The following is a 57671-nucleotide window of genomic DNA, read 5'->3' on the forward strand; positions in this document are numbered from 1 at the left end:
CCGCGTTAACCTACATTAGAACTCTTGCAAAAATAGAGTGCACCCCACCCCAACCCTCCCCGAACTCGCGGGGAGGGAGTAAGAAATTCACAAATGATGCGAGGATTGCTATAGCAGACCCCAAAGAAGCGTCAAGAATCATAGTTCGACTACGCTCACTAACCACCCCACATGAAAGGGCGGTGAGTATGTCAACGCACTCGCACATAAAATTCGTATTCATATCCCCGGAAATTTGAGTCGAGTTGAAATGTGTAATTGGCAGTAACAGGGATTTTTCCAGTCCACTCTGTTTCATTGCCTGTATAATTATCTCCCGTCAAAGCTTTGCCATTAGAAGTCAGAATTAGTGGAAAAACACCTCTCCGATTCTTAACAGTCATTGTTTGATTCTTGGCGGCGCGAATCTGGTAAGAGTGACTGCCACCGCCGATAATTCGACCTTTAACAATGGCTTCATTTCCCCCAGGCAGAAAATTAATTTGCTGGTTCACATTCACACAACTGCTTTCGGTGCGATTTTTGGCAATCCAACCGGGTGGTTCGGTAATTCGCAGCCAACCGTTTTGTTCTTCGGCGACTGAAACAAAGGTATTATTTTTGAGTTTTCCTACTATTTTGCTGCCGTTGACTTGCGGGTGCGATCGCACATTTAGCGGTGGATTCGGATCGCTGACTACAGCCTGAGTAATTTTACACCCGGAATTGGGAGGTGTGACAACTACTGGCTCAACTTTTTGCGGAGAAACTGCGACGATTTGCGGTGGTTCAAGTGCGGGGCTTTGGGCTGGTTGAGATGGAGATGGGGGAGATGCCGCAGCCTGGGTTTCGGCTTGCAGGGGTTCTGGTTGCAGAGATTGGGGGTTGTTTGCCGGCAGCGCTGCAATGGGGTTTCTGGTTGCTGCTGGCGATTCTGCAACGGGATGAGGGGATTGTTTCATCGCGCCAGACTGTATAGTTGCAGCAGCGACTCCCACCGCTGTTGCAAGTCCTGCTAAGCTGACTGTGATGATTTGACTGTTGGTAAATGACATAATTGACCTCTCTGTATTTATACTAATAATTTTTGTTTCGGAGTTGGGGCGATCGCCAGTTTATTTATAGTGGAAATACTTAGTGCGAGCCGCTGAGTCAGGATTTTTATCTACCATTTCAGATGGATAATTGTCGCAATAATTTCCGTCAATATATACTGGATGCCTTTACTGATGGTAATCTTGCTTGTCATTTGCGCGCAAATCTGGCAAGGTAAGTGTTCAGCACGAGGTGTATAAAATGTCAAGATTGATTCCTCTGAGATTACAACCGCCCCGCGATCGATTGTTGGAGGAGGTGAAGCAGGAAGTTGTCGCCGCGATCGCGCAGTCTTTGCACGCTGCTGTGCTGGCTAACTTCAGCCCAGATTCGCAGCCTCTGGGTGCTAGCCGCTGTTGGGATGTGGAAGTCAAAGCCGGCAACCGTCCGAGTTTTCGCCTTCCTCCCAAAGCTAGCATTTCTAAAGTGTTCGATCGCAGCGGTGGCAAATTGGTCATTTTGGGAGCGACGGGTTCCGGCAAAACCACGACCCTGCTAGAATTGGCTCTGGTGTTAGTTTCCCGCGCCCAAAAAGATGCTAGTTTGCCTCTACCAGTGTTGTTTGAACTCGGATCGTGGAAAGCCGAATCCGGGGCGATCGCCGATTGGTTAATTGCTCAACTTCAGTACAAATACGGCATCTCTCCCGCTACGGGCAAAAAATGGATCGCCGAACAAAAATTGTTGCCTCTCCTCGACGGCTTGGACGAAGTAGAAAGCCAGCGCCAAAACTTGTGCATTCAAGCAATCAATCAGTTTCTTGAAAGCGAAATTAAACCAAAACATTTAGTAGCTTGCAGCAGTTTTGAAGTATACAAAAACTGCCAAACTAGATTCAAACTCCAAGCAGCAGTTTTGCTAAAACCTCTGACAGAAATTCAAATTAAAAATTATCTGCAAGCAGCCAGAAGCCGCGAACTTTGGTACAGCATCGAGAAGGAACCAGAATTGTTGAAACTGGCAAAAGTTCCCTTATTATTGAGCATGATGGCTCTGGCTTATGACGATATTTTAATCGAAGCTTGGAAGCGCATAAGTTCAGCAGAAGAACAGCGCAAATATCTGTTAACTGCCTATATTCGCCACCAAATTAGCCGCGAAGTCAAGCAGTATCCGAGAAACAAGGAATTGCGGCCCGAACAAATTCGCCACTGGCTGGGATGGTTGGCCAGAAGGATGGAACAGCAAGGACTTCAAGAATTTTACCTCGATCGCATACCGTCTAGCTGGCTGCAAACAGGCGAGGAACGGCGCAAGTATCAGTTTGGAGTTAAGTTGCTTGGCGGGCTGATTTGGGTGATTTTGGGATTAATTTTCACCCTAGTCTCCGGGTCTATTTGGGGATTAATTGCGGGTGCTGTTGTGGCGGTAATTAGTGCTTTCTTACCGGGAATTCCGGGGATTGAAAGTTTTATTTTGCACCTTGTACTGTGGTCTAGCGGTCATATTCCTTGGGATTACCAGCGTTTTTTGGATGCTGCGGGCGATCGGCTGTTGCTGCAAAAAACGGGCGATCGGCGCTATCGATTTATTCACGATTTGTTGCAAAAACATTTTGCTGAAATCTAAATCCAGGAGCTTGACAAAATCCCCTACTTGTGATAAAAAATGGTAGATTTTTAGGTAGGAATTGGCAAATTGTTGAAGACAGCTATTAGATCAGAAAAATAATATAATAAATGTAACTGCGGAGGTCATCTAAATACCCAATAACCAAATATTCGCCAAGCGAAAGGAAACTCAATGACTGTAAAATTCATTCTGAGCGAATACGTTGACAAAGCAATGGACGAGGCGAGCTATGACAAACTTGAAGATAATAGTTTTGTCGGTAAAATTACTGTTTGTAAAGGAGTCATCGCCTTTGGTTCAACTTTAAAGGAGTGTCAAAATGAGTTACGATCGACTTTGGAAGACTGGATTTTGCTGGGGTTAAAATTGCGACACCGTTTGCCAGAAAACTGGGCGATTGAAACCGCTTCTACACAAACACTCACGCGCCGACGCGGGTTGAAGAGTACCTAGTAAAAATGCGTTACTTTCTTCATTCCGCGGAGGCGGAATTCGTTTTTATAGACGCGGTTTCAACCGCCGTCTTATCTTATTGGATTCTAAGACAATTTTGGTGGTATTTTTGCCATCTGAAATAGCTGTTCCGCAGTAAATTCTAATCCCTCAAAAAGTGGATCTTTTAACAGTGTATCTCCCAGATAAGTCTGCGGTGCTGCATCGGGATAAAAAACTGTAATACTTCTAGCCTTACTATCTACTACCCAAACCCGCAACACCTTAGCATCTAAATAATTTCTCGCTTTAGCTGCTAACTGACCGAAAGTTTGTTCGGGTGAAATAATTTCTATGACTAATTCTGGGACAACAGGACAGGCTTCATCTTGATTCCAGTCAGGAGATAAGCGTTCGTAAGAAACATATAAAAGGTCTGGGACTGGAACCCAGTCTCGCCCCAGCCTGGTTAATTTTACCGCCCATTCTACACCAATTTCTCCCCGTTCTTCACCCCACTGTTCGAGAATTTTGATGAGGCTTCTGGTGAGGCGAGAATGAAATTTTTTGGGTGACATCTTCGGTACTGCTTGATTGTCAATAAGTTCGTAGGTAATATCGCCTTCTCCTTCGGGGAGAGCGAAAAACTCTTCCACAGTTAGTTCAGTTTTTGTCTGGAGCATGGTATTTTTCTGCTATGGGCAGGCAAGTTAGTAGTATTTTAACTTAAATATTGATTGACATAATACAAATGTTATGATATATGTTGGCAAAATCTCCAGTCTTAACTGTCAAATGTACGATCGCATCCTCATCCGCACCCCAAAAGGTTAAGATTCTAATCTGACCTCCTGCAATCATTGCTTCACCTCCTATGGCAGAAACCTTATTGTTCAACGCCCTCCGCGAGGCGTTAGACGAAGAAATGGCCCGCGACTCCTCCGTATTCGTACTCGGCGAAGACGTAGGCCAATACGGTGGTTCCTATAAAGTCACCAAAGACCTCTACGAGAAATACGGCGAACTCCGAGTGCTCGACACCCCGATCGCCGAAAATAGCTTTACAGGCATGGCAGTAGGCGCGGCAATGACCGGATTGCGGCCGGTCATCGAAGGCATGAACATGGGCTTTTTGCTGCTGGCGTTCAACCAAATATCCAACAACGCCGGAATGCTGCGCTACACCTCCGGCGGCAACTTCAAAATGCCGATGGTGATTCGGGGCCCCGGCGGCGTGGGCCGGCAACTCGGCGCGGAACACTCCCAGCGTCTAGAAGCATATTTCCAAGCAGTACCGGGTTTGAAAATAGTCGCCTGTTCGACTCCCTACAACGCCAAAGGACTCTTAAAATCAGCCATCCGCGACGATAACCCCGTTCTGTTCTTCGAGCACGTCCTGCTGTACAACCTCAAGGAAAATTTGCCAGAAACAGAATATTTAGTGCCGTTAGACAAAGCGGAAATTGTGCGATCGGGCAAAGATGTCACCATCTTGACATATTCCAGAATGCGGCACCACGTCCTGCAAGCCCTGCCCGCACTGCTAAAAGAAGGTTACGATCCCGAAGTAATCGACCTAATTTCTCTCAAACCCCTGGATATGGAGACAATTGGCGAATCCATTCGCAAAACCCACAAAGTAATTATTGTGGAAGAATGTATGAAAACCGGAGGCATCGGTGCCGAACTAATTGCTTCGATTAGCGATCGATTTTTTGACGAACTCGACGCACCAGTTTTGCGCCTGTCTTCGCAAGATATTCCCACACCTTACAACGGTAATTTGGAAAGACTGACAATTGTCCAGCCAAACCAAATTGTCGAAGCCGTCCAAAAAATGGTAGCTTTGCGAGTATAAATAGTTATTGGTAATTTGTAATTTGTTGTTGGTTATTTGTTATTTGAAAACCGAAAAAAACTCGGGACGAACCAATAACCAATAACCAATAACCAATAACCAATAACCAATAACCAATAACCAATAATTAAATATGCAAAAACAACGTTCAGTATTAGCCCTAATTTTTGTTTTGATCGTGGCAGCCATTACTGTAATAGTAACAATTCCGACGCGGCTGGGATTAGACTTGCAAGGAGGGTCGCAACTCACAATTCAGGTAAAAACTACCCCCACAATTCCCAAAATTGACCCGGGAATGTTAGAAGCAGTGCGACGGATTGTCGAAAACCGCGTCAACGGTTTGGGCGTTTCCGAAGCATTAGTGCAAACAGTAGGAGAAGACCAAATTCTCGTACAGTTACCCGGAGTAAATGACCCGCAGCAAGCAGAACGAGTTTTGGGTGGCACCGCCAAGCTAGACTTTCGGGAACAACTGCCGGGAACAGAAGCGCAATTAGGCATTGAAAGGCAGTTGCAGCAAGAATTGCTGGCAAAGCAAAAAGAATTGAGAAACAGCAAAAATGAGGCGGCAATTAAAGAAAATCAGGCTGCTTTGAAAAGAAGCAATGAGGCGATCGCCAAACTCTACAAAAGTAGCGGACTCGGCGGCGAAAACCTCAAAGATGCTCAAGCTCAACCCACTGGTAACGAGTGGAATGTCGCTCTCCGTTTCGATACTAAAGGAGGCGAATTATTTGGGGAACTCACTAAAAATTTAGCAGGAACCGGACGGACTCTCGGCATTTTTCTAGACGAAAGAATGATCAGTTCTCCTGTCGTAGGTGTTGAATTTGCCCAAACAGGAATTACTGGCGGCAATGCCGTAATTCAAGGTCGGTTTACAGCGCAAGAAGCGAATGATTTAGGAGTGCAATTGCGGGGCGGTGCTTTACCTGTGCCGGTGGAAATTGTCGAAAACCGCACCATCGGTGCCAGCTTGGGACGAGATAGCATTCAAAGCAGTATTAATGCGGGTATCGGCGGCTTAATTTTAGTCTTGATGTTCATGGTTGCCTACTATCGACTACCAGGCGTAATTGCCAATATTGCTCTGTTAATTTATGCTTTGTTAACTTGGGCCGCTTTTGTGCTGTTGGGGGTGACATTAACCCTGCCTGGAATTGCTGGTTTTGTACTCAGCATCGGGATGGCGGTAGATGCTAACGTGCTGATTTTTGAGCGCACCCGCGAAGAGTTGCGGGCGGGGAAGACGCTTTATCGATCGGTCGAATCCGGTTTTTACCGCGCTTTTTCCAGCATTTTAGACGGTAACGTAACTACGCTGATTGCTTGTGCTGCTTTGTTCTGGTTGGGCGCTGGTTTAGTCAAAGGGTTTGCTGTAACGCTGGCCTTGGGCGTGGTAGTGAGTATGTTTACTGCTATTACTTGCAGCCGCACTCTAATGTTGGTAGTGTTGGGCTTTCCGGGATTGCGCAAACCCGAGTGGTTTTGTCCCAATTTGCAAAAAGCTGCTAATAGTTAACTGTTAACTGTTGGCAGGAAAGCAGGAAAGCAGTTGACAGGAAAGCAGGAAAGCAGTTGACAGTTGACAGTTGACTTCTTCCTTCTTCCTTCTTCCGACGGACATCGGACTTACATCCGTTACATCCGTTACATCCCGTACATTGCTCGTTGCCGAACTTCTTTCTTCCTTCCTCCTTCTTCCGACGGACATCGGACTTACATCCGTTACATCCGTTACATTGCTCGTTGCCGAACTTCCTTCTTCCCTCTTCCTTCTGACTTCAAATTATGCAATTCAGTGTTATCAAACAGCGATCGCTCTGGTGGAGTATTTCCGCCGCGATCATCCTTGCAGGTATAGTATCGATGGCGATTTCTTGGACTCGTCCCGACATCCGCGCACCCCTGCGCCCCAGTTTGGACTTTATCGGCGGCACTCGCCTGCAATTTGAACTCGACTGCACGAAACCGGAAAATTGTAAACCCATCGATCTCGCTGCTGTCCGCCAAGTCCTCGATACCCAAGGTTTAGCTGGTAGCAGCATTCAAGTTATCGGCAAAGAACAGCGCGGTTTGTCGCTGCGCACGAAAACTTTGAATGTCGAACAGCGGACTAAGTTGCAAGCAGCTTTGAGCGAGAAAATCGGCGCTTTTGCTCCTCAATCTATTCAAATTGATACGGTTGGGCCCACCCTCGGCAAACAGTTGTTTAGTTCTGGTTTGCTGGCTATATTCCTTTCCTTTGCTGGCATTACTGTTTATCTAACGTTCCGATTTCAGTTAGATTATGCCTTTTTTGCTTTCGTTGCTCTCTTTCACGACGTATTTATTACTGTCGGCATTTTCTCAATATTGGGTTTAGTTCTGGGAGTGGAAGTTGACAGTTTATTTGTGGTCGCTGTCTTGACAATTATCGGTTTTTCTGTTAACGATACAGTAGTAATTTACGATCGCGTGCGGGAAGTAATTAAGCTAAATCCCGGACTGTCGATCGATCAAATTGTCGATGATGCGGTCATGCAAACCCTGGGAAGGTCAATCAACACCACCCTGACAACCCTGCTGACATTGTTTTCAATATTTTTGTTTGGGGGCGAAACCCTCAAATACTTTGCTTTAGCTTTGATTGTCGGTTTTATTGCGGGTGCGTATTCGAGTATTTTCATTGCCAGCACGCTGCTAGCTTGGTGGCGCACTCGCACGGGCAACTCCATCCCCCTCCCCGCAGAAGGAATCAACCCATCAGAAGAAGTTTAGTTAACTGTTAACTGTTGACTGTTGACTGTTGACTGTTGACTAATAACTAATAACTAATGACTAATGAAAGCGATACAAATTTTCAAAGAGAAGTCCAAAGGCTTCACAAACTAACAGTTTACGGCCGCTGGTTAACTGTGATATTGCTATGGATTAGCGTCGGTTCTTTCAGCATTTGGAGTTTGCGTCGCGAAATCGGTTTGTGGTTAGAACACTTCACTTGGGCTGCGGTGTACTACGGTTTATACTTTCACCGCTGGCCGACTCTCGGCCTCGGTTTGTGCTTAGGAATGACTTTAGCAGTGATAACTTGGCAAACTCGCAATGCGTTGCGAGGATTGCCCCTGCAGGAAAAACAGGGTTTAGAAAAACAAGTGCGCCGCATCCGCCAACAGGGGCCGAGTCATATTTTGTGGAAGTGGGTTTGCAAAAATTCGCAGTAGGCGGCGGGCTTGATTTTTTAGTCTCAAGCAAGAGAAACGAAAGTTTGACAAGAAGCGGTTTAAACTGCCGAATCCCTAACTTTTATTGCTTCTTCCGACGGACATCGGACTGATGACGTTGGACAGAAAGCTCGGGGGAACAGCACCAATGACTAATAACTAATGACTAACAACTAACAACTAACAATTAACAACTAACAAATGAGGGCGGCCACGCACCATCCACCGCCCCTACCAACTAACAACTAACAAATAACAATTAACAATTAACAACTAAGAGGGCGGGCACCCAACTAACAACTAACAACTAACAACTAACAACTAACAACTAATGACTAATGACTAATGACTAATGACTAACAACTAACAACTAATGACTAATGACTAATGACTTCTTCTGTATCAAGCAAAGCGAGGCAAAATCTGTGCTGGCGAAGACTGTAGAAGCGGAATCTCGATCGCAAATTCGGTTCCTTTTCCCGGTTCCGAAACGCACTTCAATTCGCCGCCGTGTTGGTTGACAACAACTTCATAGCTAATCGATAGTCCCAAACCAGTTCCTTTACCGACCGGCTTCGTAGTAAAGAAAGGGTCAAACAACCGCTTCCGAACAGCTTCTGTCATTCCCGGGCCGTTGTCAAAAATTCTAATTATTACCTTTTTTTCCTCGGTTAATTCCGTGCATATCCGAATAGTAGGAGTTAGGTAAGTAGAGTTATTAATTGAGGATGTAGTGTTTGTTTTGTAATGACTTGGCTCGCATACTTGCGAAGAGTGATGGCTTTTTTTTTCAAAATTTTCGTGTTTGTTACACTCAACTATAGCGTAAATAGCATTAACTAAAATATTCATAAATACCTGATTTAGCTGTCCGGGATAGCACTGCACCAGCGGCAAATCGCTGTATTCTTTATGAATGGCGATCGCCTCCTGGCCCGGTTTGCCTTTAAGCTGGCTTTGCAAAAGCATAATCGTGTTGTTGATACCGTCGTGAATGTTGACCAGCTTCATTTCGGCCTCGTCTAACCGGCAAAAATTCCGCAGCGACAAAACGATATCGCGCACTCTTTCTGCACCTTGCTGCATGGAATTTAATACTTTCGGCAAATCTTCCAGCAAATAATCGAGTTCGATTTTTGCTGATTCCGCTTCAATGGCTGGGATGGATTCGGAACTGTGCTGCTGGTAGAGATAAAGCATCCGTATTAAACATTCAGTATACTCTTTCGCGTGGTGTACATTGCTGTATATAAAGCCGATCGGATTGTTGATTTCGTGAGCTACTCCTGCTACCAACTGCCCCAAAGAAGACATTTTTTCTGTTTGAATTAGTTGAGTTTGAGTGCGCTGAAGTTCCAGCAGAGCAAGTTCGAGCTGTTGGGCTTGATGCCTTAATTGTGCTTGGGATTCGCGCATCGCTACGGTTGCTAACTCGTGAATTTGCAACTGAGAAAGCAGCAATTCGTGCACGTCTAAAAGTTTGTAATTTTCCGGCTCTACCTGCACTACAATGGGTTCGTGGATTAGTTGTGGCGATCGCTCCAAAGACTGCCGCACTGCCGTCATAATTGAGGTTTCGCGATCGAGAACCAACATATCAGTTTTAGTAAAGCGGTAGAGTATCAACAAAGGCTGTTGAGAAAATAACTCCAAACTGTAGGGGCGGCTCATATGTTCAAAAAAACGCCGGCGCGAAATCATCCCTATAAACTTTCCTTGCTGAGTGATGATAATGCCGGGAAGTAAAGGGTTTGCTTGAAAAATTTGAGAAACTTCGTCACCCACACAGTCAGACTCTAGAAGAAAATCGTACAGAGTTAATTCTTGTAGAGTCGATCGCAAACCAAGCGGCGATTTAAGGGGACTCAACCCGTCAGTTTCATACACTGCTCCCTCCTTTGGTAATTGGCAGTTGTGGTTGGCTGCTGGAGTATTGCGTACTATTTGCACTGCATTTTATACTCTTTTTATAGTTGGGCAATCAACTCTACTCGGCTCGATCGCATATAGTTAATTCAGCAAGATTTTTTTTTTGCTTAAATCGCCCTAATTTCACCCGAAACGATATTGCAGGTTAGATTAATTTAACAGCAGACACCCCTTTGAAACCTGACTGTAGCAATTCTAAATCAATTTAAATAAGTGTTTCCCAGGAAGAGCCAGAGAACTGATGTCACTCGCTGCATTGCCTCGGGACGCAATTGGGTAGGCTTTTCCTCGCTCCAGAAGCGTTACTTTCGCTCGAACTGGTAACGAGTAGTCCTACAAATCCTGCAAGGATTACTATATTTAGTAAATTTCATCTATCCAAGATTCGACTAACCAGAATATAGCAGTTATAACTACCTTTAATTTTTCATATAGTTAAAGGTAGTTCAGATTGATAGACATCCGCGACCCGATCCCGAAAATTGCCTATTACCCCTTACTGAAAATTATATGACAATCAGACAAGAGTAGCGACAAATCGAGAGCCGATCGCCCGCCGTGACAATTCAAGTAAAACCCGTTGCGGAGAATTGCCAAGAAATATCAACAGTCATTTGGTTTCGCACAAATGCCGATCGCTCTCAACACCGGGATTGTATCGCAGGTAGTCTTCCAGCCAGCCACAGCCGACTGCGACCAATTTGTCAAGTTCCACAGATTCTACTTTAGCAGGCTCAAGAGTCCAAAGCTTCACCGACGCACCTTTGCCGGCAGATGCTAAAGTTGTGCGATCGCCACGAAAACTCACACTCCATACATCCGCTCGATTTCCCTGAAAAATCTGCAGCAAAGTACCATCTCGCCGCCAAACTCTCACATTACCGTCCGTGCTGCCCCCTGCGATCGACTTGCTGTCGGCGCTCCAAGCAACAGATCCCCAACCTGCGGTAGAATCGGCTATAGTTTGGAGCAACTTGCCATCGGTGTTCCAGAGTTTCACAGTCCAATCGTGACTCGCCGAAGCAATCATCTCGCCGTCGGGAGAAAAATTGCAGCCCCAAACTTCAACTCCAGGTCCCAAAAGAGTTTTCTTAACTCGAAACTCTGTTTTCCCGCTGCGTTTCCAAAGTTTCACAGTTCGATCCTGACTGGTGGAAACCAAAAGATTGCCGTCGGGACTGAACCTGACTGATGTTACCGGTCTAGTATGTCCTGTTAAAGTCTGCAGCAAAACGCCGCCTGCACTCCAAATCTTAACAGTGCGATCGGAACTTGCACTAGCAATTAGCTGAGAATCAGGACTAAAACTCGCACTCCAAACTAAATCTTCACGTCCTTTCAAAATTTGCTGCAAAGTTCCGTATCTGCGCCAAATTCTGACAGTTTTATCAAAACTTGTAGAAGCAATTAACTGACTGTCTGGACTGAAAACCACCTCAGTAATTGACTTGCTGTGTCCCGGCAAACTCAAAATTAACTTACCGTTCGGCTGAAAAACTTTCACCATAAAATTGTCACTCGCACTCGCAATCAACTTGCCATCCTGGCTGAAATCAACCCTGTGTCCGTTAAAAAAATGATTGCGTTCTCGGACTGCAGTGAACGTTGGGTGCAGTATATTAACCGTATCTGTTTTTAGCGCTGGAGAAACTTCTATTTACGGCAATTTTTTGGCGCTGCTGACGGCTGCGATTAAAGCTCCTAGCTGGAGAAGTTGAGGGAGAAGTTGAGGGAGAGAATGCTGTCAATTTCGTCGATAAAAATGACGCTCGGACGATCGCTCGCAGGAAGCAATACTTGTTCGATAAATTCATTTAATCGGAGGACTGGCGGCAAATGTTCTCGCTCGCGCCACCAATTCCTGACATTCATTTTTATTTTTAAGCTGTGGGCGAGAGTAGCTGTAAAGCCCGCATACCACTGGAGGGGAGTTATTTAGGCGGTGCCAATTCCCGTGATGTCAACAAGTGAGCAGGCGGTATTTTCGGCTTGCAAGCGGCGTGCTGTTTGCACCCGCAAACTCGATTTTCCCATTTGCCGCCCGGTGAGCGCGTAGCAAAATTCGCCTGCTTTTAATGCGTCGTAAAGTTCGCGATCTGCCGCTCTGGTGACGTAGGTAGGAGCATTCGCCGGCCAACTTCCGCCAACTTGATATTCAAATTCTGTAGCTGTCAAATCGGACAAGGCCAATAAAGGGGAAGCAGAAGCAATTAATTGTATTTTACCTAACTTTTCCTCAAGTTCAACTTCTCTTTGAGGAATTTGATTTTGTTGGGATAATCGGGCGGTGATAATTACTTCTTTTTTCCCTTGATTTTAGGCAATTCTCATGAGAAACTCTAAGATATTCATGGGATGAATGTCTGGGGGCTGGGTTTTGTTTGGTATCGCCCGCTTGTTAGAGAGAAAGGACATTTGAGGAAAGTAAGCGAGGGTTTCCATGTGCGGTTTGCCAAACGAGATGTGTTAAGTATATAAACGGTGGGGCGATCGCACTTTCAGTACAATGTCACTATTTCAACCTGTACATCCGCTGACTCTCTAATTCTGAGTGGGTGAATATCTCTACAATCCTTTGGCTGTCTGGGTTAGAAGTGTTTTAATGTAGGGGCGCGCCGGCCGGCAATCTGCAGACAGTTAGCGTATTGGCACAAGCCAAGGGGAACGGAGGAGAGTTTGTTGCTTGTTGCTTTTTCCTCTCGGCAGAATCGAGCCACCGGAAGACGGATTTTGGGCGATCGCCCTCAAAGATGAAGAGAAAAAATAGAGCCAGCCGCAGCAATATCAACCAAAAGAATGATTCACAGACAAAAAGTTGCGTGTTATCTTTACTAGATACTTCATATACAAAAATAATTTTACCTAAAAGGAGAGCAAAAAATGGAAACACCTACAGATCGCATACAAGAACCGGTGGGGACAAGAGAACTCGAATCAACACCTGTCTCTAAAACAGTTTCGGCGCAAAAAGTGGCTGAGGTTAACTTTGAAACGACTCCTTTAGAAACACCTGCTTATGCTCAGCAGAAAGTTACCGTCGAAGAGTTGAAGATTAACGGCAACGATTTGGTTGCTAAGGTTAAAGAACTGATTCACGAAGGCAATATCCGCCGCATCATTATCAAAAATGAAGAAGGACGGATTTTGGTAGAAGTCCCTCTGACGGTGGGAGTAGTCGGCGGAGTTATCGGTGCGGCTTTGTTTCCTGTGATTGCAGCAGTAGGTGCGATCGGTGCATTAGTCGCTCACTTGACTATCATCATTGAAAGAACGGATTAAAAAAAATCAGCGGTGAGAAGACCGGGCGGTTTCAACCGCCGTCTTCCTTTGATAAAATTTGGTTGAGGCCGCCGTCTGATCTATACCCTAAGAAACAGCTTGGTGAGCTAGCTTAACTTTCCCTAAAGCCATCTTCCTGCTGTCAAAGAGTTTCATAACTCCCGAAGAAATGGTGTCGATGACATCAGGAGCGCAGTAAGACAGAAACTCTTCCGACGTAATACGCTCTGCAAAAAAATCTTGAGCTTTCTTCAGGAAGTTTTCAGTTTCAGCAAAGCCGATAGATTTGATAATAAAGGTAGCTACGGGGGAGTTTTTAATATCATAGGGAGATTCTTGATTGCGTCCTATTGCTAACAAATCTAAAACCTCTTTTTCTAACTGACTTTCTAAGGGGTAGGCGATTTGTCGGCTGGGCAAATAATCCTCTAGAACCGATGTTTTAAATCCGGGTGCGCGAAGTTCTCCCATCATGGTTGAAAGGGGAATGTCGCGGCCCAAACGGTAGGAAAGAGCTTCTAAGATGGCGATGGTAATTAGTTTGATTCCGAGATAAAGTTTGGCAGCGGCGATATTTTTTCGTGTTTGGGCGATCGTGTAAGCGTAGGTTTCATCGTCCGGTTCTTGCATAAACTGCTGGAAAACGAGTTCGGGTTTGAGGAAGTTTAAAAATCCTTCCATTTTTTGCAGAGACCTGCGATATCCGGCAACAGTATAGGAATTGACATTGCTCAATTCGTGGTTGGTTTCCGGCATTAAGTTCCAGGTATTGTCTAAGAAGTTAGAGGAATTTGGAGAGGCAAAATTCTCTACATCCCGATTTGCTAACCTCACAGAACGCTTGACAATTTCGACAGTTTCGGCATCAGTCCATCCGAAATCAAAATCGCGATTTACAATTACCAACCGCTGGTGCAAAAGTTCGATCGCGCTGAAACCCAAGGGCGAAACCGGACGAAAAGGAATAGTAGCTTCGATGCAGGCGGAGATTTCGGCGATCGTACTAGCTGGCAAAAAAGGCTCTAAAGATTTGGCAGCAATCACGGCGCTCAAAAATTCGTTTTGGCCGCCAAAGGGCGAGAGAGCCTTACCGGGAAGGAACCCAAAGACACTGGCCACAAGCTGATACATGGTATCGTCGGGCAGTTCGGTTTCATCTTTAATAATTAACTGCGATCGCACTTCTTTGACAAAAGGACAAAGGGCGCTGCTAATATTGAAACTTACGCCCTGATCGACTTGCACGTACACGAGGTCGTGAAATAGCGCAGCCAGCACCTCTACCGGATCGACTGACCCCCCGACCTCAAAAATATGTTCCGACGTGTGAAAGTAGCGCCAAGGCCCTCTCATGGTTTGAATGATTAACTCAGCTATCTGTTCGAGCTTCGGAATGTCTGCTCGACCTCCCAATTGCTCGATCGACGTGACTAAGCAATCCAAACACCGTTTTTGTTCTCCCAAAAGCTCCATTTACGCACCTCCAGTGCATTCCCTGATTGTCTTGGACGCTTATTGCATGGTATCAAAACACGCTGCGATCGTGCCATTGCTTTTGGCTCAAAAATTTCAGCTCGCGGGAGAGAGTCCGAGTCCGAGAGAGTCCGAGGGGGAGAGTCCGAGAGTGCCAGGGGGATAGTCACAGAGGACAGGGGAAAGGGGGAAACAGGCGAATTAAAAAATTAAAGTTTGGCGGCGAATGACCAAGTATGGCGATCGGTATCATGAGTAACAGGAGATTCGATCGGTGAGTTAATAACCGCCAATTGGCGAAATCTCAAAAAAAATCAAATTTCTAATAGCAATTATCAAAACTCGTGCAACAGTATTGGTAGGGTTGGTCGTACAAAGACAGCTTTGCACCTCAGATTATTTCTATTCAATATTGCTACACAACAATTGTCGGATTTGTTTTCACCAGCCCGGAGAGCGCTGGTGCGGCTCTGTGAGATTGTCGATGGTGAGGGGAGGGATTGATAGCAAGGGACGCGCCCTGCAGGCTCAAAAAAATCGACTTTCCCTCCAAAAACTCCCCGATCGAGCGGCCGAGCAAAAACCAAGTTTTTAGCTTCCGGGCCCAGCGATCGATTTTCACCTTTTAGAGAGATGCAAAAAGTCGCCCGATCGCTACACTATTAACTAGGAACTCAGCAATTTGGGAGACTAGGCGGCGTGAAATTCGTGTCCGACCCGCGAATAACAGTCAAAATCAGCAAAATGAACGAGCGGGTGCGGTGGCAAGAACAGGCGATAGTCGATCGGGCGATCGACCAAACTCGGATTGTTTTAGAAACTCAAACCAGCGACTCTCCAGAATTTTCATTTTTAGTCGCAGGGGACAGCGGCACGAGCAACCACCGCGGCCACAACCCGCAGCGGCAGATTGCCCAGCAAATGCTCTCGCAGCGGGAAACTTGCCGTTTCCTCCTCCACACGGGGGATGTAGTTTATCTCGTCGGTTCCAGCGAATATTACTTGCAAAACTTTATTCGCCCCTACCGAGAATTTATCGTCGGCGGCGAGCATCCTTCTCGGATTGCTTACGATCGCATGGTGTTTAACTTTCCGTTTTTGCCAGTACCGGGAAACCACGACTATTACGACTTGCCCGTAGTCTACGGCCTGCTGTCGGCAACAGCTTTGCCCCTGCGGAAGCTGTTGGGTAGCAAGTTGGATCTCGATGTCGGCTGGCACGGTTCCGATCGCGGAAATGCCTACGCCAAAGCATTTCTCGACTACCTGAGGGCTCACAAATTGCCGGGAGAACTCGATCGCCACCTAGACACCCACTACACCGCCAGCACCAGCACAGGCCGCTGCATCCGCTACCAACCCGGAAGCTTTACCCGCTTACCCAACCGCTATTACACCTTCCGCAGCGGCGGCATCGACTTCTTCGCCCTCGACTCCAATACATTCAACGAACCCTTGCCGCTGCCGAAAACCAAACAAGGCGACATTCGCCGCCGGAATTTGGAAATCGAGCGCCAGCAGTTGGAACAAGAAAAATTAGCAATGCTGGAAATGTGCGATCGGCTAAACCCCGAAATTCCAGAAGAAGCCGAACAGCTAGACGACTTGAGCGCCAAATTAGCGCAAGTTGACGAAATGCTGATGGATATTGACAAACAACTGTCGCCCGACAAAACAGCCACCGATGTCGAACAGCTCGAATGGCTCGAAAGGCGACTGATTGACTCTTGGCGCGATTCAGACGTGCGGGGGCGGGTAATTTACCTGCACCATCCCCCCTACGTAACCGAGGCGACAAAGTGGAATCAAGCTCAAACTTTGGCCGTGCGGTTGCGGTTGCGCGAGGTACTCGACGGGGTGCGCGATGCAGTTGGAGAAGTGGCGCGGGGTCGTCCGCTAGTAGATTTGGTGCTGACCGGCCACGCCCACTGTCTGGAACACCTGAAGACTGGGGATACCGGACACGGCGACTCTGGGATTAATTGGATTGTTTGCGGGGGAAGCGGTCACAGCCTGCGCCGCCAGCGCCCGGAAGGCCCGGTGTTGGAGGAACCATCGAGTCCTGAAGCTTATCGATTGGGGCGCGAACCGGGTGTCAAAACCGCCGGCCGGCGGGTAGCGGAATCTTTGCTATTTGTCGGCCGCAGCGGTCAAGGTTCCCACAAACGCCGTCCTTATTCGTGTTTGCGGATTGATGTTCTTGACGGGACTCCCCCCAAGTTCCGAGTCACACCTTTGGTTGTGGAACGATTTGAGGGCAAATGGCAGGATATCGCGATCGAACCTTTTGTGATTTAACTTCGTTTCTACGTTCGATCGTTCCGACTTGGGTGCTCAGACTTTTATGAAAAACTGAGTCCGAACGATCGAACTAATTGCATTGTTGGCGATCGGGATCGAGTTTTGCCGAAGCAAAAAACTTAATTCCTAAGTTGGAAACTCGCAAAATTCTGTCTCGCACGGGAAAATTTTTAATCTTTTCACTCAACTTAATTCAGGAGAAAAATTCAATGATTGCCAACTTAACCGCCACCGGTTGGGAAATTATTTATCACCGCGCCCACGCTTTGCTCGCCGCCCAAATTGGCGGACAGTGGAAGCGCTCGAAATCTCCGATTCGCCTCTACGAAACCATAGCCGCGATTTCCCACCACGACGATTTAGAAAAAGAGTGGGAAGAACATATTTTGACTCAAGCCGGCGCGCCCTTTGATTTTACCTTGGACACAGAAACTTCAGTGCCTAAAATGAAAGGATTGACTGAGACTTCTATATATCGGGGGCGGTGGGTAGCAATGTTGACTTCCATGCACATGAGCTATCTGAATGAAGGAAAGCGGGGAGAGTCGAAGGAACTAAACGATTTTTTGGACGAACAACTCGCCAACCAAAAAAAATGGCGCGAGGAGTTGAAGATTTCTAAAGAAGAGGCAGAATCAGCCTATGCTTTTTTCCAGTGGTGCGATCGGCTATCATTAATTCTGTGCAGCCGCGAGTTACCCGCCGGAGAACGAGCTTTAGAAATTAGTGTCGGCCCCGACGGAAAACGCTACGATATTCTACAGCACAGCAACGAACTCGTAACTGTAACTCCTTGGCCTTTTGAAGACGATAAGTTTACGGTAAACGTCGAAGCGTGCCGCTTAGATAAAGTCAAGTTTGACAGCAATGAGGAAATTAAAGAAGCGCTGGCAAAAGCTCCGCGCGAAGTGTTAGAATGGACTTTTGTCAAGTCTTAATCAAACCTTTGAAAAATAGGTGAGGTTTGTTTTCGGAGTTGCTCGTTACCAGGAAGAGCCTGGTAATGCAGATGCTTTGGCTCTGCCTCCTTCGATATGGCAACTTACAGGAGAGAAGACTGTAGAAGTTGTTTGAGTTATTAATTTTTCGATCCTAAGAGCGATTTAGGGGGTCGAAACTTCGATACAAACGGAAAAACGATGATTTCAGTTCAGCCATTACCTATTACCAATTACTGATTATCAACTATGAAACGTTCAGCCTGCCTAATCTTTAATCCCGTCGCCGGCAACAGAGACCCAGACCAAGATTTAGCGATAATTCAGGATATTTTAGAGCCGTTTATTGACTTAGATATTGTGCTGACAACGCCAGAAATAGACGCAGATCGACTCGCCCGCGAAGCAGTTGCTAGGGGAGTTGACGAAATTATTGCTTGCGGGGGCGACGGCACACTATCAGCAGTTGCTGGGGCGATTGTCGGCACAAATATTCCTTTAGGAATTATTTCGCGGGGAACTGCAAATGCTTTTGCTAATGCTTTAGAGCTTCCGAATACAATTGAAGCAGCCTGCGAAACTATTTTGGGTGGGTTGAGGCGGGTGGTGGATGCGGCGACTTGCAACGGTGAAATGCCGATGGTTTTGTTAGCTGGCGTGGGTTTTGAGGCGGAAACTGTGGAATTAGCCGATCGCGATATGAAGAATCGCTGGGGAATGCTGGCTTACATTCTGTCGGGAATTAGACAGTTAAACAATCTAGAAAGATTTGAAGCCCAAATCGAGACAGAAGATAAAATCGTCAGCGTTACTGCTGTAGCCGTCACGGTGGCGAATGCAGCGCCGCCTACTTCGATTTTAGCTCAAGGCCCGGCGGGGATTATTTTTGATGACGGCTTGCTGGATGTGACGCTGGTTGCGCCTGAAAATAAAGCTGGGGCGATCGCAGCTTCTTATCACCTATTGCAAACAGCTTTGACCGGCAATCCGAGCGATCGGGACGACATCGGTTATTTGCGCGCCAAAAAGGTAAAAATTACTACCGATCCGCCTCAGAAAGTAGTTGTAGACGGTGAGATTTTCGGCATGACTCCGATTACTATTGAGTGCGTTCCCGGAGGTTTAACTATTTTTGTACCGCGAGTTGAAGAACAGCAAGCAGTGGAAAAACTCACCGGTTTAGCAGATATCGAAGTTACATTGAAGTAGCTTTTCGACAAATCAATTCCGGCGGTTATAAACCAGGTTTGCATAAATCAATTCCGGCGGTTATAAACCGCGTCTACACAAACAAAGTCCGCCTGCGCGGACTGGGAGCAAGATCGCATGGGCGGTCTTTTGTTTTTAGGCTTCTAAAATTTGGCGAATCCGGCGCTCTAAACGTTCGAGGTCGAGTCCGCCTTCATCGCGGCTGATGCGGCGCACAGTGACGTTAACGTTGCTCAAATCTGCGAGCAAATCTTGCAGGATTTCTTGTTGCTGGCGAGCTTGAGTTATTTCGCGCGGTTCTTGCACCAAATCGCGGACGATCGTATCTTCCGCGCGCGAAGCAACGATCGGGTCAGCTTCGCCGTCTACGTGCACGAAAGTCCGCCGTCCCGGCCCCCGTTCTTCTTCGATTGGTATTACTGCTGTTACGCGATCGGAGCGTACATATTTACCAAATCCCAGGTGGACTAGCACTGATGATTGTATTTTCATAGATAGCAAAATTTATTTGCAAGTTATCTATATTTTAGCTTTTACATTCAGGATATAACAACTAATATGACCGTTAATTTTACCACAAAATATGTCGGCTTTTCCTCTGTTTTATTATTGTCATTTTTAGTAAAATCTGCTAAGCTAATTAACTGAATAGAACCTAGGCACGGGCAGTCACAAACCGGGGTTTTTCCAAAAATATTTCGTTCCAGCCAGCAGAATCTGTAAAAATCCGGTTTCTTTTGCCGGAGTGCGTAACTCCTGTTAACATATAATTACAGCAGTTTGCTGCCGCAACACATTTCAGGGACACAGCCTACCGATTCTAGATTTGAGCATTACTTCCACGGAAAAACAGGAAAGCCTAAATCATGCTAATTAGTCTCGACTTAGTTATCAGCCTCCTGACGGCAATTCCCTTCGGCACCGTCAAAGACAAGCTTCAACGGAACGAAGCTGTCATCAAATTATTAAAAAGATTCAACCTCAATCCCGATGCGCCGCCCGCAGATTTTAGCGGAGTTTATGTTTATACTTTAGTAGAATACGGCGCAGGCAAACCCAAACAAATTTTAGAACTGTTTCGCCAAAAAGAAATTGAATCAGCATTTCGCAAAGCTTTCGAGTCCGATAGCCCAGCCATTTTAATTAAAGCTGGTGAAGATTATCTCAACGAGTCTGCTTTGGGCAAAGAACTTCGAGATTTAGGGATTGACCCCAGACGGGAATTCATGGCTTTTGCGGCCGTGTTTATGGAAGTCGCAAAGCGGACGCGGACGCTGGGTGATGTGATGGTGGGAAATGCGATCGCCTCTTTGCAAAAACGCCTATGTATGGTAATGGATCGCATCGAACGCCTTCCCACGCTGGAAGGAATTCGCACCGAATTTGCGCGACTGGAATCTGAAGATTATCCCGCACTTCCCGCAGCATCAACGAATATTCAAAAGTCTCAAGCTTTTATTTTATCACAACAAGTGCGCGGGTGGTTTGAAACATTAAGTTATAAGTTTGAAACCTATCAAATCTCGGAGGATAACTATTTTGAATGGATTATCAATGTTCCTGTCAGACGCAATCGGTACGATCGCATTTTAGTGCGCGGAATTGCCGGAGAAGCGGGACTCAGAGACATCTCCGCCTTGCGCGATTCGGTGGAAAAACAGCGCACCGATGAAGGCTGGTTAGTTACCGCCCGCCGCATCAGTCGCGCCGCGCGGGATGAAGTAGAGAAACCAGAAAATCATAATTTAGCTTGCTATACCTTCGATGAATTACTCGACCAAGATGCCGATTTTACCGCTTATCTCGATTGGCTAGAAACAGAAATTACTAGCCGAGAAATTAATACTAAATACGTGCCGCTAGCTTGTACGAAAGAAGAAATTGACCCCGATACTCACCGCAAGATAGGCGTGAGTCATTATGACGGGCGAGATGGCTGGATCGAAGGTTATATTGATTTGTGGTTGAATGACCCAGTAAAAGAACATATTTCAGTTTTAGGAGAATTTGGAACGGGGAAAACTTGGTTTGCGATGCACTATGCTTGGATGGCACTGCAACGCTACCGATATGCTCAAAAGCGCGGCTTGGAACGCCCGCGTTTGCCGTTAGTAATTCCGCTGCGAGATTACGCGAAAGCCGTTAGTGTGGAGTCGCTATTTTCTGAGTTTTTCTTTCGGAAACACGAGATACCTTTGGCGGGTTATTCTGCCTTTGAACAACTGAATCGCATGGGTAAGTTTCTGTTGATTTTCGATGGTTTTGATGAAATGGCCGCTAAGTGCGATCGGCAAGAAACCATCAACAACTTCTGGGAACTAGCAAAAACCGTCGTTCCCGGCGCAAAAGTCATCCTCACTTGCCGTACCGAACACTTTCCTGAAGGCAAGGAAGGACGGGCATTGTTCAATGCAGAACTGCAAGCATCAACAACCATTTTAACAGGCGAAACTCCCCAATTTGAAGTCTTAGAATTAGAGAAATTTAACGACGAACAAATTGGGCAAGCGCTGTCATTTCAAACAGAAGCGGCGACAGTAGAAAAAGTGATGGGAAACCCGCAGTTATTGGATTTAGCGCGTCGCCCGGTGATGACCGAGTTAATTTTGGAAGCATTGCCCGATATTGAAGCTGGAAAACCAGTCGATATGTCGCGGATCTATCTGTATGCGGTGCGGCGGAAGATAGAGAGAGATATCACAGCCGAACGCACTTTTACTTCCCTAGCAGATAAGCTTTACTTTTTGTGCGAACTGTCTTGGGAAATGCTGTCTACCGACCAAATGAGCCTGAATTATCGCGGTTTTCCCGATCGCATTCGCGGCCTGTTTGGTTCAGTGGTGCAAGAGGAAAAAGACTTAGACCACTGGCACTACGACATGATGGGTCAAACGATGCTGATTCGTAATGCCGACGGCGATTATACTCCGGCGCACCGTTCGTTATTAGAGTTTTTTGTCGCTTATAAATTTGCAGCGGAATTGGGAGTTTTGGCCACAGATTTTACCGAATTGGTTGCGCCTGAACAGTCTTGTGTCAATCCTGATGCAGAACCTCGATCGTACACCTGGTCTAATTATTGCCGGCTTCAGGCCCAGAAGAGAAACAACAACGAACTAATCGCACCTTTGAAGGGATTTGTTGCTGAAAATTTAAGTGAACTTCGCCACAGTTTCGGGCAAGCGCCACTGACGAAAGCAGTCATGGATTTGTTGTTGCCGATGTTGGATGCAATTTCTCCCCCCTTGTTAAGGGGGGCTTTAGAGAAGTCGCCCCTACTCGAAATTCTGGAAGCAACGCGAGGCAAAACAGAAAGCGATGTGGGTTATGTGGGAGGACATGCGGCAACTCTGTTGTTAAAAAAGGACAAGACTGCTTTAGAAGGTAAAGACCTCTCTGGTGCAGTTATTTTAGGTGCTGATTTTACAAATGCTACGCTGCGCCGCGTCAATTTTGCTGAAGCAAATTTGGCTAATTCTTCTTTTACTAAAATCTTCGGCGGTGTTCGGTCAGTAATATTTAGTCCAGATGGCCAACTGTTAGCTACAGGTGATACTGATGGCGTAGTTAGCTTGTGGGAAGCTAGCAGTGGCAGAGAAATATTGACCTGCAAAGGACATACTAACGTGGTGGAGTCAGTCGCCTTCAGTCCTGATGGTGAGATACTTGCTAGCGGGAGTTATGAAAATACAATCAAGTTATGGGATGTCAAGACTGGTGAATGTTTAAAAGTTTTGCAGGGACATACCGAAGCAGTAATGTCAGTCACCTTCAATCCTGATGGAAATATACTCGCTAGTGGGAGTTTCGATCGCACGATAAGGTTATGGGATATCCGCACTGGTGAATGCTGCAAAATTTTGCAAGACCATACTAAAGTTGTATTTTCAGTGGCTTTCCATCCTGCTGGTGAGATGTTGGCCAGTGGAAGTGGCGACACAACAGTGAGGCTGTGGAATGTCGGTACTGGTGAATGCCTCAAAATTTTGTACGGTCATACTAAAAACGTGTTTTCAGTTGCTTTCAATGCTACTGGTGAAATACTTGCTAGTGGAAGTAGCGACAAAACAGTGAGGCTGTGGAATATCGGTAGCGGTGAATGTCTCAAAACTTTGGAGGGACATTTCGATCGAGTACGGTCGATCGCCTTCAGTCCAAATGGCGACATACTCGCAAGTGGAAGTTACGATCGAACAGCGAAGCTGTGGGATATTCGCACTGGTGAATGCTTAAATACTTTGCAAGGGCATAGCAATCAAGTAGGGTCAGTTGCCTTCCATCCAGCGGGTGAAATACTTGTTAGTGGTAGTTATGATCAAACGCTGAGGCTGTGGGCTATCGACAGCGGTGAATGCTTGAATACGTTGCAAGGGCATAGCACTCAAGTAATGTCGATTGCCTTCAGTCCAAACGGCGAAATGCTTGCCACCGGGGATGACGAGCAAACAGTCAGGCTGTGGGATGTCAGCACTGGTGAGTGCCTCAAAATCTTGCATGGGCATCTCCGTCGGGTACACTTAGTTGCCTTCAGTCCTTCGGGTGAAATACTTGCTAGCGGAAGTTATGACGAAACACTGAGGTTGTGGGATATTCGCAGTGGTGAATGCCTTCATACTTTGTCAGAGTGTGGAAAGGAAGTGCGGTCGATCGCCTTCAGTCCTTCGGGTGAAATACTTGCTAGTGCAAGTTATGACCAAACGGTGATGCTGTGGGATATTAGCAGTGGTGAATGCCTCAAAACCTTGCAAGGGCATAACAGTTCAGTATACTCGGCTGCCTTCAGTCCTTTGGGCGAAATCTTTGCCAGTGCAGGTTTTGATGGAACGGTGAGGCTGTGCGATATCCATACTGGTGAATGCGTCCACATCTTACAGGGGCATACGGGTTGGGCGCGCACGATCGCCTTCAGTCCAAATGGTAAAATACTTGCCAGTGGAAGTGTCGATCGAACAGTAAGATTATGGGATGTTTGCAGTGGTGAATGCCTCCAAATTTTGCAGGGGCATACTGATTGGATACGTTCAGTTGCCTTTAGTTATTCTGGTGAAATAGTTGCTAGTGGAAGTGTCGATCTAACGGTAAGATTATGGGATATCCGTACAGGTGAATGTCTGAAAATCTTGGAAGGTCATACGAGTAGAATTAACTCAGTTGCCTCCAGTTCAGATGAAAAAATTATTGCTGCTTGCAGTCGTGATGGCACAATTAGACTTTGGGATGTTGAGACAGGTGAGTGCCTCAAAATACTGAAAAGTGACCGACCTTATGAAAACATGAATATCACAGGGGTTACGGGTTTAACGGAAGCTGAAAAAGTCACGCTCAAAGCTTTAGGGGCTGTTGAAAATTAATCATCGCAAAGGAGGAAGTATGCAGTCAGCAATACGGATTACAACCAAAGTTCTTGCAGGAAATAAACTTGAAATTGAAGTGCCGCCTGGATCGGTGGGCGAAGAGGTTGAAGTGTTTGTGATTATACCAGAAAAGCCTCAAGGTGGGCGGCGTAAGGTGTTGGAATTGCTTACAGAAATCCGCAGCCGTCATGTCTCCAGAACTGTTGAAGAAATTGACCGGGAACTAGAAGAAGAAAGAAACTCATGGGACAACTAAACCTACCATACTTCATCGGAATTGATATTACCCATAATTAGGACACGGCAGTGCCGTGGTCCTACAATTAATCGGGCGAGGGTTACATTTCTCATCGAGGAAAATCGATGATTTTGGGGTAGGAAAACTGCATTGCCGTGTCCTCCGTTACTAGAGTTATCCCGAACAGAACTTACGCACGGGTAGTCAGAAACCGGGTTGTTTCCAGAATACTTCGTTGAGGCCAGCAAAAACGGCCAAAAACCCGGTTTCTTGGGCTTTAGTACGCACGGGTGGTCAGAAACCGGGTTTTTTCCAGAATACTTCGTTGAGGCCAGCAGAAACGGCCAAAAACCCGGTTTCTAACGTACCTACTGACTAAACTGTTGAGCGTAGTAGCCAGCATATCGATCGCCCTTTTCCAGCAACTCCTCGTGCGTCCCTGATTCCACAATTCTGCCTTTTTCCAAAACTAAAATGCGATCGGCTCTCCGCACAGTAGCCAAGCGGTGCGCGATAATAAACACAGTGCGATCGCGCATCAATCTTTCCAGGGCTTCCTGCACTAAACCTTCAGATTCCGAATCCAGCGCCGATGTAGCTTCATCGAGAATCAAAATTCTGGGAGCGAGCAGAACCGCACGGGCGATCGCAATTCTTTGTTTTTGTCCGCCAGACAAATTTACACCCCTTTCTCCAACCCAAGTTTGATAACCGTCGGGAAACTCAGTAATGAATTGATGGGCGTTAGCAATTTGTGCCGCTTTTTCCACATCTTTTAGTTCATAATAAGATTGACCAAAAGCAATATTTTGAGCAATCGTACCCGAAAAAAGAATTGTTTCCTGCGGTACAATTCCGATTTGCCGGCGCAGAGTATTTAAGGTGACATCTTGAATATCAATACCGTCAATTAAAATCTGTCCCGCTTGCGGATCGTAAAATCTGGGTAACAAGTTTACTAAAGTAGTTTTACCCGCACCGGATGCGCCCACGAGGGCAATCATTTCTCCGGGAAGCACCAACAAACTCATGTTTTGTAAAATCGGTGTCTCTGAGTTATAGGCAAAATTAATATTGCGGTATTCGACTTTTCCGGTAACGTGGGGCAGTTCAATTGCACCCGATTTTTCGACTACAGCGGGTTGAATTGCTAATAGTTCAAAAATGCGATCGCTAGAAGCTTCTCCCTGCTTAAAATCCCCGTAATTAGCAGTTGTGATAGCAATGGGGTCAATTAAAAGTGCCACCCCTGCGATATAACTTATAAATTGAGTACCTGTGAGATTTCCTTGAGAAATTTGCCAACCTCCCAGGAAAAAGAGCAAAATTACGCTCATCGCTTCCAGAAAGCCAACTACAACGAACTGAAGTGCTTTTATTCTTTCTGACAAATACTTAGCGCGGCGGTTTTGTTCTGCTTCTTCTGCAAAGCGGGCAATTTCGTAGTCTTCAGCCACAAATGCTTTGATTAAACGAATGCCACTGAATACTTCTGTCAGCAAAGCGGATAAATCAGAGATGCGATTTTGACTTTGCCGCGAGTAACTTAGCAGTCTTTCACCAAACCAGCCAATTAAAATAGCCATCAGCGGTGCAATAATTAATGCACCTAGAGTTAATTGCCAGTTGAGATAAATCATATATCCCAGAACCGCAATTAGCTGCAAAACACAAGGGATAAACTGATGAAAAAATTTATTTACTACTTCGCCAATGCGGTCAATATCTTCGGTGAGGCGGTAGGATAAGTCTCCGGTTTTGGCGGTTTCAAAGTAGCCGATATTAAGTTTTTGCAAGTGGGAGTAGACTTTTTTACGAATTTCTAAAGCAATAGTCAAAGCAGCTTTTGCCATCAGCGTATCTTGACCGTACTGGGCTGTACCGCGAATTAGAAAGATAATGGCGCTGAGTGCAGCAATTTGAGCGAACCCTTGTAAATCTCCTTTACCTATAAATTTGGCGGTTTCGCCAACTAGCCACGCTATAATCGGCCAAAATATGGTAAATACTACGGTACAAGCTAATGCTTTACCGATAGTTTGTTTTTGGGGACGGAGGTAAGGTAAAATTTGCCAGTATGTCGATCGAGTTTTCAAGATATTTTGCCCTCGCAAATTCTGTTTTTAGAGATATCTGAGCCAGAATATGATATCAGCGATCGGGCAAATCGCCACAATCATTCTAAAGCATCTGCATAAGTCGCCTGCACCTTAGCCCCTGCGACAACTGCACCCCTAAAAGTAGCGGACTCTCCGGGTGCAACAGTAACTGGTAGAGCGTCAATAAATCCGTTATCAATTAAATTACCCGATTCGTCCAAAACTTCATAATTGACTTTCACATTCTTGATTGTTTTGCAGCCTTGATTGACCACTTTACCGCTGAAAAAACTGCCGTCATAATTAACCGCCGCAATTGATAATTTTGCAGCAATATTGGAACCACTAATGCAAGTTTGGGCAGTTTCCGAATTTAGTGATTTTTCGCAGAGTTTGCCCAAATCTACTGTTTTGCCGTCGGGAGTTTTCATGTAGCAAAATGGCTCGTCAATTTGTGAAATTTGAATTTTGGTATTTCTAGAATCTGCCAGCAAAGGGCTAGCTGAGAGTGGCGAGATTAGCAAGGTTGATAAGGCTAGTGTAAAATGTAATATTTTCATATTTTTTCTCATATCCAGACGGCGGTTGAAACCGCACCTACAAAAACAAAGTCTACCTTTGCGAACTGAATAAAATAACGCAAAACATAATTTTAATCGCCCTTCATTCAACCCCCTATATAAGCTGGCTTTGTTTGTAAAAATGCGGTTTCAACTGCCGTCTTATCTTACAGTATGTTATAATAAAATATCAAATTTTAGAAATAAAGTCATGGTCGCGACTCAAGATTACCCAAAACAAAAAACGGTAGCAATGACCGTAACTTGGGAGAAGTTGCCAGACGACTTCCAATTAGAAGAAAAACCCGTGGAGAATACAGGTCAACCGCTAATTGCCGGAGCACTGCGAGAAATCTTAGAACTGAGAGGATTAATCGGCCCGCTAATGCTGATTGCTAGCAAATTTGGCATTTGCGCTACTGTCAACGGCGAGTTAGTTATTAAAGCACCAGATTGGGTTTATGTACCTTCCGTACTCCCGGTAGAATCGAGAAGAGACCGCAAAAGCTACACCCCAAACTTGGAAGGAGAAATCCCAAGCATTGTGATGGAGTTTTTGTCGGAAACAGACGGCGAGGAATATTCTATTAGACGTACTTTTCCTCCCGGAAAGTGGTTTTTTTACGAACAAATTCTGCAAGTGCCAACTTACATCATTTTCGATCCAGAAAGTGGATTGTTGGAGGTCTATCGTTTGCAAAATGGCAATTACAAACTCGAATTTCCTGATGAAGAAGGTCGCCATTGGATAGCAGATTTTGGTTTGTATTTGGGAACTTGGCGGGGGGAAAAAGAACAGCGTACTGGTTATTGGTTGCGCTGGTGGGATGAAGCAGGAAATCTGCTTTTCTGGGGTGTAGAACAGATAGCAGCGGAACGACAACGGGTCGAACTCGAACGCGAACGGGCCGATCGCGAATGCGAACGAGCAGATCGCCTTGCTGAATATTTACGCGCTCAAGGAATTAACCCGGACGAAATTGTTTGATAAATTATCTGTGATATTTGTAGGGTGCGCTGCGGCGCACCTTACGTTATTATCTAATACTCGGATTCCTATTCCTCAGATTCCGGGTTCCGGGAACTTTCCGGCTGGGACGGCGCTGGTTCAAACTGCTCGCACTGCGAGTATTCAAAGCATCAGCAGAACCTGTCAAACCCAAATCTTGTAAAATTTCAAAAGCCGCCCTTTGTCCGGTTTCGCAACCGCCTTCCATATAACCTTGATTTTCCAGCGAAGTGTGTTCTCCGGCAAAATATAAATTGCCAACTCGTTCGCCTTCAACGCCGTACATTTGCGTCCACTGTCCGACTAAATAGCAGGAATAAGAACCTTTAAAAAAGCGTTCTCCTGACCAAAAAGCTCGTACAGCTTTGCCGGTTCGCAAATTACTCACTCCGGGAAAAACTCTTTCAAATTGTCCCAAGAATTGTTTTGCGTGGTCTTCGGGAGTTCCGCTACCGATCGCCAAACCCTGCTTTCCTCCTGTAAAATTAGTAACTAAACCGTTACCAGTCGGAGCAAAAGGCGTAGCTTCCGAGCTATTTTGGAATCCTAAATCGGTGTAAACAGAAGCAGTTGATTGATAAACTTCCCGCCAAATGCGGCTGCGGTAGCCGGTAACTAACTTAGAATTGGTACCGTAGCCCAATTGCTCGATCGCCCTGCGCTTCGGTTGCGGCAAAGGTACGTTAATTTTAACGTCACGCAGAGTGCTAAACGGCAAAGTTAACAAAACTCGCTCGTAAGTGCGCTCGAAGGCGCTTTGTCCCGATCGCAAATTTACCCGATAGCGGCCGTCTGGTAACAGAGTAATCGCTTCCAAAACCGTCCCCGCCTCGATCGAACCAGACAATTGATCCGCTAAACGGTTGACAATTTGACTGTTACCGCCTTCAAGTTGATAGCGCTCGTCGCTGTTGCCGTACAATTCAAAAGTGTTAGGTTCAGAACCGATTAAAAACAGCAGATTTAACGCCGACTGTTCCTCGGGATCTCGGCCGTATTCCGCCGTGTAAGCAATGCGGAGCAACTGCCGGACAATCGTGCTAGTATCAGCTCCATCGAGATATTGGGCGATCGAAATATTGTCCAATCTTTCTGCAGTTTCCGTAAAATCCAGATAGCTAAAGTTATCGCCCACTGCCTGCCAATCAGCACTAATTTTAGTGGCTAGCGGCGCAAAATCTGCGATTAATTGTTCTTGAGAAAAGCGTCGCCCATCCAAGAAAAAAGTATCCTTCACCAATCCCCGCTGCACGCCAAGTAAGTCGATCGCCTGCAAACCCAATTCCGTCGCCAGGGAAATCAAAGTAGTGTGGCCAGTGTCAATATATTCTCCCCCCAAATCGGCAGAAATCAGCGTTCCAGCCACCTTGGAAGCCGTGCGAATCCTCCCCCCCACGCGGTTAGTTGCCTCAATGATATCGGCACGCACGCCCGCTTGACGCAAGCGATAGGCCGCCGTCAAACCCGAAATTCCCGCACCCACAACCAAAATGGGCGATCGTCCGCCTTGTTGAGCAAAAGCTCCCTCCCGAGTAAAAGTCGCAGCAGCAGCAGCACTCGCTACCGCCAAACCCCCGTGCAGCAACTGGCGCCGAGATATGGGAAAATTGGAAGTGCGATCTGCCAGCATCCCCAGTAATTCATCAGCCGGAATGCCCGTTTCCCGAGACTTTTGGGCAATACTCGCAGCGCGGCGCAGCATTGCCATCAGTGCAGATTTAGCCATAATTGAGCCACCCTCACAAAACTTCGGTGTAAACTGGATTGTCAATCGAATTTGATTATGCACTTTCCAGACTAAAGTACAAAGAGATTTTTTTTAATAATGCTAACCCTCAGAACACTGTTCGACAGCAAATTTTATCTCGAAAACAACCCAGATGTCGCCGTAGCAGTTGCCAGAGGCACGGTATCGAGCGCCTTCGATCACTACCGAAAAATTGGCAAATTTGAAAATCGCGATCCCAACGCCCTGTTCGATGCCAGCTATTATTTAGACACTAATACAGACGTAGCAGCATCAGCCAAACTCAACGGCTTTTCAGCCGCCGATCACTTTATCAAATTCGGTCAATTTGAACGACGCAACCCCAACCCGTTATTCGATGTTAGTTTCTATCTAGCAAGCAACCCAGACGTTCAGACAGCAGTCCAGACAAATCAATTTACCGCCTTTGAACACTACTTTAAAGTCGGTCAACTTGAAAACCGCAAACCGAGCGCTTTCTTCGATCCCAGCTTTTATCTAGAAAAATATCCGCTGATACAAGCAGCAGTCACCAGCGGCGCAGTTAAAAGTGCGATCGACCACTACATTCAATTCGGCCAACCAGAAGGATTGTTGAGTACACTCCCCGATCCCGCCGACAACTTAAACGCAGCACAAAACCTAGGAATTCTTGGAGAAATTCAAACAGCGAGCGATTTTGTCGGCGCTGCCCAACCAACCGACATTTACAGTTTCATCCTGAATACTCCGAGCCTTTTTAGTGCAACAGTTGACGGTTTGAGTGCAGATATTGATGTAGAATTAATTCAGGATCGGGGCGGCAACGGCGCAGTTGGATTAGAGGATCTTATTGCTTCATCTAACAATTTAGGTACAGCTTCAGAAACAATCGTCAGCAATGGAGCTTTGCCTCCGGGGACTTATTTCCTCCGCGTGTCTCAATTTCAAGGCGATACCAATTACAACTTGAGATTGCTATCCGCTCCCTCAGTAATACCTCCCCAAACTTAAAATATAATTAACGTATATAGCAAGCCTAAATCAGTCAAAAAAAACCACACTTCTCCTCACTTCTCCACTCTTCCTTCGCGCTCTTTGCGCCTTCGCGGTTCGTAAAAAAAATCTGGTTTACAAATGATTTAGACTTGCTATAAAGCTGACAGCAAAAAAAACGATCGACAATTTGCCCAAGTCTTAATTCGTACTTTCCGGCCCGCCCGGAGAAGGCAAAGATTGAACCGGTGTTTGAGGCCAATTAGAGCGACTTTTGCTGAGAGTGGCCGATACCAAAGCATAGCCCAAAACAGCAGGCAGGACGATCGCGCTCAGCAACACGATCGCCGCAGCCCAAGTCATCGCATTCGACATCGGGCCGTAATGACTGCGGTAAGGGTCAAAACTTGGTAAATTAGGCCTCGGAGCGTCCCGCAGCGCGATCGGGCGTTTGAACCGCACCCGCCTGTCATCGAGCTTTTCGAGCAAAATCCAGCCAACTTCCGCCTCTTCCCGGCACAGCTTGTGAAAAATCGCCGGATTGCGAAACAAATCCCTGCTAGCCCGGACAATCTTGTACTCCCAAACCGCCAAATCATCAGAATTGCGATCGGATTTAGGATTGCCGTTGGAGCGCGCATTTTCAGGCGCATTAAAATTATCTTCTTGAGATTCGTACCGAGTCAAAACTTCCTCCTCTTCGTCGCATTTTTCCCCCGCAACCGATTGCTCGCGGCTCACCAAGACACCCACGATTGCAGCCTCTAAACCGAGACTACCAACCATCAAACTCCAAATCAGAATTTCCACCATAAAAGGAGTTAAAATTTAAAAATTAAAAACTAAAAAAATTCGCTTTTAACTTTCAATCTTTAATTTTCAAATAGCCTTCCACCACACAATCTGCACCCACCGTGCGCCAAGAAACCCGCTCCAAAGTCAAAGCATCAGTCATTGCCGAAAACCCCAAATCTCCCACAGGAGTGGGAGCATCTCGGCCGCCAACAATTTTAGGAGCAATAAAAGCCATAATTTTTTGAACCGCACCTTCAGCAATTGCCTTAGCCGCCAAAGTGCCACCACACTCCCACAGTACAGAAAGAAAAGAGCGATCGTACAAATAAGCCATCACATTAGTCGGTGTCAGCGGCGACAATTCTACAACTTCCACCCCTTTTGCTATCAAAAATTCCTGAAATTCCGGGTTAACCCCAGCTTCAGTCAGCACCAAAGTAGCCGCCGAGGAGGTTTCCCACAACCAAGCCGACTTCGGCAAATCCAGAGTGCGGCTCATCACCACCCGCAGGGGATTATTTCTGTCAGGGTGATGGCTAGTGAGTAGGGGATTGTCCAAACGCACCGTATTGCCGCCAACAATCACCGCATCGCAGCCGACGCGCAGCCGGTGTACCTCGCTCCGAGCCTCCGAACCCGTCACCCAAGCGCTGTGACCGGTATTGGTAGCAATTTTACCGTCCAAAGTCATCGCATATTTCAAAATTCCAAAAGGCCGGCGGTACAAAATCCGGTGCGCGAAAGCTTCGTTGAGTTTCTGACAAGCTTCCCCTTCCACTCCCGCCACCACTTCAATCCCGGCTTCCCGCAACCGGGCGAGTCCAGCGCCGGCTACCAAAGGATTCGGATCGACCATGCCAGCCACTACTTTTGCCACCTGGGCTTTGACTAAAGCTTCGGTACAGGGAGGAGTACGCCCGTGGTGGTTGCATGGTTCCAGGTTCACGTAAACTGTTGCTCCGGCGGCGAGTTCCCCCGCTTCGCGGAGCGCAAATACTTCGGCGTGAGGTTGGCCGGCACCGGGATGAAACCCTTCGCCGACAATCTTGCCGTCTCGGACAATTACAGAACCGACTAGGGGGTTGGGTGCGGTTTTGCCGAGGGCGCGGCGGGCCAATTCTATGCAGCGGCGCATCATGGCTCGATCGAACTCTTGAACTTGGCTGTTGTCCAGTTGTTTGGTAGATTGCTGCTGTCGGTTAGCTGAATTGGCGATCGATTGAGCGTCCGCCCCAAAAGTGTCCATAAGATTTTGCTATGATATCTAACCCTAAGTTTAGTGACTTTGATGCTAATTTTGGGCCGCCAACGATCGATTCCTGCTAGGCCCACTGTACGGTATCGGGAGTCAAGGGCAACAAGCGGGCGATCGGGCAGCTTGTTACCGCAGCAAATAGCTTTAATATTAACTAACAGGCGCTTAAGAAAAAACAATGAGTCAGGACATGAAGCGGGAATTTACCAGCCGCGACGAATTAATAGCCTACGTCAGCCAACAGTTTCCCGAAGCCGCCGCCCAGGATAGCAACATACCCGCAACCCCAGGCGGGCGCAAAGCAGCCGAGACAGCCCTGCAACAAATTGATCCCGGCAAATACGCCTCCACCCGCAATTTCCTCAACGGCGCGGTAACGCGGTTGTCGCCCTATTTGCGCTACGGCGTTTTGAGCCTTGCCGAAGTGCGAGATTTCGTGCTCTCGAAAGTGCAGCATCCAGAAGATGCCGTAAAACTTGTCAACGAATTGGGTTGGCGGGATTATTGGCAGCGACTTTATGCCGAATTGGGCAAGGGGATTTGGCAAGATAGGGAACCCTACAAAACTGGTTACACTGCTAAAGATTACAGCGAAACTCTGCCGCAGGATGTAGTCGAGGGCACGACTGGTAACGTTTGTATCGACAGTTTCAGCCGCGAGTTGCGAGAAACCGGTTATCTGCACAATCACCAGCGGATGTGGATGGCTAGTTATTTGGTACACTGGCGGCGCCTGCGCTGGCAAGCCGGAGCTCGCTGGTTTTTGCAGCACTTGCTAGATGGAGATCCGGCGAGCAACAATCTTTCTTGGCAGTGGGTAGCGAGCACTTTCAGTCACAAACCTTATTTTTTTAATCGGGAAAATTTGGAGCGTTACACTAAGGGAGTTTATTGTGGCGATTGTCCTTTTTACGGGCAGTGCGATTTTGAGGGAACTTATGAATATTTAGAAAGCAAGTTGTTTCCTCATGGCGAAAAGGTCGATCGCACGGGCGGTTCTAGAAGTTGGCAACGCCATAAAAAAGGTAGTCAGTAGTCAGTAGTCAGTAGTCATTAGTCATTAGTCATTAGTCATTAGTCATTAGTCATTAGTCATTAGTCATTAGTCATTAGTCATTAGTCATTAGTCATTAGTCATTAGTTATTGGTTAGTTGTTATTGGTTAGTTGTTATTGGTTAGTTGTTAGTTGTTAGTTGTTAGTTGTTAGTTGTTAGTTGTTAGTTGTTAGTTGTTAGTTGTTAGTTGTTAGTTGTTAGTTGTTATTGGTTACTTGCTACGAATTCCCAATCCCTCCGCTTCGCTCCGCCCAATTCTCACTTCCCAATAACAAATAAATAACAAATAACAAATAACAAATAACAAATAACAAATAACAACTAACAACTAACAAATAACAAATAACAAATAACAAATAACAAATAACAAATAACAGTTAACAGTCAACAGTCAACAGTTAACAGTCATCAGTCAACAGTCAACAGTCAACAATTTATGAACAATCCGATTATTTGGCTGCACGGCGACTGTTTGAGTCCCCAAGGCCCCGCTTTTCAAGCACACCCAGACGCACCGGCAATTTGGGTTTGGGACGACGCGCTCATCGATGAATGGCAGTTGAGTCTCAAACGAATGGTGTTTATTTACGAATGTTTGCTGGAGTTGCCGGTAGTTATTCGGCGCGGCGATGTGGCTGCGGAAGTTATCGCTTTTGCTCAAGAATCCGGGGCGAATCAAGTAGTCACAACAGAAAGTCCCAGCCCTCGGTTTGAGGATATTTGTCAGGAAATTAGGAGCTCGCTTCCTGTGGAAGTTTTGCCGCCAGAAGCCTTTGTCCGCTACGATGGCTACATTGATTTGAAGCGTTTTTCCCGCTACTGGCGCGTCGCTGAAAAATATGTTTTCTAATCGGTAATGGTGATATCAAATCCTCTCTTTATCGGAATAGTGAATTCACTGTTAACTGTTAACTGTTAACTGTTAACTGTTAACTGTTATTGGTTATTGGTTATTTGTTATTTGTTATTTGTTATTTGTTATTTGTTATTTGTTATTTGTTATTTGTTATTTATTTATTTATTTATTTGTTAGTTGTTATTGGGAAGTGAGAATTGGGCGGAGCGAAGCGGAGGGATTGGGAATTCGTAGCAAGTAACCAATAACAACTAACCAATAACAACTAACCAATAACCAATAACCAATAACAACTAACCAATAACAACTAACCAATAACAACTAACCAATAACCAATAACCAATAACTAATGACTAATGACTACTGACTACTGACTTCTTCTCTCAACTCGCCTTCAAACGCTGCAAGAGCCATTCAAATCTCGATTGAGCCAAATCTAGATTTTCGACGTGGGGGGCGATCGCCCGTTTGCGATCGTCGGGGTCTTCATATGTTAAAGAATCAGTCTCTTCGCCGAAACGTTGGACTGTACCCCGCAGTCTTGACGACAGAAATCTGGTAATCGCCCGATAAAACCTCAGCGCAAACATTACATCTTGTTCCAATTTTTCTGTTAGCAGCCGCCTGGGAATTGACAGGATGAAGCACTCATCAATTGACGTGACGCTAGCAGAAGGAAGCCTCCCGTCTACAAAAGACATTTCGCCCAACACTTCCCCGCAGGTGATTGTTCCAATTTCTTTGCCGCCCAAAGATAATGCAGTAACGCTCAAATTTCCATGCAGAACTATGTACATCGCCTCTAAGGGCTTACCTTCGGTGATGAGGGTGATGCCGCTAGGGATTGTGGTGCGGATACCGTTGGCGATCATCCAATCGATGTCGCGATCGCTCATTTCGCCTAATATGACTAGAACTTTGTTCATAAAGTCAGGTTGAAATCGAATACTTTCTATTTTTTAGTTGTTTAATTGCGTGCTGCTTTTAGATGGTCATACCCTGAGGGAAAGCGAAGGCTAAACTCTACTAATTAAACACTTTATTTTACACGATTATAATATTTAATAATTTTTACACTCTCGATCTACCACTCTTTTTTGGATCAGTGATATCATACATCATTTTTCGGAGACTGTGCAGTCGATCGCCCGCTGCGAAGAGCCCTTGCTGTAGCCCCGCCGGATTCCCAAAACAATTTTGGAAGCGTGCTGTCTCTCGGTTTTGAGTCTGTGCGCCCTAAAAAAACCAATTTTTCGATCGTTGCTGCGAGTCGGTGCGCCCCAAGTACAGAATTGTAGAATACTCCGATCGCGCGATCGACCCATCAATTCAACACAGCGCGGGGGTGAAATCCCCCCTTGGATTGATTTTTATCAGTTCGCTCTCTAAATTAAAAGTAGCATCTCAATCCGCAGTCCGTTCTTGAATCTAATCAGCTAGAGAGTTGACTGTTCAACGGTTGAGTGCCAATCTAGGAACAAGACAAGTGCTATTTGTGTCATTTTTTAGTAAAGCTCTCAACAGGAGCCCTCCAACACTTACACTTTTAATACACCGTTCCTTGAGGAGTGTCTATGAATAGTCTATTTTCCAAGTCTACTTTTGCGCTAATAAATCTTGCAGTTTTAGCAGTTTGTTGCGGTATCATGCCAGCAAAAGCTGAAACTGGAAACTTGCCCGATGTCGGTACAGCGACAAAGGCGACGGCTCAAAATATTGACCAAATTTCTGAGCCTGTGGCAACTTCAGCGGTTAAACCCGATGCAGAAACCATCGCTACTAATACAAAAATTGATTCTATCAGTTGGAGCGAACTAACAACACCGGCAGAGACAGCAGCCTCCGCACCAGCCGCCAACTTGCCAGCATCTGTGGCTGCACAGTCGGAATCTGTAGCAACAACATCAGAAATTGCTGGGACAGAAACAGCAAAAATGGAGTATGCGCCCATTGCTGCCGAGAAACAAAACTCGGAAGAAACACCTAAAATTGCGGATAATAGCGTCAAAGTGCAGCCCAAGGTGGAGATGGGCGAAAAGCTCGATCGCCCCAACTTGGAACTGACAGCAGCAAAGGAAGAAAAAGAAGTCAAAACAGCGCGAGAAGTGTTAAGCAATCCTGTCAGCACTTCCGCCAAAACCCTGACAAACCAACCGAAACTTGCCGAAAAACCCGCAGCAGTCTCCGAACCAACTGAAAAAGTAGCTCAAGTCCCCACCATTAGACCGGGCAGAGCTACCCGTTCTGGGCCCAGCTACATAGGCATTGGCGGTAATATAGGTTTTGGCGGAGATTCAGCCCTAGGCGACACTTCATTTGCGATTATTAGCAAAATTGGTTTGACTAACAATTTCTCGGTGAGACCGAGTGTTTTGTTCCGCGATAACTTAACTGTTCTCGTCCCCGTTACCTACGATTTTGTATCGAAAGAAGCTGTCGAAGTCAGCGATGATTTTGTGATTACTGCTGCTCCTTATGCAGGTGCTGGCGTAGCCGTTTCTACGGGCGATAACGGTAATTTTGGCTTCCTGCTTACAGGGGGTGTAGATGTACCGCTGTCGAGGAATTTTACAGCCACAGCGGCACTGAATGTGGGTTTTCTCGACGGAACTGATGTGGGATTGTTAGTCGGTGTCGGCTATACCTTCCCGAATATTGCTAGATAGTTTTGCTATTTGAGCAAACGCACGATCAGTAAATAAGCGCGGGGTTGACTGTAGGAATACAGTCAGCCCTTTTTTGATGGTGGAAAATCAACAGCAATCGAGAACACGGCTATTCGGATAACATGGCAATTTGGAGAACACTTAGTTGTATAATAGATAAACTAGCCTTACTAAAAAGTAGAATCCTATGTCGCAGGGAATCTTCAACAAAATCCTCAATCAGCTTGACACCCTGGAAGTGCTAGAACTGCAGCAACTAGAGCGCGCTATTGGGAACTCTCTGGCTCAGAAATAACAAGCTGCTCAACGCACAAGATTTCACCAAGCGCTGTTAACTTCTGGTTTAGTCAAAAAAATCAAGCATTCTTCTTGGACTCAGCAAACACAAAGGCGACTAATTCCGGTACAGGGGCAGCCTGTTTCTGAGACAATTATTGAGGAACGCCGCTAGATGACAATTTATTTTGTAGATAGCAGCGCGCTGGTCAAACGCTACATTAGTGAAATAGGTTCGGGATGGGTTTTGAATTTGTTCGATCCTGCACTGAACAACGATATCTTGATTGCTGGTATTACCAGTGTGGAAATTGTTGCTGCAATTACCAGAAGGTCGCGCGGCCGAAGTATCAATGCGACAGATGCTACAGCAGCGTGCAATCAGTTCAGGAGTGACCTGCAATCTGAGTATCAAGTTGTATAATTCACCGAAAGTATTATTAACTCTGCAATGGCATTAGCTGAAACCTACGGATTGCGAGGCTATGATGCTGTGCAGCTAGCAACAAGCTGTAGCATAAATAACCTCTGCACAGCTAACAATTTGCCTGCGATGACTTTTGTATCTGCTGATGGGGAGTTAAATGCAGCAGCAACAAGTGAGGGTTTGATAGTTGAAAATCCTAACAACTATCCGTAAGGTCGATCGCCCGTACAAGAAAAAGCAATTCGCCAAACGCGGAAATTCGGAGAATGAGGTGCCAAATTAACTGCGATCGCCCAGAGGGATTTTTGTGAAAGATATAATGATGGTTGTATCGATCGCGCTTTTTCACCAATCACCCCAAAAAAACCGTGACCAAAACAGAAATCTTAGCCGCACTCAAAAATCTGACAGCAGAAGAACGCCTAGAAATCATCGAAACAGCCTCGCGGATGATGCGCGACGACATAGAACAAAAAGCCCAGCGCAAAGCCGAGAGAAAGCTGAAACTCAGAGCCGCCGCAGAAGCAGCGGTTCCTTTGTATGAACCAGGAGGGCCGCTGCACGATTTGTGGTCGCCCGACAGCGAACCGTATTTCGATTCAGATGAAGAATACCTGAGCGCAGGGGTAAAAACCAATGCGTAAGGGCGAAATTTGGCTCGTTAGACTCGATCCAACTGTGGGAGATGAAATCGGCAAAACTAGACCTGTTGTGGTTGTCAGCGATGATGAAGTGGGAAAGTTGCGGCTCAAAGTAATTGTTCCAATTACAGGATGGAACGATCTTTTTTCCCCGCTTGATTGGATGGTTCCACTAGAACCAAGTAGCGAAAATGGCTTGGCGAAACTCTCAGCGGCCGACTGTTTTCAAGTTCGTTCCGTCTCGCAACAAAGATTTGTCCGATCGATCGGAACCCTGTCCGATACAATTATGGAAGACATTTCCGAAGCACTGACAATTGTTTTGGATCTGGATTGAATAACTAGCCAACAGCACACAAATAGTGTTATTTATAGATAGATTGTATGGCGCGATGGCCTAAATGATTCCTATACAACTTACACTCAAAAATTTTCTCAGCTATCGCGAAGCTGCTTTAGACTTTCGCGGCCTGCACACCGCTTGCATTTGCGGGCCTAACGGTGCTGGCAAATCCTCTCTGCTAGAGGCGATCGCCTGGTCGCTTTGGGGCTGTTGTCGCAGCGATACAGAAGACGATATCATTCATATCGGCGAAACTGACGTGCGCGTTGATTTCACTTTTTCCACCGGCGGCCAAATCTACCGGGTGATTCGCAACCGCAGGCGCGGACAATCGGGAAGTTTAGAATTTCAAGTTAGTTTGAATGCTGCGCCGACTCAGGAGGAACTCTGTTTTCGCACCCTCACCGACAAGGGGCTGAGAAATACTCAGCAGAAAATCCTCGAACATATCAAATTAGATTACGATACTTTTATTAACTCGGCGTATTTGCGGCAGGGGCGTGCTGATGAGTTTATGCTCAAAAAGCCGATCGACCGCAAGCAAGTTTTAGCCAACCTCCTCAAACTCGATCGATACGACACTTTAGCCGAACAAGCCAAGGAAAAAGCCAGAGAATTTAAAGCCAAAGTCGAAGTCCTCAAACACAGTTTGCAAACCGTACAAGAGCAACTGCAACAAAAAGAGGCAATCTGCGACGAACAAATTCAATTGCAGCAAGCAACCGATTTGCTTCAGCAGCAGCAGCAAGCCGACACTGCAGAATTGCAGCAACTGCAACTCCAGCACCACAACCGCCAAACTTGGCAAAAACTCCTCGCCGGCCACCAGCAACAGCACTACAATATTTCTCAAGAATGCCGCCGCCTGCAGCAAGAACTCGCTGCGGCAAAACAGCAGGGAAATGAGCTGCAAGCCCTACTCGAACAGGAAAATGAAATAACAGCGGGGATTGCGTATTTCCATGATTTACAAGCCACAGAAGAAGCTCAAGCTGGAAAATTTAAGGTTAACCAACAAGCCCAAAATCAGCGCCAGCAATTACAAGAACAGCAGCGCGACGAACTGAGCTTTTTGCAAAACAAAATTCAGCAGTTACAAGCTCAATTAGATGTTTTAGAACAGGATGAAAAAGAGGTTCTAGGTGTTCTCAAACAGCAGCCGGAGGTTGACAAAGGACTCGCACAGTTGCAAGCAGTTCGATCGCGCCTCAGCGAACTCGACCAACTGCAATTGCAAGTTTCGCCGCTGCTACAACAGCAGCAGCAAAAGCAACAAAAGCTCGATCGCGCCCGCGCCGGTTTAACAGCCCGCTTAGAGGAAATCAACCGACAGGTGCAAGTTCAGCAGCAGCAGCGACAGCCGCAATTGCAGCAGGAAATCTCCGCCATCGCCAATCAAATTTTGCAGTTGGAAAACAAGCGAGTTTATCAAGAACGAGTCCGCGAAAAAGGCCAAGAAAGGCACAGCTTTCTGGAAAACCTGCAAGCCAAAAGCCGCGACTATCAAACCAGACTCGCCGAAATCGACCAAAAACTGCAACTGCTGCGAAAAAATGAAGGAGAAACCAGCGCAGGCGAAGCTACAGTCTCGAATTTTGAGGAAAACGAGCAATCGAATTCGCGTTTGATGGTGCGGGATGCAAATTTTGGCAATTGTCCTTTGTGCGATCGACCTTTAGACGAACACTACTGGAATTTGGTAGTCGCAAAACATCACTCCCAACAGCAAGAAATTTGGAACCAACTGTGGGTTGTGCGCGAACAGTTGGCCGTTTCCGATCGCGAAATTCAAGTCCTCAGACATGAATACCGCGAACTAGAACAGGAATTAGCGCCCTATCAAGAATTGCGGGAACGCCGCAGCCATTTGCAAGCACAATTAGACGGCCTGGATCAAGACGAAAACAGGCTGCAAAGTATGCGTCAAGATGCGGAGGAAATAGAGCGGTTGCTGAGTACCGGCGAGTATGCAGTCGATGATTTGGGCGAACTACAGCAAGTGGAACAGCAACTGCAACAGCTCAATTATAGCGATCGCAGTCACTCCCTCGCCCGCAGCGATGAAAAGCGCTTGCGGTGGGCGGAAATTAAGCAAGCTCAAATCAAAGATGCTCAGCAAAAACTGGATAAAATTAATACCCGCCGCCCGGATTTGCAAACTCAATTAGCCGCCGTACAACAACAGTTAGAACAGCAAAAAAATAGCTCGGAAATTCAGCAGCAAATTCTGTCTTTAGATAGATACATTGCGGAAGTTGGCTATAATTTGGAACAGCACGAACACGTCCGCAGCGAAATGCGCCGGACGCAATTTTGGATCGCTAGGGCCGAAAAATTGCGATCGGCAACTGTGCAGTACCCGCAAGTGCAGCAGCGGATTAATGAAATTGCTAATTCCATCGCCGTGCGCGATCGAGATTTGCAAGCTGTCAGCGCTCAAACTTCCGCGATGAACCAGCAGTTACAAGAACATCCCGATCCAACTGTTCGCATCAGCGCTGTAGAACAGCAAATAAGCCGCCGCCGCCAGCAGTTAGACCAACATTTGGGAAGTCTCGGAAGACTCCAGCAGCAACAGCAAAATTTGGAATCTCTGCAAGTTCAGCTAGTAGCTCAAAAAGAGCAAATACAAGTTACAAAGCGCCAATATCGAGTTTATCAAGAGTTGGGTCAAGCTTTTGGCAAAAACGGCATTCAAGCTTTAATGATTGAAAATGTTTTACCTCAACTAGAAGCGGAAACTAATCATATTTTGTCGAGATTGAGCGCGAATCAGTTGCACGTTCAATTTATTACTCAGCGGGCGGCTGCTTCTAAAAAAGCAACTAAGTTGATTGATACTTTAGACATTTTAATTGCTGATGCTCGCGGTACTCGCCCCTATGAAACTTACTCTGGCGGTGAAGCTTTTCGGATTAATTTTGCGATTCGGCTGGCGCTGGCGAGATTGTTGTCTCAGCGGGCGGGTACGGCTTTGCAAATGTTGATTATTGATGAGGGATTTGGGACTCAAGATGCGGAAGGGTGCGATCGGCTGATTGCTGCAATTAATGCGATCGCTCCTGACTTCGCCTGTATCCTCACCGTCACCCACATGGCGCAGCTCAAAGAAGTTTTTCAAGCCAGGATTGAAGTAAGCAAAACTGCTCAGGGTTCTTGCATTAACTTGTCGGTTTAGAATGGTTATATCATTTTCGATTTTTGATTTTCGATTCAAGAAGACCGGGCAGTATCCTGGTTTTGTTTGTATAGGCAAATACGCTTGGGTTCGCGCTATTTATTCCCCGGAGATTCCCCTAAATCCCCCGGATAGTCGGGGGACTTTGACATCACTCTTGTCCCACCCCCTACTCCCCTTCTTAAGGGGGGCTAGGGGGGATCTCCGGGCTTAACTGAACCGTATTGTTGTGTGCACGCTCTTCCATTCGCCCGCGCTTCATTTCCCCGTCGGCTTTTAGGGGCTGCTGAGTTTGTTAGGTTAAACTAAAAATAAGACTATAAAATAAGAATACTTCAATCTCTTTAAACTTTTTTATAGTTCTGTCCACTCCTTCGGAGTTTGGGTATTACCACTCATGATAACAGACTCTTTCCACCTGTCTCTCCTAGAACGGGCGATCGCCGCGTCGAGCAACAGCATCCTGATTGCAGATGCTAACAGCCCTGATACACCTATTATTTACTGCAATCCGGCTTTTGAGAAATTGACGGGTTACAGTACCGAAGAAGTTATGGGACGCAACTGCAGATTTTTGCAGGGTGCCGATACCGATCGCGCCGAATTAGACAAACTCCGCAGCAGTGTGCGATCGGGAACAGAAATTAAGGTTGTTCTCAAAAATTACCGCAAAGACAAAACTCCTTTTTGGAACGAATTAACCGTTTCCCCCGTTCTAGATGGCGAGGGAAAATTAACTCATTTTATCGGAGTTCAAAATGATATTACCAAAAGAATCATAGCCGAAACAGCCCTGCAAGAAAGCGAGGAAAGATTGCGGGCCATCGCCACTACAACTCCCGTTCCTATCCTAATAACCTGCCAGTCAGACAGCACAATATTGTACGCAAATCCCGCCCTAGGCGAAACTTTTGGTTTGAACTCCGAAAAGTTTATCGGCAGCAAAAAGAGCGATTTTTATGCCGACGCGAGCGAGCGCCATAAATTGCTAGAATTAGTCAAAGAAAAGGGGTTTAGCGACGGTCAACAAATCTGCCTCAAAAAAGCAAACGGCAGTTTGTTTTGGGTAAAAATGTCGATGCGATCGATTAATTTTAACGGTGAAGCGGCAATTTTATCGGCATTTTACGATATTACCGATCGCGTAGAAGCAGAAACAGCACTCAGAGTCAGCGAAGCGAGATTTCAAAAATTAGCCGCCAACGTTCCCGGCATGATTTATCAATTTAAGCTAGCAGCAGACGGAACTTTGTCATTTCCCTACGTGAGTTCCGGCTGCCGCGAACTCTACGAATTAGAACCAGAGGTGCTCCAAAATTCTGCTATTGGCGCGATCGAAATGCTTCATCCAGACGACGCGCCAAGCTTCCACGAATCTCTGGCTGTGTCAGCTAAAACATTAGAACCTTGGCGCTGGGAAGGCAGATTAGTTTTTCCGGGCGATCGCATCAAGTGGATTAGCGGGGCTTCCCGACCAGAAATTGGCAAAAAAGGTGATATTATTTGGGACGGCTTGTTGATCGACATTAGCGATCGCAAACAAACAGAATCAGCACTGTGGCACAGCGAAGCCAGATTTCAAAAAATGGCCGCCAACGTGCCCGGAATGATTTATCAATACTTGTTGCGTACCGACGGTTCCAATCAATTCACTTATGTCAGTTCCGGCTGTTGGGAACTCTACGAATTAGAACCGGAAAAACTGAAAAAAAACTCAACTTTTATGTGGTCGTTGGTGCATCCAGACGACATAAAACCTTTATTAGAATCCCTAGCTATTTCCGGGGAAAATTTACAACCTTGGACCTATGAAGGGCGGATCGTCACCAAGTCAGGAAAATTAAAATGGATTCGCGCCATTGCCCGGCCCGAACTGCAACCGGGCGGCGATCTGCTTTGGGAGGGAGTAACCATCGATATTAGCGATCGCAAGCTAGCAGAAATCGCCCTAGGCGAGTCAAAAATCGCCCTACAACAAGCCAATCAAGAACTAGAAAAGCGCGTCCTGCAGCGCACAGAAGCCTTGTACGCCTCGCAAAAAATGCTGTGGTTGGTGATAGACAACATCCCTCAGTTAATCACCTGGAAAAATCGAGATTCAGTTTACTTGGGAGGTAACAAAAACTTTGCCAAAATCGCAGGTTTCAATCATCCCAGTGAAATCGTCGGTCTCACCGACTACGATATGCCTTGGAAGCCAGAAGAAACAGAATTTGTTCGAGCCTGCGACCACCGCATCATGGCAACCAACACCCCAGAATATCACATTATCCAGCCGCAACTGCAAGCCGACGGCACCCAAGGCTGGGTGGATACAAATAAAATACCTTTACACGACAATTACGACAATGTAGTCGGGATTTTGTCTACCTTTGAAGACATCACCGACAGGCTTTCCCTGCAAGCTCAAGTCCGGGGTAGCGAGGAACTATTTCGCAAAATTTTTGAAGATGCACCCATAGGGATATACTTAGCCAATTTAGAGGATAACCAGTTAGTGCGAGTTAATAAAAATTTCTGCCAAATGCTGGGTTCTTCCGCTGCCGAATTGTTAGGTAAAACATTTATAGAAATTGGACATCCCGAAGATCGAGCCCAAGAACTCCAAGTGGCTGCTGCTCTTTATCGGGGAGAAATTGCCAGCTATCAAATCGAAATCCGCCAGATGGCGGCGACAGGTAAAATTGTTTGGGTAAACGTGACATCTACTCTGATTCGAGATGGCGAAGGAAAACCTCTTTACAAACTAGGGATGATTGAAAATATTACCAACCGCAAAATTTCCGCAGCAGCACTCCAAGCTTCCGAATCTCAATTGAGAAAACAAGCGACTCAATTGCAAGAAGCCTACGAACAACTCCAATACGCTCAAATCCAATTAGTTCAATCCGAAAAAATGTCGAGCCTCGGTCAAATGATGGCCGGGATTGCCCACGAAATCAACAATCCTGCAACTTTTATTCACGGCAATATTTCTCACACCCAGAACTATTTTAACGATTTAATAGAAATCTTGAATCTCTACCAGGAATCCTACCCGTCCCCAGCTCCTCAAATTGTTGAAAAGGTTAAGGAGTTAGAATTAAATTTTCTCAAGGAAGATTTGCCAAAAATGTTACATTCCATGAGAGTAGGGATAGAAAGAATTAGTAAAATTGTGTTGTCGCTCAGGAATTTTTCGCGACTGGATGAATCAGAAATGAAGTTGGTAGACATTCATGAAGGGATTGACAGCACACTATTAATCTTGCAGCATAAATTGCATCAAGAAAATCCCAAAAGCCGGATTGAAATTATTAAAGATTACGGAAAAATATCAAAAATTGACTGTTGTGCGGTGCAGTTAAACCAGGTCTTTCTAAATATTATCGGCAATGCGATCGAGGCTCTAGAAAACCAACCGCAACCCCGGACGATCGTGATTCGCACAGAAATGAAAAAAGCCGGGTTGACAAGCCACAATCAAAGCAAGCTGAGTGAGTGCGATCGCCTTGTCATTTGCATCGCCGACAGCGGCCCGGGAATGACCGAAGAGGTTCGCAAGCGGCTGTTTGACCCGTTTTTTACGACCAAAGCGGTCGGGTCTGGCACAGGCTTGGGGTTGTCCATCAGCCATCAGATTGTGGTAGAAAAACATAGGGGAAGTTTGCAGTGTATCTCTCGACCCGGACAGGGAGCGGAATTTTGGATTGAAATTCCGGTGTAAAGGATGGAAATTTAGCTAAAAGTTTAAATATCTAACTTTTAATGCCCAATTGCCATCGGTGCTTGAGTTATCGGGGTTTTGAATTAACAACACTCAGAGGCCGAAATTAATCGCATTCAGCGGTGCGCCCATCTGCTGCCCTTATAAGAAATAAGCTGAAAACCCTGTGACTTCAGTCCGGGGATGAAAGGTCGCGGGAGGCTTTAGCCTCAAGCGTAAGCTTCCTGTTTCATCATTGTAAACTTTTTTGACTTATCGAACAATCTTATGTCAAACTTATGTCAAACGATATAATATAAAAACGTGAGGTAAAGCCATGTTAGTTTTTGAGTTTAAATCTTACGGCAAGCAGAATCAGTACAACGCAGTAGATGAAGCAATTCGTACCGCTCAATTCATCCGCAATAGCTGTTTGCGATATTGGATGGATCACAAAAAAGTGGGTCGGTACGACTTGAATAAATACTGCGCTGTACTTGCGGCTACGTTTCCTTTTGCCTCGGAACTAAACTCAATGGCTCGACAATCGAGCGCAGAGCGAGCATGGTCTGCTATCTCCCGGTTTTACGACAACTGCAAGAAGAATGTTCCAGGTAAAAAAGGGTATCCACAATTCCAGAAAGACTGTCGTTCGGTAGAGTACAAAACGTCTGGATGGAAACTAGCTGAAGATCGGAAATCGATAAATTTTACCGACAAAAAAGGGATTGGGCGATTAAAGCTCAAAGGTACACGCGACTTGCACTTCTACCAAATCAATCAAATAAAAAGGGTGAGATTGGTTAAACGAGCAGATGGTGTGTACGTCCAATTCTGTGTGGATGTTAACAGAAGGGAAAATACAGAACCGAATGGTACTACAATCGGATTAGACGTGGGATTAAAAGAATATTACACCGACTCGAACGGAACTACGGTAAAAAATCCGAGGTTTCTGAGAAAAGGTGATCAAGTTCTTAAACGCGCTCAACGCCGCGTATCCAGAAAGGTTAAAGGTTCAAATAACAGGGGCAAAGCTAGGCAGATTCTAGGCAAACGCCACCTCAAAATAAGTAGACAGCGCAAAGACCATGCAATAAAACTTGCAAGGTGCGTAATCTCATCAAACGATGTAGTCGTCTACGAAGATTTGAGAATCAAAAACATGGTGAAGAATCATTGCTTAGCTAAGTCTATTAACGATGCTTCTTGGTATCAATTTCGTGTTTGGCTTGAATACTTCGGAAAAGTATTTGAGAAAATCACGGTGGCGGTAAATCCGCAATATACCAGCCAAGAATGCTCGCGTCTGCGGTGCAATCGTAAAGAAAACGCTATCTACAAGAACGCACGTTTGTAAGTGCGGTTGTGTTTTAGATCGTGACGAAAATGCAGCTAGAAACATCCTAAGTCGGGGATTGGGTACGATAGGGCATATCGGAACCTTTGGTCTTGAGCCAAGTAACGCTTTAGGAGAGTTAACCTCTACTGTCGTTGGAGAAATCCTGCCTCAGCAAGTCGGCTCGTAAATTAAAGAATCTCCGCGCGTTCACGCCGGAGAGTGTCAATCACTAGGCAATTATGCTGAAAAAACTACCTTTCTCCTGGTCTCGCTACATTCCAGCCGGGTTGACGCTCGTTTTGGGTGTGGGAATGTCTGCCCTAGCGTTTGCCTTGGTTTGGGACTGGGAAGACAAGCGCCGCGACTACGAAATGAACCGCCGCATAGACGATATTTCGATCGGCATCGAACGCCAGCTAAACTCCGACTTAGACACAGTGCTCGCCCTCAGCGACTACATGAAAGCCTTCAGCGCCGTCGAGCGCTCATCTTTTGCCAGCTTTGTCGGCCGTCCCCTATCCGTCCACCCCAGCCTGCAACTGTTGGCTTGGGTGCCCCGCGTCCCCAATTCCGAGCGGCAAAACTACGAAGCCAAAGCCAGAACGGAAACCGACTCCAGCTTCGAGATTACAGAGCGCAGCCCCCGAGGAGAACTGCGTAAGGCCAGCCAGCGTTCCGAATACTTCCCGGCTTTATACGTCGAACCAACAGCCGGAAACGAGACAACATTGGGCTTTGACCTAGCCTCTGCCCCAAAAATCAGCGCGGTTCTCGATCGCTCGCGCGATACCGGAGAAATGACTGTCACCAGCTACATCGGCCTAACTGAGGAAAATTTCCCGGAACCCGGTCTTTTGGTAATGGTTCCGATTTACCAAAACAGCGCTAAACCGACTACCCTCGAATCCCGCCGCCAACTGCTGCAAGGATTTGTTCTGGGCATATTTCGAGGCAAAGATATTTTTCAAGCTTCTTTAAAAGGACGCAATACCGAATACCTCACTATTTATCTCGGCAACGAGGCTTCAGACAAGCAAGAAGCACGGTCGCTGTTACCGCTAAGGGGGAACCGAGTTGTCAAAAATCAGGCGGCTAGGAGCCAAATTCAGCATTTTGGGTTGATTTTCCAGCCAGATCTCCAACAAGTGCTGACCGCATCGGCCGCAGCAGAACGCGCTCTCCGGTCAAACTGCCCGATTCAAGACGATCGAGACCTCGATCGCAAAGCCTGCCAAAGGCTGGTAAAAATTAGCGGCCGCCAGTGGTCAGTGTACGTGTCAGCAACGCCGGAAATTCGCAAGATTCGCAAGCACTGGCGCTCTTGGGGAACTCTGACGATGGGGATGCTGTGGACTCTGATTCCGGTGACATATATGCTGACAGCTTTGAGCCGCACCGCCCAAATCGAAAAGCTAGCCCGAGAAAGAATTAGCCAAGCCGAAAAGTTACAGACTGCTTACCAACAGTTGGAACTCGAACAAGGTAAATCCGAGGAATTGCTGTTGAACATTTTGCCGGCAGCCATCGCCCTGCGTTTGAAGGACAACGAACACAATATCGCCGAAAGTTTTGCGGAAGTAACTGTGATGTTTGCCGACATTGTGGGGTTTACAGAGCTTTCGTCGAGAATTTCGGCGACTGCGGTGGTGGAAGTTCTCAACGATATTTTTTCGGCTTTTGACCATTTGGCCGATCGCCACGGTTTAGAGAAAATTAAGACTATTGGTGATGCTTACATGGTTGTCGGCGGTTTACCTACGCCGCGAGAAGATCATGCCGAGGCGATCGCCAATATGGCGATCGATATGCTGCACGAAATTCGGCTGCTGAGTTTAGAGCATTCGGAACCTTTCAGCATTCGGATCGGCATTAGCAGCGGCCCTGTAGTTGCCGGCGTCATCGGCCTAAAAAAGTTTATTTACGACCTTTGGGGCGACACAGTAAATATTGCTTCGCGCATGGAATCCCACGGGATTACCGGCTGCATTCAAGTCACCGCCGAAACCTACGAAATATTAAAAGATAAATATACATTTCAGAAGCGCGGCGCAATTCAAATCAAGGGAAAGGGATATATGGTTACTTATTTGCTGACTGGAAGAAAATAATTTATGGACGCAAGGGCAGTCAGAAACCGTTTTTTTTTTAACAAAAAACGAGTTTCTGAGCGCAGCCTCGGTAAAACCCGGTTTCTTAGCTTTGATTCGTAAGTCATAGATTGGATCGGGGATGCGGACTAAAGTTCTCACTAGGAACCAAGGGAGTTTAAGTCATAATCGCCGACATCAATTCATCGGTCATTTCAAAATTAGCCGTCACGCTTTGCACGTCGTCCAAATCTTCCAGCGCGTCCATTAACTTCAGGAGCGATTTGGCTTTTTCAGGAGTTTCTATTTCCACTGTATTGCTCGGAATCCAGCGATTTTCTGACTGCAAAACTGTAAAACTTTGTTGTTTCAAAACATCAGCAAGCTTTTCCAAATTAACCACATTTGTAAAAACCTCTGCACCTTCAGTATCCTCATCAATTGATATCAAATCATAGGATTCGGCTTCGGCTTCTAGGGAAGCTTCAAACAATTGTTCCTCATCAATGGGGCCGCCGATCGTACAAACTCCTTTGTGGTCAAACATCCAGCCCACACAACCAGTTTCGCCCAAATTGCCACCATTTTTACTAAAAGCTTCTCGCAAGTCAGCCGCCGTGCGGTTGCGGTTGTCTGTCAGCGCTTCAATCAGTATCGCAACACCTCCCACGCCGTAACCTTCGTAGCGAATAGCTTCTAATTCCGAACTCCCCCCGGCTAAACCGGCACCTTTGGCGATCGCCCTTTCGATGTTTTCACTAGGAATACTCGCCGCCTTGGCTTTTTCAATAGCTGTCCGCAGTTGAAAATTGCCGGCGGGATCGGGCACTCCGCTACGGGCGGCGACAATAATTTCGCGAGATATTCTAGCAAAAATCTTGCCTTTAACAGCGTCAACTCTAGCTTTTTGGCGTTTAATATTCGCCCATTTACTGTGTCCAGCCATACCGATTTAAGATTTTCGATTTATAATGTGCGATCGACATTCAATAAACGTAGGGTGTGCAGTGTGCACCTTACACAGATAGCATAAAATGCGATTTTTTGCACGAATCTCATCTTTAATTAAAGCGGATTGCGGTTTCAGAGTCGGTGAGGTGAGAAGTATCGCCATTAAGTGCGATCGACCATTCGCCCTCACCGCGCACCACTTTCACCAAACAGCACAGAGAAGCGTTAATTTCCGTTTCAACACCGCCCGCCAGCCCGATCGCACTTCCCAAAACCGAAGCACCGTGACCTACTAATAACATATCTTCGGGAAACTCAGCAGCGAGGCGTTTAGCAGTTTCCCCAGCCCTTTTGAGACAAGCTTCTCCGGTTTCGGGATAACTAGCAATACCGCCTTTGTAAGCAGCATCAATCCTCGGAAAACGCCTGCACAAATCTGCGACAGACTCAGTTTCCGGCATTTCCGTCATCCATTCAGGATTCAGCCATTCGCAAAGTCCCCACTCTAATTTTATCGACAAATCAAGAGCTTCTGCCGCGTGATTGGCAGTTTGGACAGTTCGCAGAAAAGGGGAAGCGAAAATGTGAGAAATTCCTTCACCTTTGAGGCGATTGGCGAGTTGTTTGGCTTGAACGTGACCGTCTTCGGAAAGGTGCGGATCGTAGCGGTGTTCTGCGGTGAGAAACCAGTCGGGGTTTACGAAGTCGATGCGGTTTCCGTGTCGTGCGATCCAGACTGTTTGCGGCATGAGTTGGTTTTAGTTTGGCTTCTTGATGTAATATTATATCAAAGATGCTGATTTAGGATCTTTATAAAATTCGAGTGGGATGAAAACAAGGCTGCGGTAAATTTGTCCAAGCATGGGATCTCATTTGAGGAAGCCAGAACGGTTTTTGACGATCGCCTCTACGTCGATTTTTACGATCCGGATCGCTCTGATGAAGAAGATCGCTATATTATTGTTAGAGAGTCCCAGCAAGGTAATTTATTGATAGTGTCGTATACAAAAAGAGCTGATTTTCTTCATTTGATTAGCGCTAGAAAAGTAATACGAGTGGAGCGAGAAGTTTATGAAGAAGGATGAAACAGCGATGGACGATGAGCTTCGGTCGGAATATGATTTGAGGAAGTTGCGTGTAAGAAGGGTAGGATCTGGACGAAAGACATTTGGTGGTGTAAATATTCATTGATCACCGAATGTTGCAGAGATGTTTCCCGATTCTGAAGCAGTGAATGAAGCTCTGCGGTTTTTGATTAGAATTAGTGGAGAAATTGACACAGCAAACGAGTTTTAACCCCTGGGCGAAGAACAAACGATCGCGAGTCTCGCAGCCTTGCAAGATTATCAGACAAGACAGGCCGAAGGATCGCCTCAATGGGCAGATAGTTTAGGAAGCGATCGTTTTGGCTACCTATGCCAAAATAGAGTTACAAAATAAAGTTAACCATTCATCATAACTTTTATGACCCTTACACTCACCTTACCCCCCAAACTCGAAGCACTGCTCCGCCAACGGGCTGAAAGTACAGGACAAGATATAACAAGTATTGCCTTAGCTGTTCTCGCATTCGGACTTAGCTTTGATGAAAGCGATTTCTTCGAGGCATTGGAAGGGATTCAACACGGACTTGATGAGTTCGATCGGGGCCAATTTTCTAGTCTGGAAGAATTTATAGATCGACAAAACCAGAAATACGGACTTTCTTTGGAAGCATAATCTATCGCATTGACTTTTCCAGTACAGCTCAATCTGAAGCTGATGCAGCGTTTCTGAACTTTTCTCAATTCACGACTCCCGATCGCGCTCAAGCATGGTATCAGGGTCTGATTAAATTAATACCATGCGTGACAAATTGTTGCTACCATTATTAAGCATATATAAATTATCTGTCACAATCATAAATTGCCGGATACGGCAGTGCCGTGTCCCTACAGGTAAAAACCTCTAATTTCTTTTTTGTAGGAAAGTTTTTTCAGCCCCGGTAACTTCTTCCAGTCCGCAGAGGCGGACATCGTTTATATAGCCGCGAATTCCCTTCGCCCGGCCACTTACATTCGGCCGGTAACTTACATTTACCCCCTAACTCTCATCATCTTATTTCCACCTTTTTGAAACTCATAGGGAGCCTCTTGAATTTCTACACGAAAACTTCTCTTTTTTAATTCAGCAATAATCTGGTTTAAATGCTCAGATTCCTCCCCGCTAAAACTTTGCAACAGCGGAAAAACCCGAACTTCCTTCGCAACCCGACACATTTCTGTAATTGCTTGCAAATGAAATTCTTCCGAAAGCAAATGAGAATAAGCAAATAAGAAATGGCTGCACAAAGCTAAATCAAACTGACCGTCATTGAAAGGCAAAATCGGCAATTCAGCATTCATGTAGCGGCCTTGCTCCAAACCAGAGGGAAAATCTGCTAAAAATTCCTGCATCGCCTTCATCCGCACTTCACCTAGCTGGTACGGCGATTCAAAACTGTTCCACAAATAGCCGTCTACATTGGCCTTAACACCGTCTATCACAGTTTGATATGTTTCTTGGATGCGATCGCCAATTTCCACCGCCGTAAACTGATACACTGGATCGCAAGAAATTACCTTTTTACCTTGGCGAGTCATTTCGGCATTAAAACTCGCCGGGCCGCCCGCACAATCAAGAATTGCTAGCTTGAGATCGGTTGATATCAGGCTAAACATTCCTATGTATTCATCCAAGCAGCGTCCCCAAGGAATTACTTTATCCAATTTTAGTGACACTTGTTCTTTGTCCCGCAGAGAGAATTATTTAATATTTTACATCAACAGGACTTGCGCGGATCAGTTCAAAAACCCAGTTTCTTCATCAATGTATCGAGAAAGCAGCCACTATTTTCAAAGAAACCGGGTTTTGTAGAGGTAGTGCCCCGGTGCTTACCCCCTCCACGGACGATCGAATCAAGGCGATTTGTTTCTCTCCCTTTTCTGTAGCAGGTTGATTTGTATCCTGAGTTGTGTATAAATAATTTTGGTCAAACAAGCTCCTAATTCTAACAACAGCTTGCTGGCTTTACACTTTCTTTACAAAAAACGATCTCGATTGCCTCACAATTTTATGATTCCACCTGTGGATTTTGTAACCAAGCGAGGCTACACTAGACAACAGGGAAAATAACCTAAAATCAACGGGCTAACTTGCTCTCATTCATTGGCAGGCTGCAACCAGGAAACAAAGATGAAACATACCGTTAAAACCGCTACAAATCTGAGTTTGTCAGCCCTCCTGGTGCTGAACAGTTCGCTGCCCGGTATAGCTCAGTTGCCTGCAGTCAGAAATCCTGCACCCAGCGGCAACCCAAACCAGCGGAGAGTACCACCACCTCCTCCTCCGGGTTCGAGTTTGCCTCTAGGAAATTCGGGTGCGCTGACACAAGAAGCAGCTTATACTTTAGGCTCGGGCGATCGCATTGCTTTAGATATCTTCGGCGTTCCAGAATTCAGCAAAGAATATCAAGTGTTAGTTGACGGGACGCTCAATTTGCCAATCATTGGCAGCGTCTCAATTCAAGGATTGACGCTGCAACAAGCCGCTAACGTCATTACCAAGCGCTACGAACCCTTCATTAATGTTCCCGTTGTCACCGTGACTCTGATGCTCGCTCGCCCCCTAAATATAGGTATTGCAGGTGAAGTTACTCGCCCCGGTTCCTACAAAATTAATCCCGCCAGAGAAGGAAGCGGAGGAGGAGTAAAATTTCCGACTTTGATGGAAATGCTGCAACTTGCAAAAGGGGTGACATCAGCAGGAGATATGCGAAACGTCCAAATTCGCCGTTCCCGCAGAGGAGGTGCTGAGCAAGTTACTACTGTTAATTTGCAGGATTTTTTAGACACGGGAAATTTGAGCCAAGATGTCACTATCCGAGATGGCGATACAATTTTTGTACCGACAGCAAGTGCCCTGAATACTCAAGAAGTCCGTCAAAGAGCCAGTGCTAATTTTTCCGCTGATATTACTAAACCAATTGGTGTGGTAATTGTTGGAGAAGTGAACCGGCCAGGGCCTTATACTGTATTTGCTTCGGATGTGCGATCGACCAACCAACAAACAGAGTTGAGTTTTGTATCTATCGACCAGCAGCAAGGGGCGGTTGTGGGCTTGCCAACAATAACTAGAGCCCTCAAAATTGCCGGCGGTATCACTACAGAAGCCGATATCCGCCGCGTGCAAATCCGCCGCCAAGTCAAAGGCGGCAACGAACAAACCATCATGGTAAATCTGTGGGATTTGCTGCAAAAAGGCGACTCAACTCAAGATATTTTGCTGCAAGAAGGAGATAGCGTAATCATCCCGACAGCATCTACTGTAGACTTGACTGAAGTTTCCCAAATCGGAAGTACGAGTTTCTCTCCAAACGCGATTAGCATCAACGTGGTGGGGGAAGTAATCAGGCCTGGAGCTTTACTGGTTAAACCGAGTACATCCCTGCACCAAGCTTTGCTCACTGCAGGCAGTTTCAATCAATTGCGGGCGAAAAAAGACAAGGTGGAACTGTTGCGTTTGAACCCCAACGGTACTGTTACTCGCCGCACTATCGATGTGGATTTTGCTCAAGGGTTGAATCCTGACAATAACCCAGTTCTCCGCAACAATGATGTGATTCTCGTAGCGCGATCGGGCTATACCAGGGTAGGAGACAATATCAACAGTTTCTTGCAGCCAGTGATAGGAGTTGCCACAGGGATCAACGCTGTTAGCGGAGTTTTTACTGGGTTTCAAGCAACCATCAACGCTTTTCAAAACTTATTTTTGGGAGGAGATTTCGAGCGGAAAAATCAACTCAGACAGCTTCGCGAACAACGTCAAGACAGACAAGAGCAACGTGAAGACAGACAGCTAGAGAGACAAAGACAAGCTGAAGATAGACAGCAGCAAGCTGAAGACAGACAGCAGCAAGCTGAAGACAGACGCTTGCAACTTGAAGACAGACAGCGACAAATAAATGTTGAAAATCAGCAACTTCAACTTCAGCAGCAACAACTTCAGCTACAGCAAATGCAGCCACAAACTACGACAACTACTCCTTGATATCATCTTCGGTAAAATGACCTAATTTTGTCAACTTTTGAGGACTGAAGTCTTCGCTAAAAACGAATTTGATTGCGGTTTTTAATTGCGAGTACGCGAATAATAAAGTCCGCGCCTGCGGACTTTAAAAGTAATAACTTAAACAGATTTTCTATCAAAAAATTTGCGGGTTGTTAAGGGAGGAGTTAAAATATCTAACAAAACTTTTCTATATATATCTAAACCTTTGGCATTGAGGTGAACGCCATCAATTGTTAAATCTGTATTTAGAGCTTTGTCCTTAAATAAGGCTTGTATGCCGCTAGATTCCACGGTTATATTTTCTTCGGCTGCTACTTTATTGATGAGAACATTGATTTCGTCAACTCTAGCAATTGTTCCTGCAAATTTAGGATTGTGGCTGGCGGCAAGAGTTGAATAAAAAGCAGGAATTAGAATAATCTGTTTGCTGCCGATCGATCGCATAATTGCGATCGCCTCTTTCAAATTGCTGACAAACTGCTCGTCGCCAATGCCATACATAGCATCATTTGTGCCGATCGCCAAAATCGATTTTTTGCAGGTAAAGCCCTGCGGCACTACCAATTTTAGCTGTTCTAGCAGCGAAACAGAGCTCATTCCGCCGATCGCAAAATTAAAGTTTTTTTCTCCCAAAGAATCGCCCAAAGCCGAAGAAATAGAATCGCCCCACACGCAACCTTCATATTGCTGCTCTTTAATTTGTTGTACCTGATTGTAAACCGAAGCTTGCCACCAGAGTGCAGAACTAACAGTGTCCCCCGAAGGTTGCGGGTTAGCCAACCCCCGAAACGGGATGTACGCCGACAACAACAAAGCCAAGACGGCCGAGATTAATTTAAATTTAACTTTCATAAAACTTGCTGCTACTCTTGCTGTTACTCTTGCTCCTACTTTAGTTTATGCTATTGCTTTAACCAGCAGTCAGGATTTCTGCAAATTTAGCGAAATCGTGATGCGGCTGTTGCGGTTAATATTTGTAGGGCAACTTTCACCAACAATCTGTCAGCTACCTCCCGAATATTTGTCAACCCGCCCCACATCTTAATCAACCTTTCGCCGCCAACAATTCAGGTTGTAAAACCTGATTTAATTTGCCGCTGCGAAACCCCTCCAAATCCAAAGTCGCGTACACAAAACCAAACTCCTGAAACACCGCCACCAATCCAGGCAAATCCGTATTTATCACAAACTCCTGAATCTGCTCCGGCGGCAGTTCAATTCGTGCCGTATCTCCATCCGATCGCACTCGCAAATTCTTCAGCCCCAACTGCCGCAAATACCGTTCGGCGCGCCCCACTCTTTGCAACTTGGCAACAGTAATTTCTTCGCCGTAAGGAAAGCGCGAACTCAAACAAGGTTGAGCCGGTTTGTCCCACCAAGGCAAACCCAATTCTTTTGCTAACTGCCGCACTTCAAATTTAGTCATGCCGACTTCTGCTAAAGGCGATCGCGCGCCGCGTTCCTTCGCAGCCTGAATTCCCGGACGGTAATCCTTTAAATCGTCTGCATTTACCCCATCCACCACATAAGGATAACCCTTTGCTCGTGCTAGCGGTTTCAAAGTATCGTGCAGTTCGCTTTTGCAGAAATAGCAGCGATTAACCGGATTAGAAGTGTAATTGGGATTTGCCATTTCCTGAGTTTCGACTTCCTCGTGGGCGATGCCAATTTCTGCTGCTTGAATGCGCGCATCTTCTAAATCTTCTAGCAGTAGAGACGGAGAAACTGCGGTAACTGCCAAAGCGCGATCGCCCAAAACGTCCCAAGCAATT

51 protein-coding genes and 1 pseudogene (1 of these 52 running past the window's edge) are annotated in these 57671 nt (G+C 46.1%); 28 read left to right on the forward strand and 24 right to left on the reverse strand.

From position 1 onward, the window contains the following. Positions 1 to 191: 191 nt before the first annotated feature. On the reverse strand, positions 192 to 1034 hold the full coding sequence (locus tag IQ263_RS08520; protein WP_194067050.1) for an SH3 domain-containing protein: 843 nt from the start codon (positions 1032 to 1034) through the stop codon (positions 192 to 194). A 241-nt stretch (positions 1035 to 1275) separates the two neighbouring features. On the opposite strand from IQ263_RS08520, the gene IQ263_RS08525 reads away from it, so the two are divergent. Together IQ263_RS08525 and IQ263_RS08530 are read left to right on the forward strand one after the other, a co-directional pair. Then, entirely contained in the window at positions 1276 to 2643 is a 1368-nt protein-coding gene (locus IQ263_RS08525) for an NACHT domain-containing protein (protein WP_194067051.1), read from the forward strand. 174 nt (positions 2644 to 2817) lie between these two features. Then, positions 2818 to 3099, forward strand: a complete 282-nt coding sequence (locus tag IQ263_RS08530; protein ID WP_228049896.1) for a type II toxin-antitoxin system HicB family antitoxin — start codon at positions 2818 to 2820, stop codon at positions 3097 to 3099. A gap of 86 nt (positions 3100 to 3185) precedes the next feature. Here IQ263_RS08530 and IQ263_RS08535 read toward each other — a convergent pair whose 3' ends face one another. Beyond that, a complete protein-coding gene (locus tag IQ263_RS08535; protein WP_194067052.1) occupies positions 3186 to 3761 on the reverse strand; it encodes a Uma2 family endonuclease in 576 nt (191 codons plus the stop codon). Positions 3762 to 3804: 43 nt separating this feature from the next. Beyond that, complete coding sequence (locus IQ263_RS29250; protein WP_255515840.1) at positions 3805 to 3939, reverse strand: hypothetical protein; 135 nt, start codon at positions 3937 to 3939, stop codon at positions 3805 to 3807. 13 nt (positions 3940 to 3952) lie between these two features. Between IQ263_RS29250 and IQ263_RS08540 the strand changes: the two genes are divergently transcribed. Both IQ263_RS08540 and secD read left to right on the forward strand, forming a co-directional pair. Further along, on the forward strand, positions 3953 to 4936 hold the full coding sequence (locus IQ263_RS08540) for an alpha-ketoacid dehydrogenase subunit beta (RefSeq protein WP_194010298.1): 984 nt from the start codon (positions 3953 to 3955) through the stop codon (positions 4934 to 4936). Positions 4937 to 5069: 133 nt separating this feature from the next. Continuing rightward, on the forward strand, positions 5070 to 6461 hold the full coding sequence (gene secD, locus IQ263_RS08545) for a protein translocase subunit SecD (RefSeq protein ID WP_194067053.1): 1392 nt from the start codon (positions 5070 to 5072) through the stop codon (positions 6459 to 6461). A gap of 3 nt (positions 6462 to 6464) precedes the next feature. Here the strand turns inward: secD and IQ263_RS08550 are convergent, their stop codons facing one another. Further along, entirely contained in the window at positions 6465 to 6653 is a 189-nt protein-coding gene (locus tag IQ263_RS08550) for a hypothetical protein (RefSeq protein WP_194067054.1), read from the reverse strand. Positions 6654 to 6730: 77 nt separating this feature from the next. Between IQ263_RS08550 and secF the strand changes: the two genes are divergently transcribed. Beyond that, positions 6731 to 7699, forward strand: coding sequence for a protein translocase subunit SecF (secF, locus tag IQ263_RS08555; protein ID WP_194067055.1), 969 nt, complete (start codon positions 6731 to 6733; stop codon positions 7697 to 7699). A gap of 56 nt (positions 7700 to 7755) precedes the next feature. Beyond that, positions 7756 to 8142 (forward strand): hypothetical protein, encoded by a 387-nt coding sequence (locus IQ263_RS08560; protein WP_194067056.1) that lies wholly within the window; start codon positions 7756 to 7758, stop codon positions 8140 to 8142. A 402-nt stretch (positions 8143 to 8544) separates the two neighbouring features. Here the strand turns inward: IQ263_RS08560 and IQ263_RS08565 are convergent, their stop codons facing one another. The 4 genes from IQ263_RS08565 to IQ263_RS08580 form a co-directional block, all read right to left on the reverse strand. Further along, the gene (locus tag IQ263_RS08565) at positions 8545 to 10092 is read right to left on the reverse strand and encodes a sensor histidine kinase (protein WP_333194360.1); all 1548 of its coding nucleotides are present in this window, start codon (positions 10090 to 10092) and stop codon (positions 8545 to 8547) included. A gap of 589 nt (positions 10093 to 10681) precedes the next feature. Next, on the reverse strand, positions 10682 to 11728 hold the full coding sequence (locus tag IQ263_RS08570; protein ID WP_339384816.1) for a WD40 repeat domain-containing protein: 1047 nt from the start codon (positions 11726 to 11728) through the stop codon (positions 10682 to 10684). Between the two features lie 44 nt (positions 11729 to 11772). Continuing rightward, positions 11773 to 11943, reverse strand: a complete 171-nt coding sequence (locus tag IQ263_RS08575) for a hypothetical protein (RefSeq protein WP_194067058.1) — start codon at positions 11941 to 11943, stop codon at positions 11773 to 11775. 63 nt (positions 11944 to 12006) lie between these two features. After that, positions 12007 to 12255, reverse strand: coding sequence for a hypothetical protein (locus IQ263_RS08580; protein WP_194067059.1), 249 nt, complete (start codon positions 12253 to 12255; stop codon positions 12007 to 12009). Between the two features lie 696 nt (positions 12256 to 12951). Between IQ263_RS08580 and IQ263_RS08585 the strand changes: the two genes are divergently transcribed. Next, the gene (locus tag IQ263_RS08585; protein WP_194067060.1) at positions 12952 to 13350 is read left to right on the forward strand and encodes a DUF4342 domain-containing protein; all 399 of its coding nucleotides are present in this window, start codon (positions 12952 to 12954) and stop codon (positions 13348 to 13350) included. An 87-nt stretch (positions 13351 to 13437) separates the two neighbouring features. On the opposite strand, the gene IQ263_RS08590 is transcribed toward IQ263_RS08585, so the two are convergent. Beyond that, positions 13438 to 14823, reverse strand: a complete 1386-nt coding sequence (locus IQ263_RS08590; protein ID WP_194067061.1) for a hypothetical protein — start codon at positions 14821 to 14823, stop codon at positions 13438 to 13440. Between the two features lie 415 nt (positions 14824 to 15238). Continuing rightward, positions 15239 to 15445 carry a hypothetical protein gene (locus IQ263_RS08595; RefSeq protein WP_194067062.1) on the reverse strand — a complete coding sequence of 69 codons (207 nt, stop codon included), beginning with the start codon at positions 15443 to 15445 and terminating at the stop codon, positions 15239 to 15241. 122 nt (positions 15446 to 15567) lie between these two features. Here IQ263_RS08595 and IQ263_RS08600 point away from each other — a divergent pair, with 122 nt between their 5' ends. The 3 genes from IQ263_RS08600 to IQ263_RS08610 all read left to right on the forward strand — a co-directional run bounded on the left by IQ263_RS08600 (position 15568) and on the right by IQ263_RS08610 (position 19271). Further along, positions 15568 to 17121, forward strand: coding sequence for a metallophosphoesterase family protein (locus tag IQ263_RS08600; RefSeq protein WP_228049897.1), 1554 nt, complete (start codon positions 15568 to 15570; stop codon positions 17119 to 17121). Positions 17122 to 17333: 212 nt separating this feature from the next. Further along, the gene (locus IQ263_RS08605; RefSeq protein WP_194067064.1) at positions 17334 to 18062 is read left to right on the forward strand and encodes a DUF3891 family protein; all 729 of its coding nucleotides are present in this window, start codon (positions 17334 to 17336) and stop codon (positions 18060 to 18062) included. 249 nt (positions 18063 to 18311) lie between these two features. Then, positions 18312 to 19271: a YegS/Rv2252/BmrU family lipid kinase gene (locus IQ263_RS08610; protein WP_194067065.1), complete on the forward strand. Its 960-nt coding sequence runs from the start codon at positions 18312 to 18314 to the stop codon at positions 19269 to 19271. A 135-nt stretch (positions 19272 to 19406) separates the two neighbouring features. Here IQ263_RS08610 and IQ263_RS08615 read toward each other — a convergent pair whose 3' ends face one another. Beyond that, on the reverse strand, positions 19407 to 19763 hold the full coding sequence (locus IQ263_RS08615; RefSeq protein ID WP_190740317.1) for a hypothetical protein: 357 nt from the start codon (positions 19761 to 19763) through the stop codon (positions 19407 to 19409). A gap of 374 nt (positions 19764 to 20137) precedes the next feature. On the opposite strand from IQ263_RS08615, the gene IQ263_RS08620 reads away from it, so the two are divergent. Together IQ263_RS08620 and IQ263_RS08625 are read left to right on the forward strand one after the other, a co-directional pair. After that, on the forward strand, positions 20138 to 24622 hold the full coding sequence (locus IQ263_RS08620) for a WD40 domain-containing protein (RefSeq protein WP_228049898.1): 4485 nt from the start codon (positions 20138 to 20140) through the stop codon (positions 24620 to 24622). A 19-nt stretch (positions 24623 to 24641) separates the two neighbouring features. After that, positions 24642 to 24881: a hypothetical protein gene (locus IQ263_RS08625; RefSeq protein ID WP_194067066.1), complete on the forward strand. Its 240-nt coding sequence runs from the start codon at positions 24642 to 24644 to the stop codon at positions 24879 to 24881. Between the two features lie 350 nt (positions 24882 to 25231). On the opposite strand, the gene IQ263_RS08630 is transcribed toward IQ263_RS08625, so the two are convergent. Both IQ263_RS08630 and IQ263_RS08635 read right to left on the reverse strand, forming a co-directional pair. Beyond that, positions 25232 to 26959, reverse strand: a complete 1728-nt coding sequence (locus tag IQ263_RS08630; RefSeq protein WP_194067067.1) for an ABC transporter ATP-binding protein — start codon at positions 26957 to 26959, stop codon at positions 25232 to 25234. A gap of 80 nt (positions 26960 to 27039) precedes the next feature. Further along, positions 27040 to 27522, reverse strand: a complete 483-nt coding sequence (locus IQ263_RS08635; protein WP_194067068.1) for an FxLYD domain-containing protein — start codon at positions 27520 to 27522, stop codon at positions 27040 to 27042. Positions 27523 to 27733: 211 nt separating this feature from the next. Between IQ263_RS08635 and IQ263_RS08640 the strand changes: the two genes are divergently transcribed. Next, positions 27734 to 28510 carry a Uma2 family endonuclease gene (locus tag IQ263_RS08640; RefSeq protein WP_194067069.1) on the forward strand — a complete coding sequence of 259 codons (777 nt, stop codon included), beginning with the start codon at positions 27734 to 27736 and terminating at the stop codon, positions 28508 to 28510. Positions 28511 to 28559: 49 nt separating this feature from the next. On the opposite strand, the gene IQ263_RS08645 is transcribed toward IQ263_RS08640, so the two are convergent. Then, positions 28560 to 30257 carry a flavin monoamine oxidase family protein gene (locus IQ263_RS08645; RefSeq protein WP_194067070.1) on the reverse strand — a complete coding sequence of 566 codons (1698 nt, stop codon included), beginning with the start codon at positions 30255 to 30257 and terminating at the stop codon, positions 28560 to 28562. A gap of 99 nt (positions 30258 to 30356) precedes the next feature. Between IQ263_RS08645 and IQ263_RS08650 the strand changes: the two genes are divergently transcribed. Further along, positions 30357 to 31271: a PPC domain-containing protein gene (locus IQ263_RS08650; protein WP_194067071.1), complete on the forward strand. Its 915-nt coding sequence runs from the start codon at positions 30357 to 30359 to the stop codon at positions 31269 to 31271. Positions 31272 to 31454: 183 nt separating this feature from the next. Here IQ263_RS08650 and IQ263_RS08655 read toward each other — a convergent pair whose 3' ends face one another. Then, positions 31455 to 32066 carry a hypothetical protein gene (locus IQ263_RS08655; protein ID WP_194067072.1) on the reverse strand — a complete coding sequence of 204 codons (612 nt, stop codon included), beginning with the start codon at positions 32064 to 32066 and terminating at the stop codon, positions 31455 to 31457. A gap of 52 nt (positions 32067 to 32118) precedes the next feature. Next, positions 32119 to 33294, reverse strand: a complete 1176-nt coding sequence (gene ribD, locus IQ263_RS08660) for a bifunctional diaminohydroxyphosphoribosylaminopyrimidine deaminase/5-amino-6-(5-phosphoribosylamino)uracil reductase RibD (protein ID WP_194067073.1) — start codon at positions 33292 to 33294, stop codon at positions 32119 to 32121. Positions 33295 to 33481: 187 nt separating this feature from the next. Between ribD and IQ263_RS08665 the strand changes: the two genes are divergently transcribed. Both IQ263_RS08665 and IQ263_RS08670 read left to right on the forward strand, forming a co-directional pair. Continuing rightward, on the forward strand, positions 33482 to 34339 hold the full coding sequence (locus tag IQ263_RS08665; RefSeq protein WP_194067074.1) for an FAD-binding domain-containing protein: 858 nt from the start codon (positions 33482 to 33484) through the stop codon (positions 34337 to 34339). Between the two features lie 456 nt (positions 34340 to 34795). After that, the gene (locus tag IQ263_RS08670; RefSeq protein ID WP_194067075.1) at positions 34796 to 35209 is read left to right on the forward strand and encodes a hypothetical protein; all 414 of its coding nucleotides are present in this window, start codon (positions 34796 to 34798) and stop codon (positions 35207 to 35209) included. 389 nt (positions 35210 to 35598) lie between these two features. Here IQ263_RS08670 and IQ263_RS08675 read toward each other — a convergent pair whose 3' ends face one another. Together IQ263_RS08675 and IQ263_RS08680 are read right to left on the reverse strand one after the other, a co-directional pair. Next, positions 35599 to 36141: a cyclic nucleotide-binding domain-containing protein gene (locus IQ263_RS08675; protein ID WP_194067076.1), complete on the reverse strand. Its 543-nt coding sequence runs from the start codon at positions 36139 to 36141 to the stop codon at positions 35599 to 35601. Positions 36142 to 36333: 192 nt separating this feature from the next. After that, entirely contained in the window at positions 36334 to 36540 is a 207-nt protein-coding gene (locus tag IQ263_RS08680) for a hypothetical protein (RefSeq protein ID WP_194067077.1), read from the reverse strand. Positions 36541 to 36861: 321 nt separating this feature from the next. On the opposite strand from IQ263_RS08680, the gene IQ263_RS08685 reads away from it, so the two are divergent. From IQ263_RS08685 to IQ263_RS28370, 3 genes are all read left to right on the forward strand, one after another. Beyond that, positions 36862 to 37881, forward strand: a complete 1020-nt coding sequence (locus IQ263_RS08685; RefSeq protein WP_228049899.1) for an outer membrane protein — start codon at positions 36862 to 36864, stop codon at positions 37879 to 37881. A 451-nt stretch (positions 37882 to 38332) separates the two neighbouring features. Next, positions 38333 to 38581 carry a type II toxin-antitoxin system VapC family toxin gene (locus IQ263_RS28365; protein ID WP_228049900.1) on the forward strand — a complete coding sequence of 83 codons (249 nt, stop codon included), beginning with the start codon at positions 38333 to 38335 and terminating at the stop codon, positions 38579 to 38581. A 27-nt stretch (positions 38582 to 38608) separates the two neighbouring features. Beyond that, positions 38609 to 38797 carry a type II toxin-antitoxin system VapC family toxin gene (locus IQ263_RS28370; protein ID WP_228049901.1) on the forward strand — a complete coding sequence of 63 codons (189 nt, stop codon included), beginning with the start codon at positions 38609 to 38611 and terminating at the stop codon, positions 38795 to 38797. Here the strand turns inward: IQ263_RS28370 and IQ263_RS28375 are convergent. Then, on the reverse strand, positions 38788 to 38940 hold the full coding sequence (locus IQ263_RS28375; protein WP_228049902.1) for a hypothetical protein: 153 nt from the start codon (positions 38938 to 38940) through the stop codon (positions 38788 to 38790). The two genes, IQ263_RS28370 and IQ263_RS28375, sit on opposite strands and share 10 nt — an antisense overlap. 12 nt (positions 38941 to 38952) lie before the next feature. Here IQ263_RS28375 and IQ263_RS08700 point away from each other — a divergent pair, with 12 nt between their 5' ends. The 6 genes and pseudogenes from IQ263_RS08700 to IQ263_RS08725 all read left to right on the forward strand — a co-directional run bounded on the left by IQ263_RS08700 (position 38953) and on the right by IQ263_RS08725 (position 49881). Further along, positions 38953 to 39228 carry a hypothetical protein gene (locus tag IQ263_RS08700; RefSeq protein ID WP_333194373.1) on the forward strand — a complete coding sequence of 92 codons (276 nt, stop codon included), beginning with the start codon at positions 38953 to 38955 and terminating at the stop codon, positions 39226 to 39228. Then, the gene (locus tag IQ263_RS08705; protein ID WP_194067079.1) at positions 39221 to 39562 is read left to right on the forward strand and encodes a type II toxin-antitoxin system PemK/MazF family toxin; all 342 of its coding nucleotides are present in this window, start codon (positions 39221 to 39223) and stop codon (positions 39560 to 39562) included. Before IQ263_RS08700 ends, IQ263_RS08705 begins: the two co-directional genes overlap by 8 nt. Positions 39563 to 39626: 64 nt before the next feature. After that, positions 39627 to 42746 (forward strand): AAA family ATPase, encoded by a 3120-nt coding sequence (locus IQ263_RS08710; protein WP_194067080.1) that lies wholly within the window; start codon positions 39627 to 39629, stop codon positions 42744 to 42746. 397 nt (positions 42747 to 43143) lie between these two features. After that, on the forward strand, positions 43144 to 46452 hold the full coding sequence (locus IQ263_RS08715) for a PAS domain-containing sensor histidine kinase (protein ID WP_194067081.1): 3309 nt from the start codon (positions 43144 to 43146) through the stop codon (positions 46450 to 46452). Positions 46453 to 46768: 316 nt separating this feature from the next. Next, a pseudogene (locus tag IQ263_RS08720) lies at positions 46769 to 47960 on the forward strand (RNA-guided endonuclease InsQ/TnpB family protein). 52 nt (positions 47961 to 48012) lie between these two features. Further along, positions 48013 to 49881, forward strand: coding sequence for an adenylate/guanylate cyclase domain-containing protein (locus tag IQ263_RS08725; protein WP_194067082.1), 1869 nt, complete (start codon positions 48013 to 48015; stop codon positions 49879 to 49881). 157 nt (positions 49882 to 50038) lie between these two features. On the opposite strand, the gene IQ263_RS08730 is transcribed toward IQ263_RS08725, so the two are convergent. After that, complete coding sequence (locus IQ263_RS08730; RefSeq protein ID WP_194067083.1) at positions 50039 to 50806, reverse strand: YebC/PmpR family DNA-binding transcriptional regulator; 768 nt, start codon at positions 50804 to 50806, stop codon at positions 50039 to 50041. Positions 50807 to 50921: 115 nt separating this feature from the next. Then, positions 50922 to 51560: a histidine phosphatase family protein gene (locus IQ263_RS08735; protein ID WP_194067084.1), complete on the reverse strand. Its 639-nt coding sequence runs from the start codon at positions 51558 to 51560 to the stop codon at positions 50922 to 50924. A 63-nt stretch (positions 51561 to 51623) separates the two neighbouring features. Here IQ263_RS08735 and IQ263_RS08740 point away from each other — a divergent pair, with 63 nt between their 5' ends. Both IQ263_RS08740 and IQ263_RS08745 read left to right on the forward strand, forming a co-directional pair. After that, the gene (locus IQ263_RS08740; protein WP_194067094.1) at positions 51624 to 51896 is read left to right on the forward strand and encodes a BrnT family toxin; all 273 of its coding nucleotides are present in this window, start codon (positions 51624 to 51626) and stop codon (positions 51894 to 51896) included. Positions 51897 to 52275: 379 nt separating this feature from the next. Beyond that, complete coding sequence (locus tag IQ263_RS08745) at positions 52276 to 52530, forward strand: hypothetical protein (RefSeq protein ID WP_194067085.1); 255 nt, start codon at positions 52276 to 52278, stop codon at positions 52528 to 52530. A gap of 356 nt (positions 52531 to 52886) precedes the next feature. Here the strand turns inward: IQ263_RS08745 and IQ263_RS08750 are convergent, their stop codons facing one another. Continuing rightward, a complete protein-coding gene (locus tag IQ263_RS08750) occupies positions 52887 to 53570 on the reverse strand; it encodes a class I SAM-dependent methyltransferase (RefSeq protein WP_194067086.1) in 684 nt (227 codons plus the stop codon). Positions 53571 to 54024: 454 nt separating this feature from the next. On the opposite strand from IQ263_RS08750, the gene IQ263_RS08755 reads away from it, so the two are divergent. Next, a complete protein-coding gene (locus tag IQ263_RS08755; RefSeq protein WP_194067087.1) occupies positions 54025 to 55878 on the forward strand; it encodes a polysaccharide biosynthesis/export family protein in 1854 nt (617 codons plus the stop codon). A gap of 138 nt (positions 55879 to 56016) precedes the next feature. On the opposite strand, the gene IQ263_RS08760 is transcribed toward IQ263_RS08755, so the two are convergent. Together IQ263_RS08760 and larE are read right to left on the reverse strand one after the other, a co-directional pair. Beyond that, a complete protein-coding gene (locus IQ263_RS08760; protein ID WP_194067088.1) occupies positions 56017 to 56751 on the reverse strand; it encodes an SGNH/GDSL hydrolase family protein in 735 nt (244 codons plus the stop codon). 193 nt (positions 56752 to 56944) lie between these two features. Then, a protein-coding gene (gene larE / locus IQ263_RS08765; protein WP_194067089.1) for an ATP-dependent sacrificial sulfur transferase LarE crosses the window boundary here: on the reverse strand, positions 56945 to 57671 show its 3' portion. The gene runs 101 nt beyond the window's last position; 727 of the gene's 828 nt are visible here — the last part of the coding sequence; the start codon falls outside the window, past its right edge; its stop codon occupies positions 56945 to 56947.

It is taken from the genome of Tychonema sp. LEGE 06208 (genome assembly GCF_015207505.1).
Taxonomy (GTDB): Bacteria; Cyanobacteriota; Cyanobacteriia; order Cyanobacteriales; family Microcoleaceae; genus Microcoleus.

Bases quoted from the DNA above. Each gene is read 5' to 3' on its own strand.
- IQ263_RS08520 (WP_194067050.1), bottom strand. From the start codon at position 1,034: ATGTCATTTACCAACAGTCAAATCATCACAGTCAGCTTAGCAGGACTT.
- IQ263_RS08525 (WP_194067051.1), top strand. From the start codon at position 1,276: ATGTCAAGATTGATTCCTCTGAGATTACAACCGCCCCGCGATCGATTG.
- IQ263_RS08530 (WP_228049896.1), top strand. From the start codon at position 2,818: ATGACTGTAAAATTCATTCTGAGCGAATACGTTGACAAAGCAATGGAC.
- IQ263_RS08535 (WP_194067052.1), bottom strand. From the start codon at position 3,761: ATGCTCCAGACAAAAACTGAACTAACTGTGGAAGAGTTTTTCGCTCTC.
- IQ263_RS29250 (WP_255515840.1), bottom strand. From the start codon at position 3,939: ATGATTGCAGGAGGTCAGATTAGAATCTTAACCTTTTGGGGTGCGGAT.
- IQ263_RS08540 (WP_194010298.1), top strand. From the start codon at position 3,953: ATGGCAGAAACCTTATTGTTCAACGCCCTCCGCGAGGCGTTAGACGAA.
- secD (WP_194067053.1), top strand. From the start codon at position 5,070: ATGCAAAAACAACGTTCAGTATTAGCCCTAATTTTTGTTTTGATCGTG.
- IQ263_RS08550 (WP_194067054.1), bottom strand. From the start codon at position 6,653: ATGTCCGTCGGAAGAAGGAGGAAGGAAGAAAGAAGTTCGGCAACGAGC.
- secF (WP_194067055.1), top strand. From the start codon at position 6,731: ATGCAATTCAGTGTTATCAAACAGCGATCGCTCTGGTGGAGTATTTCC.
- IQ263_RS08560 (WP_194067056.1), top strand. From the start codon at position 7,756: ATGACTAATGAAAGCGATACAAATTTTCAAAGAGAAGTCCAAAGGCTT.
- IQ263_RS08575 (WP_194067058.1), bottom strand. From the start codon at position 11,943: ATGAATGTCAGGAATTGGTGGCGCGAGCGAGAACATTTGCCGCCAGTC.
- IQ263_RS08585 (WP_194067060.1), top strand. From the start codon at position 12,952: ATGGAAACACCTACAGATCGCATACAAGAACCGGTGGGGACAAGAGAA.
- IQ263_RS08590 (WP_194067061.1), bottom strand. From the start codon at position 14,823: ATGGAGCTTTTGGGAGAACAAAAACGGTGTTTGGATTGCTTAGTCACG.
- IQ263_RS08600 (WP_228049897.1), top strand. From the start codon at position 15,568: ATGAACGAGCGGGTGCGGTGGCAAGAACAGGCGATAGTCGATCGGGCG.
- IQ263_RS08605 (WP_194067064.1), top strand. From the start codon at position 17,334: ATGATTGCCAACTTAACCGCCACCGGTTGGGAAATTATTTATCACCGC.
- IQ263_RS08610 (WP_194067065.1), top strand. From the start codon at position 18,312: ATGAAACGTTCAGCCTGCCTAATCTTTAATCCCGTCGCCGGCAACAGA.
- IQ263_RS08615 (WP_190740317.1), bottom strand. From the start codon at position 19,763: ATGAAAATACAATCATCAGTGCTAGTCCACCTGGGATTTGGTAAATAT.
- IQ263_RS08620 (WP_228049898.1), top strand. From the start codon at position 20,138: ATGCTAATTAGTCTCGACTTAGTTATCAGCCTCCTGACGGCAATTCCC.
- IQ263_RS08625 (WP_194067066.1), top strand. From the start codon at position 24,642: ATGCAGTCAGCAATACGGATTACAACCAAAGTTCTTGCAGGAAATAAA.
- IQ263_RS08635 (WP_194067068.1), bottom strand. From the start codon at position 27,522: ATGAAAATATTACATTTTACACTAGCCTTATCAACCTTGCTAATCTCG.
- IQ263_RS08640 (WP_194067069.1), top strand. From the start codon at position 27,734: ATGGTCGCGACTCAAGATTACCCAAAACAAAAAACGGTAGCAATGACC.
- IQ263_RS08645 (WP_194067070.1), bottom strand. From the start codon at position 30,257: ATGGCTAAATCTGCACTGATGGCAATGCTGCGCCGCGCTGCGAGTATT.
- IQ263_RS08650 (WP_194067071.1), top strand. From the start codon at position 30,357: ATGCTAACCCTCAGAACACTGTTCGACAGCAAATTTTATCTCGAAAAC.
- IQ263_RS08655 (WP_194067072.1), bottom strand. From the start codon at position 32,066: ATGGTGGAAATTCTGATTTGGAGTTTGATGGTTGGTAGTCTCGGTTTA.
- ribD (WP_194067073.1), bottom strand. From the start codon at position 33,294: ATGGACACTTTTGGGGCGGACGCTCAATCGATCGCCAATTCAGCTAAC.
- IQ263_RS08665 (WP_194067074.1), top strand. From the start codon at position 33,482: ATGAGTCAGGACATGAAGCGGGAATTTACCAGCCGCGACGAATTAATA.
- IQ263_RS08670 (WP_194067075.1), top strand. From the start codon at position 34,796: ATGAACAATCCGATTATTTGGCTGCACGGCGACTGTTTGAGTCCCCAA.
- IQ263_RS08675 (WP_194067076.1), bottom strand. From the start codon at position 36,141: ATGAACAAAGTTCTAGTCATATTAGGCGAAATGAGCGATCGCGACATC.
- IQ263_RS08680 (WP_194067077.1), bottom strand. From the start codon at position 36,540: ATGGGTCGATCGCGCGATCGGAGTATTCTACAATTCTGTACTTGGGGC.
- IQ263_RS08685 (WP_228049899.1), top strand. From the start codon at position 36,862: ATGCCAGCAAAAGCTGAAACTGGAAACTTGCCCGATGTCGGTACAGCG.
- IQ263_RS28365 (WP_228049900.1), top strand. From the start codon at position 38,333: ATGACAATTTATTTTGTAGATAGCAGCGCGCTGGTCAAACGCTACATT.
- IQ263_RS28370 (WP_228049901.1), top strand. From the start codon at position 38,609: ATGGCATTAGCTGAAACCTACGGATTGCGAGGCTATGATGCTGTGCAG.
- IQ263_RS08705 (WP_194067079.1), top strand. From the start codon at position 39,221: ATGCGTAAGGGCGAAATTTGGCTCGTTAGACTCGATCCAACTGTGGGA.
- IQ263_RS08710 (WP_194067080.1), top strand. From the start codon at position 39,627: ATGATTCCTATACAACTTACACTCAAAAATTTTCTCAGCTATCGCGAA.
- IQ263_RS08715 (WP_194067081.1), top strand. From the start codon at position 43,144: ATGATAACAGACTCTTTCCACCTGTCTCTCCTAGAACGGGCGATCGCC.
- IQ263_RS08725 (WP_194067082.1), top strand. From the start codon at position 48,013: ATGCTGAAAAAACTACCTTTCTCCTGGTCTCGCTACATTCCAGCCGGG.
- IQ263_RS08730 (WP_194067083.1), bottom strand. From the start codon at position 50,806: ATGGCTGGACACAGTAAATGGGCGAATATTAAACGCCAAAAAGCTAGA.
- IQ263_RS08735 (WP_194067084.1), bottom strand. From the start codon at position 51,560: ATGCCGCAAACAGTCTGGATCGCACGACACGGAAACCGCATCGACTTC.
- IQ263_RS08745 (WP_194067085.1), top strand. From the start codon at position 52,276: ATGACCCTTACACTCACCTTACCCCCCAAACTCGAAGCACTGCTCCGC.
- IQ263_RS08755 (WP_194067087.1), top strand. From the start codon at position 54,025: ATGAAACATACCGTTAAAACCGCTACAAATCTGAGTTTGTCAGCCCTC.
- IQ263_RS08760 (WP_194067088.1), bottom strand. From the start codon at position 56,751: ATGAAAGTTAAATTTAAATTAATCTCGGCCGTCTTGGCTTTGTTGTTG.